The organism is Symbiobacterium sp. (assembly GCF_040797425.1).
In the GTDB taxonomy this organism is placed as follows: domain Bacteria; phylum Bacillota; class Sulfobacillia; order Symbiobacteriales; family Symbiobacteriaceae; genus Symbiobacterium.
Window position 1 is genome coordinate 1 of sequence record NZ_JBFNEH010000003.1, and the last position, 57,671, is coordinate 57,671.

Here is a 57,671-nt window from a genome sequence, read left to right on the forward strand (position 1 = left end):
TCATACAGAACACTTTTGGAAGTGCGACGTACCCACTTTCACTTGACAGACCCGAGGCGTTGGTGGCGGTTGACAATACTGCTGAACCCTTCTATAATCAGGCCAATACAAGAGGCGATGAGGGGAACCAGTAGGAGCACCCGCACCTGCAAAGAGAGCCGGGCCGTGCGGTGAAAGCCCGGTCAGGCCGCGGCCTCCGAACCCATCCCGGAGCCGGCGGCGACGAGTCGTCCCGGGCAGCCCGGCCCGTTATCCCCGGGGGCGCCTGGTTGGGCGCTGCAAATGAGTGGGCGTGCAGCGAGTCCTGCCGCTCAGGCTGGTGGTACCACGGGAACACCCCCGTCCGGCACGGACGGGGGGTTTTGTACTTTCATCGCGGTTTGCAAGGGAGGCAGTTCCTGTGCGGGAGCGACTGCGGCATTGCAAGCGGGTGATCATCAAGGTGGGCACATCAACCCTCACCCACCCCGGCGGCCACCTGCACCTGGGCCGGATGGAGGCGCTGGTGCGGCAGATCGCAGACTTACACTTTGAGGGGCGGCAGGTGGTCCTCGTCACCTCCGGAGCCGTGGGGGCGGGCCTGGGCCGGCTGGGCCTTGCCGAGCGGCCGCAGGAGGTGGCGGCCAAGCAGGCGCTGGCGGCGGTGGGGCAGGGGCTGCTGATGCAGCGGTACGAGGGGCTCTTCGGCGAGTACGGTCTCGTGGTGGGGCAGGTGCTGCTCACCCGGGAGGACCTGGAGGACGGGGCTCGGCGGACCTCGGCCGCTCAGGTGATGGAGCGCCTCCTGGCCTGGGGCGTGATTCCCATCGTGAACGAGAACGATACCGTGACCAGCGAGGAGATCCGGGTGGGCGACAATGACACGCTTTCGGCCCGGGTGGCGGCGCTGATCGGCGCGGACCTGCTCATCCTTCTCTCGGATGTGGACGGGCTCTACCCCGCCGACCCGCACCTGCACCCGGGGCTTGCGCCGCTGGCGGTCGTCTCGCCGGACGACGACCTCGACCGGATGGCCGGCGGGGCCGGGAGTGCCAACGGCACGGGAGGCATGGTGACGAAGGTGGCTGCGGCCCGCATCTGCGCCGCCCACGGCATCCCGATGGTGCTGGCCTGTGGCGAGCGGGCGGGCGTCCTGCGGTCCATTCTGGCCGGCGAAGAGGTCGGCACACTCTTTGTACGGGAGGGGTAAGGCAATGGCGGATCAGGTGAGGAACGAGCAGGAGCGTGCAGTGGAGCGGGCGCCCGACCCGCAGGCCGGGACCGGGCAGGCGGAAGGAGTGCCGGCTGTGAACCGGCACGAGGCGGTGGTGCGGGACATGGCCCGGCGCGCCCGGGAGGCGCAGCGGCGGCTGGAACTGACCACAACGGAGGAGCGCAATGCCGCCCTCGAGGCGATTGCGCGGGCTCTGGAGGATTCCACCGGTGCGATCTTGGCGGCGAACCGGGAAGACGTGGCGGCGGCAGAGGCCGCCGGCCTGCCGCGGCCGATGATCGCCCGCCTCCGGCTGGACGAGGGGAAGCTGGCCGGGGTGATCAAGGGCGTCCGGGCCGTGGCCGCGCTGCCGGATCCGCTTGCAACCGAACCTGAGGGCTGGGTCCGACCCAACGGCCTGCGCATCGAGCGGGTGCGGGTGCCGCTGGGTGTCATCGGCATCATCTACGAGTCCCGCCCCGGGGTGACGGTGGACGCTGCGGTGCTCTGCCTGAAGGCGGGCAACGCCGTGCTCCTGAAGGGCGGCAAGGAGGCGGCCCGGTCCAACGCGGCCCTGGGGGAGGCCATGTCGGCCGGGCTGAGCGCCGCTGGCCTTCCCCACGACCTGGTGGGGGTGCTGCCGCCCGACCGGGAGGCGGCGGTGGCCCTGATGAACGCCCGGGGGCTGGTGGACGTGCTCATCCCCCGGGGTGGCGCCGGCCTGATCCGGGCGACCGTGGAGCAGTCCAAGGTGCCGGTCATCGAGACGGGCACCGGGGTCTGCCACGTGTACGTCCACGAGGCGGCCGACCTGGCGATGGCCAGGGAGATCGTCCTCAACGCCAAGTGCTCCAACCCGGCGGTCTGCAACGCCGCCGAGACGCTGCTGGTGGACCGGTCGGTCGCCGCCCGCTTCCTGGCGGAGGTCGGTCCGGCCCTGGTGGAGGCGGGCGTGCGTCTCCGGGCCTGCCCCGAGGCGCTGGCACACCTGCAGGCCGCGGGGGTGGGGGCCCCGGCGGTCGAGCCGGCCACGGAGGCGGACTGGGAGGCCGAGTACCTGGATCTGCTCCTGGCCGTGAAGGTGGTGGGCGGGCTAGACGAGGCCCTGGCGCACATCGCTCGGTACGGCACCATGCACTCCGAGGCGATCGTCACGCAGGATGCCGCGGCGGCCGAGCGCTTCCTGCGGACGGTGGACGCCGCCGCCGTCTACCACAACGCCTCTACCCGCTTCACCGACGGCGGGGAGTTCGGCTTCGGCGCGGAGATCGGCATCTCGACGCAGAAGCTGCACGCCCGGGGGCCCATGGGCCTCGCCGAGCTTACCACGCACAAGTACGTGGTCCGCGGTACCGGGCAGGTGCGCTGATTGAGAGTGACTATCAATATGGCAACAGAATTCCATCATCTTGCGTGGAACGCTGTTCCCTCTGGCAGAACATCTGTGCTAAAATTGGATCGAGAGCGACTGCCGGCCGGCGGTGGACGGCGGGGAGGCTGGAGTTCCGCCCCCACCGGAAGTCGGCAGCGGGGCCAGGTGCGGTCGGGGTTGGGCTGACCCGCATCGCCACCCGGCCACTCCCGCCGTAAGGGAGGGAGCTGCCTGAGCGAAGGAGCACAAACGATTCGGTCCGTGGAGCGCGCCCTGGACGTCCTGCTCTGCTTCGCCGGCGAGCGGGGTGATCTGGGCGTGACGCAGATCGCTGCAAAGGTGGGGCTGTACAAGTCCACCGTGCACCGCATTCTGGCCGCCCTGGAGTCGCGCGGCTTTGTGCGCCAGGACGAGGCCACCGGCCGCTACCACCTGGGGCTGAAGGCCCTGGAACTGGCGCAGGCCTATCTGGCTTCCGGGGACCTGCCCACGGTCGCGCTGGGCGAGATGCTGCAGCTCAGGGACCTGGCCCAGGAGACCGTGAGCCTCTACGTGCGCGACGGGGCGGAGCGCGTGCGGGTGCAGCGTGCGGAGGGGCCGCTGACGGTGCGGCGCGTGGTCGGTTTGGGGGAGCGGTTGCCGCTCTACCTGGGGGCATCGGGCAAGATCCTGCTGGCCTGGTGCCCGCCGGAGGAGCGGGCGCGCCTCCTGGACGAAACGCTGCCGCCCGGCTTCGACCGTGCCGAGCTGGAGGCGCGGCTGGAGCAGGCCCGGCAGCAGGGCTGGGCGATGAGCCACGAGGAGCGGGAGGAGGGCGTCGCTTCTGTGGCGGCACCCGTCATCGACCGCGCTGGCCGCTGCGTGGCCGCCCTGGCCATCTCGGGCCCGGTGAGCCGCTTCACCGACGAACGGGTGGAGTTGTTCAGTCGCGCCGTGCAGGCGACGGCCAGAGCGATCGGGTTGAAGCTGTGATGGGGCGGCAGGCAGCGAGGGGCGAGCCGCAGGCCCTGGTCCGTGCGGTGGGGGCAACGGGCTCTGGGCGGTGAATGACGACCGAGGGTGCCACGCGGGTGTACCCGCTGATCGCACCGACATGCGGACGTAGTAGAATGCCTTGCCGGTCGCGCAGCGGCCGGCATCCCCAGCAAACACATCATTCGATAGTAGAAAGCCTCCACCACGACGACTTCGGGTGGAGGCTTGTGTTCATCCGGGGCCGTGTTCTCACCTGGCTACTGGTGCGTGCGGAGTCCAACCGGTGGGCCGTCTTCACACCACCTACCACCCACCACCCCTACTCACTACCCTAACCCGCTGCCCCCTGCCCACTACTCACTGCCCGCTACCCACCATCCACCATCCTCCATCCACCATCCTCCATCCTCCATCCACGACTCGCCGCCTGCCACTCACGGCCCACCGCCCAGACCCGACCGCTCACCGTCCCTTTGTCAATCGGTGTCGGTTGGTTTGCTAGAGTATGGGTATACCGAATCGTTGCGGGGCGCAAGGAGGAGGAAGCCGTGCGGGAACTCCACGTGGACCAGGTGGCGGACGCCGTCGCGCGCCTGGTGCAGGAGGCAAACTTCGATCTGTCGGATGACGTGAAGCGGGCCCTGGCGAACGCACAGTCGCTGGAGGAGGCCCCCGTCGGTCAGACGGTGCTGCTGCAGATCGTGGAGAACTACACCATCGCCGAGACCGAGCGGGTGCCGATGTGCCAGGACACGGGCGTGGCCCTCGTCTTCCTGGAGGTCGGCCAGGACCTGCACCTGGTGGGGGGCGACCTGAAGGAGGCCGTGAACCGCGGCGTCGCCAAGGGCTACAGCGAAGGTTTCCTGCGGATGTCCATGCTCAACGACCCGATCGAGCGCGTGAACACCCGCAACAACACCCCGGCGATGATCTACATCGACATCGTGCCAGGCGACCGGCTGAAGATTACCGTCGACGCCAAGGGCGGCGGCTCGGAGAACATGAGCCAACTCCGCATGCTTCCGCCGTCGGCCGGCTGGGAGGGGGCGAAGCAGTTCATCGTCGAGACGGTGGCGGCGGCCGGGCCCAACGCCTGCCCGCCCCTGATCGTCGGCGTCGGCATCGGCGGCAACTTCGACAAGTGCGCGCTCCTGGCCAAGAAGGCGCTGCTCCGGGAGGTCGGGGCGCCGAACCCCAACCCCGTCTGGGCCGCCCGGGAGCGGGAGCTGCTGGAGGAGATCAACAAGCTGGGCGTCGGCCCCATGGGGCTGGGCGGCACGGTCACCGCACTGGCGGTGCATGTCGAGGTGATGGGTTGCCACATCACCGCCCTGCCTGTGGCCGTGAACATCGAGTGCCACAGCCACCGGCACAAGGAGGTGATCCTCTGATGGCCCGCCTGCACGTCACCACGCCGATCACGGATGAGCAGGTCCGGCAGATCCGGGCCGGTGACGAGGTGCTCATCACGGGCTATATCTACACCGCCCGGGACGCGGCGCACAAGCGCATGCTGGAGGACCTGGCCGTGGGTCGGCCGCTGCCCTTTGATCCCCGTGGCGCCGTGATCTACTACGTGGGGCCCACCCCGCCCAAGCCGGGCCAGGTGATCGGCTCGGCCGGCCCCACCACCTCCTACCGGATGGACAAGTACACGCCCGACCTGCTCCAGCAGGGTGTGAAGCTGGTCATCGGCAAGGGCTACCGTAGCGATCCGGTGAAGAGGGCGCTGGTGGAGTACGGGGCGGCCTATCTGGTCTCCACCGGCGGCGCGGGCGCACTGCTGGCCCGCACCGTGGAGGAGTCGGAGGTCATCGCCTACGAGGACCTCGGGACCGAGGCCATCCGCCGTCTGAAGGTCAAGGACTTCCCCACCATCTGCATCAACGACGCCTTCGGCGGCGATCAGTACTTCGCCGGCCAGTCCCAGTGGGTGAAGCCCGACGCCATGGTGAAGCCCAAGCCGCCCATCGCCAGCGAGTGATCAGCTGCCGGTTCCGTGACCGCCCGGCGCCGCCGCGTAGGCGCCCCGGGCCGGCGCCTGGCCGCATCGGTGCCGCCGGGGGTGGTGTGGGCGCCCCGGGCTGGTGCCTGGCCAAACCCGTGCCACCGGGGGTGACCATTGCCCCCGCAGACGCCTGGAATGTGCTGCGAGGCAGCCGCCCCGCTGGGCCGCACAGGCCCCGGGGCGGCTTTGCGCGCATCCGGCTGCCCGTGCGGACATGCTACTGGTCAGATTGAAGAGGATAAGGGGGATTCACCCAAATGGACACAAGGGAATCCGCACGGACCGCCGCCCTGCGGCTGCACGAGGTGAACCAGGGGAAGCTGGCCGTGGCGGCGAAGGTGCCGCTGCGCACCCAGGAGGATCTCTCCCTCGCCTACTCGCCCGGTGTCGCCGAGCCATGCCGCGCCATCGCCGCCAACCCCGAGGAGGTCTACCGGTACACCGCCCGCGGCAATCTGGTGGCCGTGGTCTCGGACGGTAGCGCCGTGCTGGGCCTGGGCAACATCGGCCCGGAGGCCGCCCTGCCGGTGATGGAGGGCAAGGCGCTGCTCTTCAAGGCCTTCGCCGGGGTCGACGCCGTGCCGCTGGTGCTGGCCACGCAGGAAGTGGAGGAGATCGTCCGGGCCGTTCGCCTCGTGGCGCCGACTTTTGGCGGGATCAACCTGGAGGACATCGCCGCGCCCCGGTGCTTCGAGGTGGAGCGGCGTCTGCGGGAGCAGCTGGACGTCCCGGTCTTCCACGACGACCAGCACGGCACTGCCATCGTGGTTGCCGCCGGTCTGCGCAACGCACTGAAGCTGGTCGGGAAGCGCCTGGACGAGGTCCGCGTGGTCGTGGAGGGCGCCGGGGCCGGCGGGCTGGCCGTGGCGGGGCTGCTCCTGGACATGGGCGTGACGGACCTCACGCTGGTGGACTCCCGGGGCATCCTCTGGCCCGGGCGGCCGGAGGGGATGAACCGGTACAAGGAGGAACTGGCCAGGCGGACCAACCCCCGCAAGCTGCGGGGCGGGCTGGCGGAGGCCCTGGTGGGGGCGGACGTGGCCATCGGGCTGGCGCGAGGCGGCACCACCACCCCGGAGATGGTGCGGGCCATGAGGCGGGACCCCATTATCTTCGCCTGCTCGAACCCCGACCCGTCCATCTGGCCTGAGGAGGCCAGGGCAGCGGGTGCCGCCGTGGTGGGCACCGGCCGCTCCGACTACCCCAACCAGCTCAACAACGTGCTCGCCTTTCCCGGGCTCTTCCGGGGCGCGCTGGACGTGCGGGCCCGGGCCATCACCGAGGGCATGAAGCGGGCGGCCGTGGACGCCATCGCCGGCCTGGTCGCTCCGGAGGAGCTCACGCCGGACTATATCCTCCCGCGGCCGCTGGACCCCCGGGTTGCCCCGGCCGTAGCGGCGGCGGTGGCTGCGGCGGCGATGGCGGAAGGCGTCGCTCGGGTGCAGGTGGAACCTGCGGCGGTGGCGGCCCGCTGCCGGGAGCTGACAGCGGGCCGGGCGCGAGCCTGATGGCGTCCCGGACGGGAGTGGCTGCTGGCCTGCGGCGCAAGCGTCTGGCGCCCCGCGACCTCCTTGACCGCGAACGGGGACGGGGGGCAGCGGCACAGCCCACGGACTGCCAGAAAAATACAGGGAAAATAGGACCCGTATTTTGGGCGCGATAGGGGGAATTTCTTCCCCCTATCACCCCGTTACCCCCGTTTCCCCCCCTCCGAAGGCGGCTTCGGAGGGGTTCTGTCTGTCGATTGCCGTCGATCTGGGCGACAAACGCGTAGAAGCCTGTCGATTCAGGGCGGTGCCGAACGCTTCGGGAGACGGATATAGGGAACCTGGGCCCCCTACCCGCCGGAAAATAGGGGGAAATCCAGCCCCATATTTTCCCCGGGTGCCGCACGGGCCGCCGGGGCATTCCCACGGGCCTGCCAGACGTCCTCCTTCTGGGCGGGGGGCGCTGCACGAGCCCCACCCTGCGGGTCAGCCCGGCGCGACTGGCGCCCGGGCGGCCCGCCGACGTGCTCTTACCGGGCGGGGCGCGGTGGAAGGGCTCCGTCGCGGCGGCTGACCAGGCCCCGGGAGGGCGCACCGAGGGGGTCCCGGGCATCCTCGCGGCGGTGCCGGCGTCCGTCCGGCCCGACCGCTTCCCGAATGGCACCGGCCCGGTCGCCCTCAACGGGACCGGGACACCCATGCCAACGCCGGCCGGGGGCCACGGGCTGAGGGTACACGCCATTCCGGGCGACGGTCTCGGGCCGGTTACGCCCCTCTTGTTGACAGAACGATTCCCAAAAGCCTCGGTTCTGTGATAAAATTCTCAGGTGGCCAGTCATTTTGGGGACGTGACTGTCAGCATATGGGGGTGTGCGGATGAAGCTCTACGAGTACTTGGCCAAGCGGATGTTCGCCGAGCACGGGATTCCGACGGGCAACGGCATTCTCTGCACCACGCCTGAGGAAGTCGAAGAGGCCGCACGCAAGATCGGCCCGTGCGCGGTGAAGGCGCAGGTCTTGGTGGGGGGCAGAGGCAAGGCCGGCGGCATCAAACTGGCCAACACGCCTGAGGAGGCCCGGGCGCGGGCAGCCGAGATCCTGGGCATGAACCTCAAAGGGTACATCGTGGACAAGGTGCTGGTGGACCCGCAGATCAAGATCGAGAAAGAGTATTACGTCTCCATCTCCCTCGACGGCATGGCCCGGAAGCCGCTGATCATGGCCTCAGCCTACGGCGGTGTGGAGATCGAGTCCGTGCCGCACGACAAGATCGTCTTCTCCCATGTGGACATCCTGACCGGGCTCCTGCCGTTCCAGGCCCGGGAGATCGCCCGCAAGATCGGCCTCACCGGCGACCTCGCGCAGCAGTTCGCGCAGATCCTGCTGGGCCTCTACCAGGCGTTCCGCAAGTACGACGCGGAGCTGGTGGAGATCAATCCGCTCGCCCTCACTGACGGCGGCACGCGGCTCATCGCGGCTGACGGCCGGTTCAACGTGGAGGACGACGCACTCTTCCGTCATCCCGAGTTCCCCCGGGTCCAGGAGGGGACCGATCTGGAGCAGAAGGTGCGCGCCATCGGTCTCGCCTTCGTGCAGCTGGACGGGGACATCGCCGTCATGGCCAACGGCGCCGGGATGGCGATGGGCACCCTCGACACGCTGGCCTACTACGGCGGGCGCCCGGCCAACTTCCTGGACGCGGGCGGCGGTTCGGGCGTCGAGCCCACCGCCCAGGCGTTCGACGCCCTCCTGCGCACCCGGCCCAAGGCGATCTTCGTCAACATCTTCGGTGGCATCACCCGGTGCGACCTGGTGGCGGAGGCCATCGTGCAGGTGAAGAAGGCCAAGGGCATCGACGTGCCGCTGGTCGTGCGCATGGTGGGGACCAACGACGTGCGCGGCCGCGAGATCCTGGCGGAGAACGGCATCCAGGCGTACACCGACATGGGCGAGGCGGCCAGGGCGGCCGTTGCCGCAGCTTACGGCAAGGGGGCGTAGCAGGGTCATGGCCATCATCGTCAACGAGCAAACGCGTGTGATCGTCCAGGGAATCACCGGTTCCCAGGGACAGTTCCACACCGGGCAGATGCTGGCGTTCGGCACCCAGATCGTGGGCGGCGTCAACTTCAGCAAGGCCGGGCAGGAGGTCCACGGTGTTCCCGTCTTCGCCACCGTGCACGAGGCCGTGGAGAAGACCGGCGCCAACGCCTCGGTCATGTTCGTCCCCGCACCCGGCGTGAAGGACGCCGCGTTCGAGGCCATCCACGCGGGCATCAAGGTGCTGGTGCTCATCCCGGAGCACGTGCCCACCCAGGAGACCATGGAGATCATCGCTTACGCCCAGCAGAAGGGCGTGCGGGTGATCGGCCCCAACACCTTCGGCATCATCTCGCCGGGGACGAAGACCAAGCTGGGCATCATGCCCAACCACATCTACAAGCCGGGCCCGGTGGGCATCGTCGCCCGCTCGGGCACCCTCTCCTACGAGATCGCCTATAATCTGTCCAACGCCGGTCTGGGCCAGACCACGGTCATCGGCATGGGCGGCGACCGGGTGATCGGCACCAACTTCGTGGACGCCCTGGAGCTGTTCAACAGCGACCCCGAGACCGAGGCCATCGTCATGGTGGGCGAGATCGGCGGCATCCAGGAGGAGCTGGCCGCGGAGTACATCAAGGAGCACGTGCGGAAGCCGGTGGTGGCTTACCTCGCCGGCAAGTCCGCCCCGCCCGGCAAGCGCATGGGCCACGCCGGCGCCATCATCGAGGGCAACCGGGGGACCTACCAGTCGAAGGTAGAGGCCCTCACCTCCGCCGGGGTGAAGGTGGCGGAACTGCCCTGGCAGATCGTGGACCTCGTGCGGGAAGCGCTGCGGTAAGGACGACTCGGGGCGGTCCCGGAGGCGCTCCGGCAGCGACCGGGGTGTCCGGGGTGCACGGCGGCCTCCGGCAGTGGCGTCGGGGTGGGCGGGCGTGGACGATGCCCGTTCGGCGCGATCGTGAGCCCGGAACATGCGAGGAGATCGCACACCCACCTCGAATAATCAGGATGAAATCATGAGTGCGGCTTACTGCCGAGGAGGGACCCGCTCGTGGTGACCAAGCTGGATGTCGGCCGCAGCTACCGGCTGGTGCGAGACTACGAGATCCACGACGAGAAGACAGGCACGCTGAAGTACCTCATCCGGTCCGGCGAGGTGGTCAAGGTCCGGAAGATCGACGAGGAAAACGACCACGTCTACTTCGAAGGAGTGCCCGTGCCGGCATTCTACCAAGCCTTCCTGATGCACGTGACTCCGGTCGATGCATAGGGGTATCTTACAGGGGCAGACCGAGCGGATCGCCGGTCTGCCCCTTTGCTGCGCGCACCATGGCCAGGAAGGTCAGCAGGGCGCAGAGGACGGCGGTCCAGCGGTAGACTTCGGCCGCGAGATGCCAGACCTGGTTCACGAGGGGGACGCCCGTCCGGAACCAGGCGTCATAGCAGACGCGGGAGAACAGGGAGATGGCCGTGAGCAGAAGGTTCACCTGCAGCGCCCAGAGCAGGCCGGCCCGGCCGTGGTGGGCCAGGAAGGGCGAGCGCCCGCGGGCCCAGGCCCAGAGCCCCCCGGCGAGCAGCAACCCGCCGGGCACGGTGTAGAGCCAGTCCGGGACCGGCCACTGCGGCAGGAGCCAGGAGTCGAGCGGCAGCCGCAACGCACCCGTGTAGGCGAGCACCGCCAGGACGCGAGCAGAGACGGTACGCAGGGGCGGCGTGCGCAAAGTGACGGCACCCGCAGCCCGGAGGCGCCGGGCGAGGGATTGCACCGCCGGGGCGAGCCTGGCCAGCGAACGCCCACCCGTGGGGCGCACTGCGATTCGCGGCAAGAGCGAACACCTCCCGAGGAAGGATTTCCCCCCGGCGGGGCACGCTATGCACATGGACGTTTACCTCTTCGGCGCCGGCGCTTCTGCCGCCGAGGGCGCCCCTGCCACCCGGGATCTGTTTCCGATGGCCTACCGCGACTTGGGGCCGCCGTTCGACTCCGAGGTGCAGGCCGTCTGGGATTTCCTTTCGGCGGTCTTCCAGCGGCCGGTGGACGGGCCGGCGGCGTTTGCTCACCTGCCGCCCCTGGACGAGGTGATCAGCCTGGTCGACTGGTCGCTGCACGTCGACCAGGGGCTCGGGCCCGACTACGATCCGCCCCGGCTCTACCGGGTGCGGGAGGCCCTGGAGCATCTGGTCTGCAGCGTGCTGGAGGCGGCGCAGAACCGGCGCCGGCCGGGTGACGGCCCTCACGCGCGCTTTGCCCGGGCGCTTGCCGCCCGGCCGCCCGGCACGTATGCCCTGATCTCGCTCAACTACGACACGCTGCTGGACGACGCGCTGCTCAGTGCCGGGCTGCGGCCAGACTACGGCCTGAACCCGGGCGAGGGGGGCGCTCCCCTGCTGCTGAAGCTCCACGGCTCCCTCAACTGGGCCCACTGCCCGGCCTGCGACCACATCGCCGTGGTGCGGGAGCAGGTGGCGCACCTGCTGCCGCGCACCGCAGACCTCGCCTGCAGCCGCTGCGGCAGCCGCCGCCTGTCGGGCGTGGTCATCCCGCCCACCTGGCTGAAGCGCTACACCCCGCCGCGGCTCACCCGCGTCTTCGAACTGGCCCTCGAGGCCGTCCGGCGCGCCGACCGCATCGTGTTCGTGGGCTACTCGCTGCCGCCCGCAGACGTGGCGGTGCACCACCTCCTGCGGCGCGGCCTCCTCACCCGGGGCCGGCCGGAGCCCCCGGCCGTGAAGGTGATTACCCGGCAGCAGTCCTCCGCGACCGTGGAGCGCTTCCGCCGCCTCTTCGGGCCGGCGGTCGTTTTCGACTGCACCGGGTTCCGCGGCCAGTTGTGAGCGCACCGTTGGGTTTTCCCTCTTTCGTCTTTCAAGATGGGCGGCGTTGGTGTACTGTAAATTATCGACGGGAAGTCCAACTCCGACCCGGCTGATTCACCATGGAAGAGGACCGCGTAACCTTTTTGCACCGGCTCCGTTATTCTTACTGGAGCGAGTACCGGAGGTGCGGTGCCGACGGGAGGGACCGCCTACGCATCGCACAGAGTTGAGCCAAGAGTACATCGATGAGCAGCGCCTGGTGGAGCAGGCGAAGGGCGATCCCGAGGCCTTCGGCAAGCTGTACGACCTCCACTTTGAGCGAATCTACGCTTACATCCACCGGAAGACCGGGGACCGACAGACGGCAGAGGACCTGACGGCCGACACGTTCATGAAGGCGCTGGCCAACATCCAGGGCTACCGCTACACCGGACAGCCGTTTGCGGCGTGGCTCTACCGCATCGCCTCGAACGTCGTCATCGACTACTATCGTGTGCGCCGGCCGACGCTACCCCTGGAGGAAGGGCTGCCGCTGGTCGCGACACAGGTTGCCCCGGAGGAGGCCGCAATGACGCTGGACGACCAGCAGGCGGTCGCCCGGGCGGTACGGACCCTTTCCCCCGACCAGCAGGACGTGATCCTGATGCGCTTCGCCGGGGACATGAAGCTGAAAGACATCGCTGCAGCCTTGGGCAAGACGGAAGGAGCGGTAAAGGCACTGTTGTTCCGGGCGCTGGGGACCCTGCGCCACAAGCTGAGCGAAAGCGGGGTGCGCTGATGAGCCGTTACGCCGACGTGACCGAACTGATTGCCGAACGGGCAGCCGATCCCGCCGAGCGCATGGCGCTGGAGGCGACGGCCGCGCGGGTGGCGCGCGCCCTCGAGCGCCCCGTGCCCTATCGGCCCGAGTTCCGGGCCGAACTGCGAAGCGACCTCCTGCAAGCTGCGCGCCGTCTGCGCCGGCCCTGGTACCGCCGCATGACCGTCCTGGGACCGAGCGTGGCTGCGGCCGCGGCGGTGGCCGCCCTGGCGCTGGGGCTCCACCTCTGGCAGGCGCCCTCCGTGCCCGCCCCGGAGCAGATCGTCCAGCAGACACCCCGCCCGGAGGCCCCGGGGCTTGGCCTGGAGGCTCCCGAGACCGGGGATACGGCACCGCCCTCCCAGGAACCCTACCTGGTTGCGCTGCCCAGTGACCTGCCCACCGCCGACCTCGCCGACGAGCCGCAGTCCGCGCTCACACCGGCACTGATGGCTCCCGTGGCCGCGGCGCCGACGGAAGGCGTGCAGCTCAAGCGGCTGACGGCGCGGCCGAGCGAGGCCGACTTCCGGGCGATGGCCCGGCGGCTGGGTTTTCGCGGCCAGAGCCGCCGCACGGCCCAGGGTTGGGTGGTCGCGGAGGACGACCGGACCCTGAGCATGACCACCGACGGCACGGTCCGGTATGAGGACCTGAGCGAGTCGCCCGACGGCCCGCCGGTGAGCGAGCAGGCGGCCGGACAGGCGGCGCGGCGCTTCCTCGACCAGGCGCTTCTGCCGGTGCACAGCCAGCCCGACATCCGCACGGACGCGGACGGGTATACGGTGGTCTACACGGAGCACGTGGACGGCCGGCCCGTGGTCAACGCCCGCACGGAGATCGGCGTGGACCTGAGCGGCACCGTGGTGCGGGCGACGGCCTACGTGGCCTCAGGCGTGACCACCCACGCCACCTACACGGACTACGTCACCGAGCAGGAGGCGCTCTCCCTCGCGGAGGAACGCGGCGGCAGCTTCCAGCGGGGCGACCTGGTCTGGGTGCGCAGCGTGGCCGAGGAGACGGTCTACCTGCAGCCGGTCTGGCGGGTGCTGGGTACCGACGCGGAGGGAACGCCGGTCGCCCGATACGTGCCGGCCCTCAAGCCGTAACCCCGGGAGCAGACAGGCAGACAGAAAGGCAGGGCCAGTCCCTGCCTTTGTTTCATTATTCTTGACCATATCATGCGGGTTCCGTCACAATGATTGCCGGCACACGCCAAACGTTCCGCACTCCGATAGAGGGGGGATCGGGTACGGATTCCACGGCGATGTTCACCGTAGCCCTCGTGCTGGGCGTGGCCCTCGTGCTCGGCGTGGTGGCCTCCCAGCTGGCCGACCGGATCGGCGTTCCCGCCCTGGTCCTCTTCATCGGCGCGGGCATGCTCCTGGGGAGCGACGTCTCCGGCTGGATCTACTTCGACGACGCCAACGCGGCGCAGCTCATCGGCACGATTGCGCTGGTGGAGATCCTGTTCCAGGGCGGCCTGGAAACCGAGTGGAAGCAGATCAGGAAGGTGATTGTGCCGTCCGGGATCCTCGCGACCCTCGGCGTGGTCCTCACCAGCGGCCTGACGGCCCTCATCGCCTGGCGGGTGCTGGACATCCACTGGACCATGGCGCTCCTGATCGGCTCCATCGTGGGCTCCACCGACGCGGCCGCCACCTTTGCCGTGATCGGCAACTCCGACCTGCGGTCGCGCCTGAAGCACACGCTGGAGGCGGAGTCCGGCCTCAACGACCCGATGGCCATCTTTCTCACCACCGTGATGATCACGTGGATCACGGACGGGCCGCCCACCGCCCTGTCGGCCGTCGGCTTCCTGGTGTGGCAGATGGGCCTCGGCGTTGCGGGCGGTCTTGCCGCGGGGTGGATCATGAAGAAGCTGATGCCCCGCATCCGTTTCCAGGCGGCCGGCCTCTACCCCATCCTGCTCACCGGCGTGGCGTTCACCATCTTCGCCATCGTCTCGCTGCTCGGCGGCAGCGGGTATCTGGCAGTCTACATCCTGGGCATCTACCTGGCCACGCTGGAGATCCCCTACCGGCAATCGGTCTTCCGCTTCCACGACGGCATGGCCTGGCTCGCCCAGATCGTGATGTTCACGGTCCTGGGGCTGCTGGTCTTCCCGTCGCGGATGGGGCCGGTGGTGGTGCCGGGGCTGATCATCGCCCTGGGGCAGATCTTCCTCGCTCGCCCCCTGGCCGTCTGGCTCTGCACTCTCGGGCAGCGTTTCAACTGGCGGGAGTTCCTGGTGCTGGCCTGGTCGGGCCTGCGCGGGGCCGTGCCGGTCATCCTGGGCACCTATCCCCTGGTGGCCGGCGTGCCCAACAGCGACATGATCTTCCACGTGGTCTTCTTCGTGGTGCTGGTCTCCGCCACGCTGCAGGGCTCCACGATCTCCTGGGTGGCCGAGAAGCTGGGGCAACTGGTGGCCGGCGAGCCGCCCCGTCCGGTGCGGCTCGAGCTTCTGGCGATGGAGCGGCTGAACGCGGACATGCTGGAGGTGGAGCTGAACGAAGCCTCCCGGGCCACCGGCAAGCGGCTGGCCGAGCTCAATCTGCCCGAGCACTGCACGGTGAGTGCGATCTACCGGGAGGGGCGCGTGGTGGCCCCGCGCGGCCACACCAAACTGATGGCGGGCGACGTGCTCTTTGTGCTGGCGCCGAAGGACTCGAGCCACAAGGTGGAGGAGTTGTTGGTTGGGGAAACCTGAAGGCAGGAGAGTGCGGGCGGAGGGCGAAACTAAATAAAGTTTGGCCTGCCCATCTGTGAGGGATCTGCACGGCTGGCGCAGGAACTGTGCAGCGAAGGAGCAGCGTACACAGGAGGGAGACGTTCATCATGTCCGAAGCACGTACGGTGGTCATCAACGTCAGTGCTCGCCATGTGCACCTCAGCCCGGAGCATCTCGAGGCGCTGTTCGGGCCTGGGTACCAGCTCACGGTCAAGAAGCAGCTCGTCCAGCCCGGCCAGTTTGCGGCCGAGGAGACCGTGGCAGTGATCGGCCCGAAGGGCTCGTTCCCGCGGGTCCGGGTGCTGGGGCCGGTGCGCGGTAACACCCAGGTGGAGATTTCGGCCACCGACGCCCGCACCCTGGGGGTGCCGGCAGTGGTGCGCCTGAGCGGCAACATTGCGGGCACGCCCGGCATCATCCTGGAGGGGCCCAAGGGCCGCGTGGAGATCAAGGAGGGCGTGATCGTGGCCGCCCGCCACATCCACATGACCCCCGCCGACGCCGCACAGTACGGCGTGAAGGACAAGCAGGTGGTCCGGGTGAAGACCAACGGCACCCGCCCGCTCACCTTCGACGACGTGATCGTCCGGGTGCGCGACGACATGGCCCTCGAGATGCACATCGACACCGACGAGGCCAACGCCGCCGGGCTGAAGGACGGCGACATCGGCGAGATCCTGCTCTAGCCTTTGCGTCTGAGACTACCGCCCTGTGGCCATGCCACAGGGCGGTGTGTTCGCGTGCTCCGCCTCGGGGGCAGGGAGGGAGGTGGGGCGCAGTGCGCACGGTGGTGAGCTTCGTCACCGCGCGGGGGTAAGACTATCCGGTAACATGGTGTTCCCAACCGGGTACCATCACGGCAAGGAGGTTTGACGATGCGCATTGCCATTCCGCTGGCCGGCGACCAGGTGGCGCCGCACGTGGGCCACTGCCCGCGCTACCTCATCGCTGACGTGGAGGACGGGAAGGTGGCCCGAACCGAGGAGGTGACCAACCCCGGCCACGGTCCCGGTGGCCCGCCGCCGGTCTTCCTCGCCGACCAGGGCGTCGACCTGGTGCTCGCCTGGGGCATTCCCGAGCACGCCCGGGAGATGTTCCGGCGGCGGGGCGTCGAGTTCATCGTGGGCTGCAACGGAAGCGCCCGGCAGGTGCTGCAGGACTACCTGGCCGGAACCCTGAAGCTGACCGACGAGGGCCTGTTCGGTGACGGCAGCAAGTGCCACTCGTCACGAGGAGTGGCAGGAGAACCCAGCGCCCGTCGAGAAAGGGAGGGGTAGACCCCAGGCGGATCCGCGAGGAGGCCCTGTCGTGACGAAGGCTGAGATGTACCTGAACTTCTTGAAGGAAGAGGGCTACGTACCCCGCTACGACGAGGACGGCGACATCGTGTTCAAGGTGGAGGGGCTTTCCTACCTGCTCTTCGCATCGGAGGACGACGAGCCGTACTTCCGGCTGGCATTGCCGTTCTTCTGGAAGATCGAGAGCCCCGAGGAGCACCAGCGGGCGCTGGCGGCGGCGTGTCGCGTCAACGCGGAGATCAAGGTGGTGAAGGTCTATCCGGTGGAGGATAAGGTGTGGGCCTCCGTCGAGATGCTCTTCAGCCCACCGGATGGCTTCAGGCCCGTCTTCGGCCGGGCGCTCCAGCTTCTCCGCCACGGGGTGAACTACTTTAGGGAGCTCATGCGCACGCCCGTGCAGTGAGGCGTGCCGGCCCGCCCGGCCGGGGCGGCGCCGCTACGGGTCGGCGCAGACGGGGGCGGGCCCGCAACGGAAGCAAGCGACCAGAAGGTGCACTTTCCCGGGCGTCACGTGCGGTGAGGCTACTGCCGGGCTATGGCTCCCGGAAAAGCTACCTCACGGGGCGGAGTGGAAAGTGCGCTTTCGCGTGTGCGGCCCCCGCGGCCTACTGGTGTCCGGATTCGGACAGGGGATAGACCTTTCGTTGACACCTGTCGTAGTCCATTGCTACACTGGGTAAGGATTTCGGCTATATCCGTGTGAAGCACCGCACGCCAGGCGTGCGGTGCCACGAACCATGCGATTGGAGGACGAGCAGTTCATGAAGCAGAAGGTCTGGCGGGTTCTGGCGGCGCTGATGGTGGCCGGCCTCCTGGCCGGATGCGGCGGCGCCCGACCGCAGAACGCATACAGCAAGCAGGAGCCCGCTCCGTCGGCGCCCGAGACCGTGGGCAGCCTGAAGATCGGCCTGATTCCCACCGTCGACTGCCTGCCTTTCTGGGTGGCCGAGAGCAAGGACTACTACCGCCAGCAGGGCGTTGACGTCGAGCTGGTCCGGTTCGCTTCGGCCACCGAGCGTGAGGCGGCCCTGGCCAGCGGTCAGATCGACGGCTCCCTGACGGACATCATGAATGCCGTGACCCTGTACACCAGTGGCACGCCGGTGGCGATCACCTCCATCAACCTGGGGGCCACCATCGAGGAGGGGCCGTTCGCCATTGTCTCTGCCCCGGGTTCGGGCATCACCCAGCCTGAGCAGCTGAAGGGCGTGGAGATCGCCATCGCCACCAACACCATCATCGAGTACGTCACCGAGAAACTGCTGCTGGAGAACGGCTTTACGCCCGCGGAAATCAAGACCGTCTCCATCCCGCAGATTCCCGTGCGGTTCCAGAACCTGATCAGCGGCACGGTGAAGGCGGCCACGCTGCCCGAGCCGCTCCTCTCCCTGGCGGTGCACAAGGGCGGCACCGTGGTCCTCACCGACGCCGAGGCGAAGCGCAACTACTCCCAGTCGGTCATCGTGTTCAGTGAGAAGGCCGTGAAGGAGAAGGCCGAGGCGATCCGGCGGTTCTTCGTGGCCTACAACCTGGCGGTCTTCGACATCGACCAGGAGCCCGAGGCGTACAAGGAGCTCCTGGCCACCGAGGCGAACCTGCCGGCGGAGATCAAGGACTCCTGGCAGGTGATTACCTTCTCGCCGGCCCAGGCGCCGGGGAAGGCAGAGGTGGAAGAGGTGGTGGAATGGCTTCTGTCCAAAGGCTACATCAAGGAGCGGGTGGCCTACGAGGACATCGTGAACACCACGCTCTATCCGCAGGCGCAGTCGCAGTGACGGGACGCGGCGAGTCCCCTGCCGCAGCGCCCATGATGATCACGGCGCGCCACGTGAGCTATGCCTACAAGGAGACGGTCGCCCTGCGCGACGTCTCCTTTGACCTGCCCATGGGGGAGACGCTGGCGGTGGTAGGCCCGTCGGGGTGCGGCAAGACCACCCTGCTGAGCCTGCTCGCCGGCCTCCTGCCCGTGACCAGCGGCGCGATTGCGGTGGGCGGCGCGCCGGTGCAGCCCCGCCGGCCGGGCACCGCGCTCATCCTGCAGGACTACGGGCTGCTCCCCTGGAAGACGGTGCGGGAGAACGTGGCCCTGGGATTGCGCATCCGGGGGCTGAAGCCCGACGGAGCTGACCGCGCCTTGCGCGAGGTGGGGCTCGCCGATCTGGCGGGGCGCTGGCCGCATCAGCTCTCCGGCGGCCAGAAGCAGCGGGTGGCGATCGCCCGGTCGCTGGCCCTGGAGCCCGACCTGCTCCTGATGGACGAGCCCTTCTCGGCGCTGGACGCCCTCACGCGCGAGGAGATGCAGGAGCTGCTGCTCTCCATCTGGCGCAAGCGCAAGACCAGCCTGGTGCTGGTGACCCACTCGATCCCCGAGGCGGTCTACCTGGGCCAGCAGATCCTGGTGCTCACGGCCCGCCCGGGCCGGGTGGCCGGCCTCTTCCGCAACCCGGCGGTGGGCGACCGGCGGGCCGCGGCCTTCCACGAGATGGTCAACCGCGTCCGCGATGCCCTCGAGCGGGGGGTGAATGGCGGTGCGTAAGTATCGCTGGTACCACTACGCCATCGCCCTGGCCATCCTGGCGGCGGGGTGGGAGGTGCTGGCCCGCGCCCTGGACGTCGCTGCGTTCCCCCGGCTGGGCGCGGCGCTTTCCTCGTTCATCGAGGGCGTGCGGCCCGGTGGCGAGCTGGTGGAGCACTTCCTCGCCTCCACCTACCGGGTACTGGCCTCCACTGTGATCTCTTTGGCGCTGGGGGTGCCGCTGGGGCTCTACCTCGGCCGCTCGGGCGGCCCCATCGGGGCGGTGCTTGTTTACCTCACCTACCCGGTGCCCAAGGTGGTCTTCCTGCCCGTGATCATGGTGCTGCTGGGCATCGGCGACACCTCGAAGATCTTCCTCATCACCCTGATCATCTTCTTCCAGATCCTCGTCACGGTGAAGGACGCCGCGGCCAGCGTGCCCAGCGGGCTGATTCGCTCCGTGCAGTCGCTGGGCGGCGGGGAGTGGGCGATCTACCGTCACGTGATCCTGCCCGCCACGCTGCCGGCCATCTTCACGGCCCTCAGGCTCTCCACCGGCACCGCGATCGCCGTTCTCTTCTTCGCCGAGACCTACGCCACGCGCACGGGGCTGGGCTCCTTCGTGTGGGACGCCCTGTCGCGGCTCGCTTATGATACGATGTTTGCCGGCGTGATGGCGATGGCCCTGATGGGGTTCGGGTTCTACGTGCTGCTGGACGCGACGGAGCGGCTCCTCTGCCCCTGGGCGGAGGCGCAGCGCTAACTTGACGGAGGAGGCGGTCTCATGGCCCCTGGCTACCAGCCCCCGGCCCCGGAGGAGAAGGAGCAGTACGTCCGGGAACTCTTCAACCAGATCGCCGAGCGGTACGACGCGATGAACCAGGTGATGTCGGCCGGCCAGTGGGAGCGGTGGCACCGGGAGTTCGTGAATCACACCCGCTTTCGCCCGGGTGACCACATCCTCGACGTGGCCTGCGGCACCGGCGACCTCACCCTGCTGGACGCGGCGCAGGTGGCGCCCAGCGGGCGGGTGATCGGCGTCGACATCTCCGAAGGAATGCTGGAGGTGGGCCGGCGCCGGGTCGCAGCCTCGCCGTATCAGCACATCATCACCCTGCAGGTGGGCAACGCCATGGACCTGCCCTTCCCCGACAACACCTTCGACGGGGTGACCATGGGCTGGGCGATGCGCAACGTCGCCTCGATCCCCCGAACCCTTGCGGAGATCTACCGGGTGCTCAAGCCGGGCGGCCGCTTCATCTGCCTCGAGGCGTCGAAGCCTTACAGCCGGGTGCTCCGGTTCGGCTTTTTCCTGTACTGGAAGACCTTCCTGCCGCTCATCGACTGGTTCGTGGTGAAGGCGGGCGGCCAGGCGAAGATCCGCCCCTACACCTACCTCTCCCACTCGCTCGACAACTACCCGTTCCCGGACGGGCTGGAAGACCTGTTCCGCCAGGCCGGGTTCAAGCAGACCGACTACCAGCTCCTGATGCTGGGTACGGTGGCCATTCACGTGGGCACCAAGCCTGTACCCTGATGCAGTTCCGCCCGGGACGCACGCGCCCCGGGCGGCGCCGCGTCACCGCGGTGCGGGGCTTGTCGTCACAATAATGCGCTATAATTTGGATGGGTTCCGAGTAAGGGTATGGAAGGAGATGTTGCACGTGTACGATGTGGCAGTAGTCGGTGCGGGACCTGCAGGCGCCAGCGCCGCAACGTTCACGGCGCGGGCCGGCCTCAAGACCCTGCTGGTGGACGCGGACCAGTCGATGACCCGCCGCGCCTGGATTCCCAATCACCTGGGCTTCCCCGAGGGCGTCGCGGGTCCCGATCTGGTGGACCGGGGCAAGGAGCAGGCGCAGAAGGCCGGCGCCGAGCTGGTGACGGCCAAGATCACCGCGCTGAACCGCGCCGGCGACGGGTTCCAGCTGAAGGCCGAGGACGGGCGTGAGTTCACCGCCCGTCAGGTGATCCTCTGCACGGGCCCGCTGTGCGACCTGGCCCGGGCGGCCGGCGCCGAGGTGGTGGCGGCGAAGGAGCCGCGCATGAAGGAGGCCGTGGTGGTCGACGCCAACGGCCAGACCCGCGTGCCGGGCCTCTGGGCGGCGGGCACGTGTGCCGGCGTGAGCGTGCACACCATCATCACCGCGGGCGACGGGGCTCGTGTGGCGATCAACCTGGTGAGCGCCGTCAAGGGCGCCCGCCATGTGGATCACGAAGTGATGCCGGCTTCGAAGTAGTCCTTCGGCGGTGCAGCGGGGCGGCTCACTGGGGGGGGGGCCGGCGGCCAGGGTGAGCCGCTCCGGTGCTTCCTGAGCGGTTCGGTCCGACCGCCGAACGCGTTTGGAGCCATTCCAGAATAGTGCCTCGAACGGATTGGCACGAACCGTCTACATCCGGTAGGGTAAAAGTATGTTCGGGTAGTCCGGCTTGACCACATGCGGGTCTTGCCGGTACACTGTCGGGCTAAAGGCGGACGGGCCTCCCCGGAGGCCACCCCATCCCCGACAAGGCGGAGTGAGAGACCGTCGTGAAGATCGTCATGGTCGGCTTGAACCACAGGACGGCTCCGGTCGAGGTGCGGGAGGCGCTGGCCGTGTCCGGTGCGGACGCGCCGACTGCGCTCACCCGGCTGCGCGGGCTGCCCGTCAGCGAGGGCGTGTTGCTCTCCACCTGCAACCGCACGGAGGTCTACGCCGTGGGCCGGGACGTGGCCGAATGTGAACGCGCACTGGTCGACTACCTGACCGGCCTGGCGGCAGACCTGCACGGGCGTTCGCTCTCCCGCGACGCGCTGGAGCCCTTTCTGTACCGGCGGCAGGGGCTGGCCGCGGTGGAGCACCTGTTCCGGGTGGCCGCGGGCCTCGACTCCATGATCCTGGGCGAGACCCAGATCCTCGGCCAGGTGCGTACCGCGCACCGCCAGGCGGCGCAGGCACAGACGGTGGGGAAGGTGATGCACCAGCTCTTCCACCAGGCGATTGCAGTGGGCAAGCGGGCGCAGACGGAGACGCGGATCGGCCAGAGTGCGGTCAGCGTGTCGTACGCCGCGGTGGAACTGGCCCGCAAGGTCTTCCAGACCCTCGAGGGGCGGCGCTGTCTCGCCATCGGCGCCGGGGAGACCGCGAAGCTGACGGTGCGCCACCTGCAGGCTGCCGGCGTGCGCGACCTGGTGGTGGCCAACCGGACGCTGGACAGGGCCGAGCGGCTTGCCCGCGAGATCAACGGCCGGGCCATGACCTTGGACGAGGTGCCCCGGGTGCTGTCCGAGGTGGACGTGGTCATCTCCTCCACCGGCGCGCCGGGATACGTGGTCACCCGCCAGCAGGTGGAGCAGGCGGTGCGGGCCCGGAGGGGGCGGCCCATCTTCCTGTTCGACATCGCCGTGCCGCGTGACATTGAGCCGGGCGTCGCTCACGTGGAGGGCGCGTTTCTCTACGACATTGACGATCTGGAGGCGGTGGTCACGGCCAACCTGGCCGAGCGGCAGCAGGAGGCCCGCAAGGTCGAGCGCATCATCGCCGAGGAGGTGGAGCGCTTCCGGCAGTGGGCCGCCTCGCTGGCCGTGGTGCCCACCATCCGGATGCTGCGGGAGAAGGTCGACGCGATCCGGGAACAGGAGCTGGCCCGCGCCTTCAACCGCCTGCCCGACCTGACCGAGCGCCAGCGGGAGGTCATCGCCGCCATGACGGTTTCGCTGGTGAACAAGATCCTGAACGCTCCCACCCAGCAGTTGAAAGGAATGGCGGGCGAGGGTGCGGCGGACGAGGCGATTCAGACGGTGAGCCGCCTCTTCGACCTCGGGCGGCCTGCGGGCCAGCCTGCCGTGGAGGGGGGAGGCTCGGGATGACGGCTGCGCTGGTCCTCCCGATGACGGGAAGTGCGGCAGCCCTCTACACGCTGACCGCACTGGCACACGCCACCCTCATCTTCCGGCGGGGGTTCGAGCGCCTGGCCAGCTGGTCGACCCGGATGGCGTGGACCCTCCATACGGCGGGCCTGGCGCTCCTGGTCACCCACACCGGCCGGGCGCCGGTCTACAGCCTCTTCGAGGTCTCCATGTTCCTGGCGTGGCTCCTGTTCACCCCTTACGTCTATCTCGAGTACGTGCACCGCAACCAGTCGGTGGGGGCCGTGCTCGCCCCCGTGGCGGCGGCGGTGCTGGTGACGGCGCTGGCGGCGCCCCGCCCGGCGGCGGATCCCTTCCCGGGCGTGCCGCCCCAGCAGCTCCTGGTCTGGCACGTCGGCATGACGCTGCTGGGCTATCTCTTTTTCCTGGCGGCCTTCGTGGCCGGGGCGCTCTACCTGGTGCAGGACCGCAACCTGCGCCGCAAGGCCTTCGGCCCCATCTACCACATGCTGCCCTCGCTGGAGTGGCTCGACCGGTCGGCCGGCCGCCTGGTGACGGTGGGGTTCGCCCTGCTGACGCTGGGCGTCGCGGCGGGAATCTCCTTTGCGCGGGTCACCTGGGGCACCTTCTGGCACGCCGATCCGAAGGTGCTGTTCACCCTGCTGCTGTGGCTGGTCTACGGCGGCTACCTTGCCCTGCGGCAGGTCCGCTGCTGGGGCGGCCGGCGGGCGGCCTGGTGGAGCGTGGCCGCCGGCGCGGCCGTGCTCTTTAACTACGTCTTCATCAACATGGCATCGAGTTCCCACCGCTTCTAATCTGCAGGGGGAGGCGGATCCGCCCGTGAGTCTGATACGGGTTGCCACCCGGGGTTCGCTGCTGGCGCTTACCCAGACCGGCTGGGTGATCGACCGGCTGAAGGAGGCCAATCCGGGCCTGGAGTTCGAGACGCAGGTCTTCAAGACCGTGGGCGACCGGGTGCTGGACCGGGCCCTGTCGCAGATCGGCGACAAGGGGCTCTTTACGAAGGAACTGGAGGAGGCCTTGCTGGATGGCCGGGCGGACTTGGCGGTGCACAGCCTGAAGGACCTGCCCTCCGATCTGCCGCCCGGGCTGGTGCTGGGCGCCGTGCCCGAGCGGGAGGACCCGCGCGACGTGGTGATCACCCGCGACGGCACCACCTTCGCTGACCTGCCGCCGGGTTCCCGGGTGGGCACCTCGAGCCTGCGCCGGGTGGCGCAGCTGAAGGCGCGGCGGCCGGACCTCACCTTCGTGCCCATCCGCGGGAACGTGGACACCCGCCTGAGGAAGCTGGGCGAAGGGCAGGTGGACGCCCTGGTAATGGCCGCCGCCGGGCTCCACCGGGCGGGCTTCGCCGACCGGATCACCGAGTACCTCGACCCGGAGGACTGCCTGCCGGCGCCGGGGCAGGGAGCCCTGGGCATCGAGATCCGGGCCGACGACGCCCGGATCGGGCAGGTGGTGGGCCGCATCCATCACCCCGAGACCGCCCTGGCGGTGATGGCTGAGCGGGCGGTGCTGGCGCGGCTGGAAGGGGGCTGCCAGGTGCCCATTGCCGCGCACGCCGTGGTGGAGGACGGCTGGCTGCAGGTGGAGGGGCTGATCGCCGCCCCTGACGGCTCCAGGGTGATCCGCCACGCCGCCGAGGGTGACGCCGGGCGCGCCCGGTCGCTGGGCACACAGGTGGCCGACTGGCTGCTGGATCACGGCGGCCGGGAGATCCTGAACGCGGCGCTGGGGCGGTAGTTCCGCCGGGCGCCGGGCAGCGCCCTGTGGCGGATGCCCGCTTCAACCGTGCGAGGACCTTGCTTGAGTGGGGGGTGGCACCGTGGTGGATCGCACCGCCGTACCCCTGCGGGGCCGGCGGATCCTCGTGCTGCGCGCCGGCGAGCAGGCGGGGCGGTTCGTCCGGTCCATCGAGGAACTGGGCGGCGAGGCCGTCGTCTACCCCGTCATCCAGATCGTGGACCCGCTGGACTGGGGGCCCCTGGACGAGGCCATCGCCCACCTGGAGCGTTACCGCTGGCTGGTGATCACCAGTGCCAACGGCGCGGTGCGCTTTGCCGCCCGCCTCGCCCGGGCGGGAAGGCGGGTGCCCGAGACGACCCGTGTGGTGGCCGTGGGCGCCGCGACGGCCGCGGCGCTGGAGGCGGCGTCCATCCGGGTGGACCGGATGCCGCAGCGCTTCGTCGGCCGGGCGATCCCGGAGGCCCTGGCCGGCGACCTGGGGCCCGGCGACCGGGTGCTGCTGGCGCGGGGCGACCTGGCCAACCCGGCTCTGGCCGCCGAGCTGGCGGCCATGGGTGCCGTGGTCGACGATCTGGTGGCCTACCGGAACGTTCCCGCCGGAGGAGACGCGGCGGGGCTCAGGGCCCGTCTGCAGGCGGGCGAGATCGATTACGTCGCCTTCACCTCCGGCTCCACGGTCCACAACCTGATGGACCAGCTGGGCGGGCCGGCAGCTTTGGGCCGGGCCCGCGTGGCCTGCATCGGGCCCGAGACGGCGGCCGTGGCCCGGTCCCGTGGCCTGCCCGTCCACTGCGAGGCCGAGCCCCACACGCTGGAGGGGCTGCTCCGGGCGATCGTTCATGATGCGGAAAAGGAGGCCGGTGCGCGATGAGCCACCCGAATGGGTACCCCACCGTGCGCCTGCGCCGGCTGCGCCTCAGCGAGACGGCGCGGCGGCTGGTGCGGGAGAACCGCGTGTGCTGTGACGACCTGATTTACCCGCTCTTCGTGGTCGCGGGCAGGGGGGTGCGGCGCGAGATCCCGTCGCTGCCCGGAAACTACCACTGGTCGGCCGACACCATCCTCTACGAGGTCGAGGAGATGCTGAAGCTCGGCATCCGGGCGGCGCTGCTCTTCGGGCTCCCCGAGTCGAAGGACGAGCTGGGCTCAGGGGCCTACGACCCGCACGGCGTGGTGCAGGAGGCCATCCGGTCCATCAAGGCCCGCTTCCCCGAGGCCTACCTCATCACCGACGTCTGCCTCTGCGAGTACACCTCCCACGGCCACTGCGGGATCGTGCGGGGCGACACGGTGGACAACGACCCGACCCTCGCGCTGCTGGCCCGGACGGCGCTCTCCCATGTGGAGGCGGGGGCCGACATGGTGGCCCCGTCCGACATGATGGACGGCCGGGTGGGCGCCATCCGCTCGGCCCTGGACGAGCGTGGCTTCCAGCACGTGCCCATCATGGCCTACTCCGCCAAGTACGCCTCGGCCTACTACGGGCCGTTCCGGGCGGCGGCCGACTCGGCGCCGGCATTCGGCGACCGGCGAGCATACCAGATGGACCCGCCCAACGCCCGGGAGGCCCTGCGCGAGGTGGAGCTGGACATCCTGGAGGGCGCGGACATCGTGATGGTGAAGCCCGCCCTCGCCTACATGGACGTCATCTACCGGGTGCGGCAGGCCTTCGACCTGCCCGTGGCCTGCTACAACGTCTCGGGCGAGTTCGCCATGGTGAAGGCGGCGGCCGCCCAGGGGCTCATCGACGAGCGGCGCATCGTGATGGAGACGATGGCCGGCTTCAAGCGGGCCGGTGCGGACATCATCATCACCTACCACGCCAAGGACGTGGCCCGCTGGCTGAAGGAAGAGGAATAGCGGCGAAGGCGGAAGCAGAAGGCCCGCCCCCACGACGGGGACGGGCCTTTTTCTGTGTCGGTGGCGGAGACCGGCGTCTACTCCCCGGGCTCCGAGGGCAGCCCGGGCGGGGAGTTGCCCTCCGGCCTGGCGAACGCGTGCTGCACGTAGTTGTTCTTGCTGAAGTTGGTGCTCCTGGCAATCACGTTGCCGTACAGAACCGAGTTGTTCATGCCCCGGAACTCGGCGCCGGTGTGGATGAAGGCATGCACCTCCGTGTTCTGGGCGAACTCCACGTTCCCGCTGGCGACGAGGCCGACGGGGCAGTAGGTGCCGGCGCCGCAGCCCAGCCTGGCGTTGTTGGCGACCGTGATCCCGCCGGTGGCGACGAACGTGACCGGCCCGTGGATGTCGAGGCGGGTGTTGTTCTTCACGAGCAGGTTCCCGTCCACATAGATAACCGTGGGCTCCATGTAGCGGATGGTTCCGCTGAGTTCCACCGTGGCAGACGAGAGTTCCCTGCACAACACCCCGTCGGGCGCCCGGGTGCACTCCGATGTCTGCTCCGCGCCGCCCTTCTGCACCCACCACTCGGACGCCCGGGCCTTCAGGCCCTCCAGGCTGACCGCCGGCGGCCTGACCTGCGCGTCGGTGGGACCGGATCCGCAGGGGCCCGGGTGCCCCGGTGCGCAGTACCCGCCCTGGACGATCGCGTTGTCGCGGATGTCGACGCCGGTGGACGAAGCGACCACGCCGCTGCCCGACACGGTCTTGCACGGCGATCGCTTGTTCCCGCTCCGGGTCTGGCCCCAGATGGTGGCGTTGTTCTTGATGGTCACCTGGCCGGTGGTGACGATGTCGCCGCAGATGGCGGCGTTGTTCCTGATGTCCACCGGGCCGTCGGCCCAGATGGCATACTTGAACGTCAACGGCCAGTCGCCACCGGGCTCGGTTCCGCCCGGACCCTCGCCGCCGGGATCGACCCCGCCGGGGTGGCCACCCCCGGAGTCCCCGCCGCCGGGCCCTCCGGGTTCCTCCCCGCCCGGATCGCCCCCGCCGGGATCCTGGGGGTCCGGCAGCGGCCAGTAGAGCGTCTCCCCCAGCGTGCGCCGCTCCTGGCTCCGCCCGCGGGCCGCCGTGCCCGTGGACCGGACCAGCAGGAAATCGCCTTCCCGGTCCACCCGCACCGTGTAGGAGGCGGTGGTGAGTTCGGGGTCGAGATGGGCCGCATGGATGTAGGTGCGGCCTCCGTCCTCCAAGTCGGGCGGGTTGGCGGCCACCCGCTCCACACCGGCCCTGGCCAGGTAGAGCGCCTGCTCGGAACGGATGGCCGTGTCGGCGGTGCGCACGGCGCTGTTGGCCTGGGCCGCGGTGGCCGCGCCCAGAATCGCCATCACCGCCAGCGCGATCAGGGCGGTAACCAGCACGTAACCGCTCTCCGCGGAGTGTAGACGCCTGAACATCCTGATCCTCCTGTCCGTGTCCCTTTGCCGTGTCTAGCGCCAGACCCATGTGATGATGATGGAGAGCAGGATGATCAGGAAAAACAGCCCGGCCACACGCACCATGGACATGCAGCCGGCCTGGAGGGCGGCGTCCTGCTCGGGGGTGCCGCGGTCGGCGTCATCGCCCATCTCGGCGAGTTCCCTGAGCTCCCGCTCCTCCCGGGTTTCGATGCGGCCCGGTTTGCCCCGCAGCTTCACCCGCCGGGTCACCCGGAACCGCCGCGGCTTCTCCGTCGGGGCGTTGCCCCCATTGCGCTGATCCTCCATCTGAACCTCGCTCACCCCGTGTGCACACTTGCCCTAATGGTTCGGTGTTTCGCCGTTCATTTCCTCCAAATGTCGAGTCTTGGCGATGGAGGAATGCGTCTACCGTATGAAGCACTCATACATTCATTAACTAGTTAGAACGAGGCTTTTCCAGGAAGTGAACTGGTTGACCAGAGCACGCGGCAGTATGCGTTTGGGCGACATTCTGGTGAGCACCGGGCGGATCACCCATGACCAGCTCCAAGGGGCGCTGCAGGAGCAGAAGGCGAGCGGTGAGCGGCTCGGATCCGTGCTCATCCGGCTCGGTTACGTGACGGAGTTCGACATGGCGAGCGTCCTGGCCGAGCAGCTGGGCTATCCCTTCATCCCCAACCCTGCCGCGGAGATCGACCCGGACGTGGTCCCTCTGGTCAGCGAGGAGACGGCCAAGCAGTACCAGGCGGTGCCGGTCCGCATGGAGGGGAGCGGCCTGGTGGTGGCCATGGCTGACCCGCTGAACTTCCTGGCGATCGACGACATCAGCCTGGCCTGCGGCCGGCGCGTGAAGCCGGCCGTGTCACCCGGGAAGGCCATCCAGCGGGCGCTGATTCGCGCCTACACGGGCAGGGGCCCAGCCGAAGAGGTCCCGGAGACGGCTGGGCCGGCGGAGCCGACCATCCAGACCTACGACCTGGAGGAGGCCGAAGACTCCGCCGTCGTGCGCCAGGTGAACGGCCTGCTGGCCCAGGCGCTGAGTCTGCGGGCCACCGACATCCACATCGAGCCTTCGGAGCAGCAGGTGCGGGTGCGCTTCCGGGTGGACGGGCAACTTCAGCCCGGCCCCACCTTTGTCCGCCAGGCCTATCCCGCCATCCTTTCGCGTCTCAAGGTCATGGCGGGCATGGACATCGCCGAGCGCCGCCTGCCCCAGGACGGCCGCATTGAGGTGGAGATCCAGGGGCGCCGCCTGGACCTGCGCGTGGGCACGGTACCCACGGTCTACGGAGAGAAGGTCGCAATCCGCATCCTCGACCAGTCCACGGCCCTGCTGGGGTTGGGCGAGCTGGGCATCAGCCCCGACATCCTCCCCGAGGTCCGGCGGCTTCTGGCCAAGCCTTACGGCCTGTTCCTGGTGACGGGCCCCACCGGCAGCGGCAAGTCCACCACCCTGCTGGGCGCACTGACGGAGCTGAACGATTCGTCCCGGCAGATCCTCACCATCGAGGATCCGGTCGAGTACCACATCGAGGGCATTAACCAGGTGCAGGTGAACCCCAAGGCGGGGCTCACGTTCGCTGCCGGCATGCGGGCCTTCCTGCGGCAGGACCCGGACGTGATGATGGTCGGCGAGATCCGCGACAAGGATACCGTGGACGTGGCCATCCGGGCGGCGCTGACCGGCCACCTCGTCCTCTCCACCCTGCACACCAACTCCGCCGCCGCCGCGCCCAGCCGCCTGATCGACATGGGAGCGGAGCCGTTCCTGCTGGCCTCGGCGCTCTCGGGCGTGTTGGCGCAGCGGCTGGTGCGGAAGCTCTGCCAGCGGTGTAAGCAGCCGTACACCCCGGAGTACGAAGACCCGGACTACTTGGTCCTGGAGGCCGAAGGGCTGGCCGGCGCGACGCTGTACCGGCCGGGCGGCTGCAGCTACTGTGACAACACCGGCTACGTCGGGCGCACGGCCGTCGCCGAGCTGATGGTCATCCGCGGCGACCTGCGCCGGCTGATCGCCCGGCGGGCGACCAGCGCCGAGATCGAGGCGGCCGCGCGCGGAGCGGGCATGCGCTCCCTCTGGCGGGACGGCCTGGAGAAGGCCCTGAGGGGGATCACGACGCTGGAGCAGGTCAGGCGCGTGGCGCTGGCGGAGGAGTGACGAGGAGATGGAGTTCGCCTACCGTGCGCGCGACCGGTCCGGCCACCTGCGTGAGGGCACCCTGAGCGCCGCCGACCGGGCGGCCGCCCTGGACCGCCTCCGGCGGATGGACCTGTTCGTGGTGGCGCTGGATGATCGAAAGACGGGGCGCTTCAGCCTCGAGGCCGAGTTGAGCCTGGGCGGGCCCCGGAAGGTGCCCGTCCGGGATCTGGCCAACTTCTGCGGCCAGCTCTCGGGCCTGCTGAAGGCCGGCGTCCCGGTGCTCCAGGCGCTGGACGTGCTGGCGGGCCAGTTCGAGCGCCAGCCGCTGGGGAAGGTTCTGCGGTCGGTCATCGCGTCGGTCGAGGGCGGCAACAGCCTGAGCCAGGCGATGCGGGAGCAGGAGCATTACCTGCCGTCGTCGCTGATCTTCATCACGGCGGTGGCGGAGACCTCTGGCAGCCTCGACTCCAGCTATGCGCTCCTTGCCCAGCACTACGAACAGGAGGATAATTTCGCGGCCAGGATCAGGTCGGCGCTCACCTATCCGGCCGTGGTGCTGACGGTAGCCCTGTGCGTGATCCTCTTCATGGTGACCGTGGTGCTCCCCGCCTACGGCAGCCTCTTCGCCCAGATGGGGGCGGAGTTTCCCACCTCCACCCGGATCCTGATGCGGTTCGGCGAGGCCGTGCGGCAGTTCTGGTACCTGGCGCCGCTGGTGGTGCTGCTGCCGGTGTGGCTCATCCGGCTCCTCTTCCGCCAGCGGGCCGTGGAGGCCGCCTGGCAGCGGCTCCTGCTCCGGCTGCCCTTCGTGGGCCCCATCGTCTACAAGCGGGAGATGAGCAGCCTCTGCCGCACGCTGGGCACGATGTCCCGCGCCGGCGTGCCCCTGCTGTCGGCGCTGGTCACGCTTCGTGAATCGACTCACAGTGCGCCCCTGAAGGAGGCCCTGACGGCGGTGCAGGAAGAGGTGAGGCGCGGTTACAGCTTCGGCCAGGCCCTGAAGCGGCAGCCCGTGTTCGACCGTTCCAGCGTGGAGATCATCAGCCTGGGCGAGGCGGCGGGCAAGCTGGACACGATGCTGTTTCGGGTGGCGGAGCTGACGGAGAAGGACGTAAACCGGCTCCTGGATCAGTTCACCAAGATCCTGGAGCCCATGCTCACGGTGGTGCTGGGCGGAATCGTGGTGTCCATCATCGTGCCGATGATCCTGCCCATGTTCGACCTCATTGGCAGAGTTAACTAATTACTTTTTTATAAAGATAAATTATTAACACGTGTAGAACATAGGCATACAATAAGTGTGTCTGCCGAAGCTATGGGAAAGGGTGGCGGAGGATGTTCAGTCGTCTCAGGCCAGGGGCGCGGAAGCAGGAAGGATTCACGCTGATTGAGCTCATCGTCGTGGTTGCGATTCTGGGGATTCTGGCGGCCGTGGTCACACCGCGGGTACTCAGCGCGCTGGAGAATGCCAAGAACACCACCTGGCCCTCTCGCTTGCAACGTACCTGCGCAGCTTCCTGGCCAACCGGCTCCCCGGTGACTTCACCGTGGAGCCGCTGAAGGATCCCGAGGGTCGCGTTCCGCTTTCGCACATGATCGCACTGGGCTTATCACTTCCGCCGGGGTTGTTCGCATGATCGACATCAACCTTCTCATCAAGCCTCCGCCCGGGGTGCGCTGGTGGCTCGTGGCACGCACTGTGGCCATCGTGGCCGCAGTGATGACGTCTGGCTTCGTGACCCTGCTCGGCCTGCTCCAGGTGCGGGATCTGAACGCCCAGATTGCCGAGCAGCAGGCGCTGGCCGAGTCCTATGAGGCGTTGGCCCACCGCCTTTCCCACGTGGAGGCCCGCCTCCAGGCCGTGCAGGCCGCCGGGGCCGAACTGGCGCACATCTCCCGCAACCAGCGGTCCAGCCAGGCTGCGATCCTGGCGCTGGTCCGCCCGCAGGCGGGGGAGGTGTGGCTCACCGACGTCCTGTTTGAGGCCGGCGAGAGCCGCACAGTGACGCTCGTCGGGCGGTCCCGCACCTTCGCCGCCGCCATGGGCTACCTGACCTCCCTGCGCGGTGAGCCGCAGTTCCGCACCGTCGCGGAGGTCGAACTGACCACCGACTCCACCGGGGACACGTTCTTCACGTACCTGGTGCGTCTCCGGGAGGAGGATGGGCCGTGAGGACGAAGCGGGAACGGGAACTGGTCTGGCTGTTGCTGGTCGTGCTGCTGGTGACCGTGCCGTACTATGTGTTTGACCAGCTCGCCCGGCCGAGGGCCCTCGCACTGCAGGCGGTGACGGAGCGCGTCGCCGCCGCACGCAGGCAGGTCCGGGCCGTGCGCAGGGCGCAGGAAGGACTCCGGGAGGCCGAGGCAGCCGCCACCGTGCCGCCGGCCCGCCTTCTGGGAGACCTCCCCTTCGCCGACGTGGAGCGGGAGCTCGGGCTTGTGGCGTCGGCCAGCGGCGCCGCCATTGAGCGTCTCAGCCTGTACGCGGGTGAGCCGCTCGAGCACGTGCCCTGGCTCCAGCCGTACCGGGCGGACGTGGTGGTGGGGGGCTCCTATGCCCAGTTCGTCGCCTTCCTGCGTTCCCTGGAGGAGCACGCCCTGCTGGTGGAGGTCCCGGACCTCATCCTCCAGCTCCCCTCCGACGGCAAGGACGAGCTGACCACCTCTCTCGAGCTGCACTTCTACCGCCAGGTTCAGGCCCAGCCGGCCGACACCGCGGCAGGGGCAGACGAGGGTAAGGCGGGATCAGCCGGAAGTGCGGCCGGGCCGTCCGAGGGTGAGGCGTCGCTTCCGGAGAATGAGGCCGAACCCGATGCCGAGTAACGCAACATCCGCGCCCCTTCGGGCGCGGATCAGGTTGATGACAAATCCCATCAGCGATGATTAGTGATGCATACCCATTCATCGCTATCTCTTGCGTCACCGCATCAACGGGCGGGATTCTGCGGCGACCGTCCGTTGTTTGGACTCGAATTATGTCGCGGCCGGGTGAAAGATGGTGCATGATTGGCCGGCATTCGGTCCATACCGTTCACTGAAACCGGCGGATGGCAGCGGGCGTCATATGGGTAAACAGCTGTTAGTTTGACCAGAAGCGGTTCTCACCGACGTGAGGGGGGGGAGTGACTTGTTGCGCTGGAGAATCCTCCCGGCTGTATTGGCCTTGATTGTCCTCAGTGGGTGCATGAGTAAATCTCATGACACCTTGGTTGCACCTGCCCCGGTAGAAAAGCCGTATGCGGCTTCACAACCCTCCGTTCCGTCCGAGCCTTCTCCCACAGCCGCAGCCAGGATCGTATCGACGTTCAGCCTAAACCCGTTGACGGGCTGGGCTGTGATACAGGGAGGTGCGACGTCCACGATTTTATTCACGGAAACGGGGGGGACCACATGGACTGCGTTATCTGCACCAGCCTTTAGTGTGGACCGGGTTGCCTTTGCCACCCCCGCCCATGGAGTCGCATCTGGCCGTTCCTGGGACTGCATCAATAGGGGGAGCCAGCGACCATGTGCCTTCTCTCTAGCTACCACTTGGGATGGTGGGGCTACGTGGGAGACCACCTGGACTCAGGAGATTACAGCAGATGTTCCCTCACCCACTGTCTTCACCGTAAACCTGCTCGATGACCAGAACGGATACGCTTGGCGGCAATCGCAAGCACCAGGCGATGGCTCGCTAATGCTGACCCATGATGGCGGGCGGAGTTGGAAGACACTACCGGAGCCTTCCCCTGATGTCGTCATCGACGGCGCCGTGTTCGTTGACAAGCGTCAAGGTTGGGTGGTGGGCCGCCGCTGTGACGGTAGCGCCTGCTCATATACGGTGTACCACACGGTGGACGGTGGTAGTACTTGGCGTCAACAGTTGACGGTAGAGTCTCTGATGAGACGCAACAGCAGTGTCCTCAGGTTTGTTGACGAAGACCACGGCTGGCTTCTGCTGGGGCCAGAAGGCGCCCGTTGCGGAATGCATGGATGTGCAGGTGCACTCTATCGCACCGTTGACGGAGGCAAGACGTGGGTGCTTGAAGACTGGATCATGGATGACCACCGACCCGAGGGAGAACGGCATGGTATTCCTATCGATATCCAGTTCAGCAGCCGGTTGGATGGATGGCTGACTATCGAAGGCACTGCCGCCAGTAAGGGTGGCATAGGCGTCACCCGCGACGGGGGAAAACACTGGGACATCCACTTGCCGGACTCGATGCCAACTATCGTCTCAGTTACAGCGCTAGACGCAGAGCATGCCTGGATCGTTGGCGTAGACAAAGTCGGTCAGAGTGTCCTCATTCAAACTGACGATTCCGCCACTACCTGGAGGGCAGTGGACGTTGGTGCATCTCAGACCGGCAGTAGTGCCAACTAGACCCAATGATTACATAATCGGGAGTTCGGCCCCAAGGCCCTTGCACACTCGGGCCGTTGATAGCACGAACACCAGAGCGGATAAACGCCCTGGCACTGCATATTCACTCGGCCGTATTCATTTCGGAGGGCTATGTCATCAGCCTGATCCGCACCCCTTCGGGCGCGGATGTACTTATGCGGGGGCTGTCCCCGACTCACGGGGTCACCGTCTGCGGCCGGTAGAGGTCCGTGGGGTCGAAGCGGAGCACGGGGACGTAGGGGTTTCCCGGGATGGGACGGGTCGCCGGGCTTGACCCGGGCAGGCTCGCCACCACCACGGTGGGGCCGGTGAAGTCCGTGACGGTCGCCAGCGGGCGCGTCACCAGGTACCCCTCCCCGCGCGGCATCGGGGTCACCTCGTCCTCCATGAAGCCGTAGGGCTCACCCGGGACCACCTCGAAGAGCGCCCAGCTCAGGACAAAGCCCTCGCTCTCCGCCGCAGAGCGCACGCGCCGGGCGGCCGCCAGCAGCCAGCGGTTGAGCTCGCTCGCGTAGTCGCGCACGGCTTGGATCCAGTTGTCGTATTCCGCCAGCGGGACGATGCCCACCAGCAAGGTATTGTAATTGACGTCGCGGGCCAGCTGATAGTCCACGTGAAACAGTTCCTTGCCGCCGGCGCTGAACGTGGCGAACTCGGCGGCCAGCACCGTGCGGGCATCCATGACGGAGCGGACTTCCGCAAGGGACAGCGCACCGGACGCGGGCTTGGTCGCAGTGGAGTGCGACGTGTCGTCCGGCGGAGGCGGCAACAGCGTTACGGCCTCGGCCACCGGTGCGGCAGGCTGGTTCGCAGTCCCGGGTCGAGGCTCGTCGCTCTCAGACGGTTGGGTCGGGCCGACGGAATCTCCATTCTGTCCAGGCTCCTGCGGCTCTGGCTCCTGCTGCTCTACCTGGAACTGCCCGGGGACGGGCTCGGGAGCCGGGCCATAGGCGGAGGCGGCCACGCCGACGATCAGCCCCAGTGCGAGGGCCGCGGGGCTGGTGGCCAGCAGCACCCAGCGGGGCACCCTCCGGCGCGCGGGCGGGTCGGAATAGGTCATGCGCTGGTACAGGGCGCTCCCTCCGTTTCATACAAGGCGCAGGCAGTCGTACCGCCTGCGGCGAAATCCAATAAACATGATCAAGCGAGACGTGCTCGGGTTCACGGTTCTGATCGGCCTGGCGCTGGGCGCCTTCTGGGACGGTCTCTACGCGCCGGGCCAGCAGATGGTGGGCGTGTTGCTGGCCGCCGCCCTGGCGCTCAGGGCGCCCTCCGTGCGGCTTCACGGCAGCGAGTGGCTGGCCCTGCTGCTCCTGGCCGCGGGGGCAGCGGGGGGACTGGCCGCGCCAGCCGCCGCCGGTGCGGCGGCGCACGGTCCGGTGCTGGTCGCCGGCTGGGCCCTGGCCCTCATCGCGGGCCGGTCGTTCCGGCCCGGCGAGGCCGAGCCGGCCCTTGCGCGCTTCTGGGCGGCCACAGGTGCCCTCCTCGCTTTCGCCGGCATGCTCCTCATCTCCTTCACCGCGCCGCACCATTCGGGGAGGCTGGCCTCCTTCGTCGGCTACCCCATCGCCGTGGGCATGGCCGGTCTGCTCGGCCTGGCTGGTGCACTGCCGGACCTGGCGGCAGGGCGGCGCTGGGCGCCCGTCCTTGCCCTGGGCTGTGCCCTGGGGCTGCTGCTCTCCGGCTCCCGGGGCGTGTGGGCCGCCTTCGCGCTCGCGGTGGCGTACTTCTCGTGGGCCGCGTCGGACGTGCTCCGGGGCGCCCTGTCCCGCGCCTGGCCGGCCCTGCTCGCGGCCTTTGCCACCGCGCTCTGGGCCGCCCCGGCAGTACAGGGGCGGGACGCGCCGCGGCTCTGGCTGGTCCTGTTGCTCGCCCTATTGACGGTTGCAGTGGCGGAACGGTTTCACCACCTGCGGCCCGTGCGGCTGGCCGTGCTGACGGCGGCCCTGGCGGCGCTTGCCCTCGCCCCGGGCTGGGGCTGGCTCTGGGGCCGTGCGGCCATGCTTCCGCTCACCGATACCTCCTCGGCGGAGCGGCTGATTTTCCTGCGGGACGGCCTTGCCCTGGCCGCCGACCTGCCCCGGGGGGCGGGCTACCGCGCCTGGTCGGCGCTGCATCTGCAGGCGGCCAGTTACCCCTACTACTCCGCCGAGGTCCACTCGTCGCTGCTGGACGCCGCCCTCTCCTTCGGCTGGGCCGGCGCCGCGGCGTTTCTGCTGCTTTACGCCCGCCTTCTCCTCGGGCTGCGGCGCGGCCGCGCCTGGCCCCCGGCCCGGGTGGCCGTTCTGGGCGGGCTGGGCGCCCTGGTCCTCCATGCGCTGGTCGACTGGGAGCTGAGCTACGGCTTCTTCATGTTCCCCCTGTGGTTCGGCTTCGGGTTGCTGGGGGACGGGCCGGTTCTGGCTGCGCCGGCAGCCGTGGGCGGTCGGGGCTGGGTCTGGCCCCGGTGGCTCACGGCGGCTCTGGCCGGCCTGGCCCTGGCGGGCGCGCTGCTGCTTGGGGCCGCCGACGCGGCGGTCGACCTGGCCGCCGGGAGCCTGAGCTCCGGCTCGCCGGCAGCTTCCCTGCGCCACGCAGGCGCAGCGGTGGCGCTCGCCCCCTGGAACGACCTCGCCCACGGCTACCGGGGGGCCGCGCTGGCCCAGTTCGGGCGGGGGGAGGAGGCGCTTGCGGCTCTCGCCCGCGCCCGGGAACTCGGCCCGCGGGAGCCCTGGTACGCGCGCCTGCAGGCGGAGGAACTGGGCCGGCAGCGGCGCTGGGACGAGGCGGCCGCGGCCTGGCGGGAGTACGTGCGGCTCTGGCCCTGGGAGACCGAGGCGTACGCGGCGGCGGTCTCCGCCCATCTGGACTACCTGGAGCGCGCCCAGGCGGCCGGCGACACCGCAGCCGCCGCCCGCCTCGCGAAGAGCGGGCTGGCGGTCCTGGACAGACTGGAGGGGCAGAAGGCGCTGGAGCCGGGCGACGCCCCCCGGAAGGGGCTGGAGGTGGATCGGCCCCTCTTCCGCGAGGCGAGGCAGGTGTTGGAGCGGTGGGTTGCGAGCGGTGAGTCGTGAGTGGGGCGTGGGCTGTGCCGGCCGCCCGGACGCCGGGGTGGCAGGCGGCTCCGGCCGTTTGGGGACCGACCGCCGGGCCGGTCCGACGCGTGGCGGGAAGCGAAGTCGGGCAACCTCACTATGGTCCCGGCCACCGGCCCGGGGGGCTGGCGGAGTCCTGCCGCTTTCTGGCTGAGGCCTTGTGGTATACTGAAGTTGCGACCTCTGGATGAAACCTCTGTGAAAGGTGTGGTGTGCTATGGAGTACCGTCGACTGGGACGGAGCGGCCTGAAGATCAGCGAGATCTCTCTGGGAAGCTGGCTCACCTACGGCACGCGGGTCGAGGCGGAGGCCGCCAAGGCCTGCATTCGCAAGGCTTACGAACTCGGCGTCAACCACTTCGACTGCGCCGTGGTCTACGGCTCCCGGCCGCACGAGGCGGAAGAGGTGGTGGGCGAGGCCCTGCGCGAGTTCCCCCGCCACACCTATACCGTGACATCCAAGGTGTTCTGGAAGGTGGGTCCATCCACCTATGACCAGGGGCTGTCGCGGAAGCACATCATCGAGCGGGTCGAGATGAGCCTGAAGGCGATGAAGCTCGACTATATCGACATCTACTACGCCCACCGTTACGACCCGCAGACCGACCTGGAGGAGACCCTGCGGGCCTTCGACGACCTGGTCGCCCAGGGCAAGATCCTCTACTACGGCTTCTCCCAGTGGACCCCGGCCCAGGTGGAGAACATGATGGCCATCGTGGACAAGCGGAACCTCCGCCGCCCGGTGGCGAGCCAGCCGGTCTACAACATGCTGGACCGGTACATCGAGAACGAGATCATGCCCATCTGCCAGCGTGAAGGCATCGGGCAGATTGTCTTCTCGCCGCTGGCGCAGGGCGTCCTCACCGGCAAGTACTTGCCGGGCATGACGCTGCGGGAGGGCTGCCGGGGTGCCGTCCCAAAGGTGGGGCAGTTCGTGAAGCGCTACCTGAGCGACGAGGAGATGCTGGAGCGCATCCAGAAGCTGCGCCCCATCGCCGAGCGGAACGGCCTCACCATGGCCCAGCTCGCCCTGGCCTGGGTGCTCAGGCGGCCCGAGGTGACCTCCGCCCTCATCGGCGCCTCCCGGCCCGAGCAGGTGGAGGAGAACGTCAAGGCTTCCGGCGTGAAGCTTTCCGAAGAGGACCTGAAGGAGATCGACGAGGTGCTGGGCCAGGCGCAGTAGCCTGGCCCCTCTCGTGACTTCGCTGTGAAGGAGGCCCCTGATGGAAGAGATCGACCGCGAGCGGCTGAGGGAAGTCCTGGAGTTCATCCGCAGCCACGTGCCGCAGATGGTGCTGAAGCACCTGGAGCCGGAGCTGGCCGCGATCGAGGGCTACATCGTGAACGCCCGGCCGCCCCGCATTGCGCTGGTGGGGCGGCGAGGGTCGGGCAAGTCGAGCCTGGTCAACGCCATCTTCGGCGAGCCCCGGGCCGAGACAGGCGCCGTGCTGGCCACCACGCCCGCGGGCACCTGGTACCAGTACGAGGGACCTGCAGGGGCGCTGGAGGTGCTGGACACCCGTGGCCTGGGCGAGGGCGAACGCCCGGCGGGGGCATCGGAGGACGATGCCGTCGCCGCCAGTCTGAAGGCGGTGCGCGACCGTTGCCCCGACGCGATCCTCTTCGTCATCAAGGCCTCCGACGTGGACGTTTGGATCCAGGAGGACCTGGCCCAGGTCAAGGCCCTGCGCGACGCCATCGCCCGCCGGCACGGAATTGTGCCGCCGGTGATCGGCGTCCTCACGCAAGTGGACCTCCTCAGCCCGGCCGACGTGTCCGAGCCGCCCTACGATGACCCGGAAAAGCAGGCCAACATCGCCCTGGCCCGGGAGAAGCTGTCCGAGCGGATGGCCCGGGTGCTGGACGAGCCGGTGCGGGTCTTCGCCACCTCCGCCTATATGCGCTACCGCGACGGCGTGCTGGTGGTGGACCGCCGTTGGCAGATCGACGAGTTGGTGGACTACCTGGTGGAGCAGCTGCCCGACGAGGCGCAGCTCACCATGGGCCGGGTGGCGGGAATCCGGTCGGCGCAGGCCAAGATCGCCGGTGCGCTGATCCAGTCCACCGCCTCGGCCGCCTCCGCCGTCGCCGCCACGCCGCTTCCCCTGGCGGACATGCCGATCCTTACGGCCATGCAGGTGCTGATGGTGACCGGCATCGCCTACCTGGCGGGGCGGCGGCTCTCCCGGGAGGCGGCCCTGGAGTTCATGGCTGCTCTGGGCCTGAACGTCGGCGCGGGCTTCGCCCTGCGGGAGGTTGCCCGGGGCCTCTCCAAGTGGCTGCTGCCCGGCGGTGGGTCACTCATCTCCGCCGGCGTGGCCTACTGGGGCACCTACGCTCTGGGGCAGGCGGCGGTGGCCTACTACATCGAGAACCAGCCCATCGAGGCTGCCCGGAAGCTGCTGGAGCAGGGCCGGGAGAAGGCGAGAACCTTAAGAAAGCCGTAAGATTTGGCCAGAGACGGCCGAAAGAAACACACGGTAATGTGGAGAGCGAGCCCGGGGAAGCGGAACCGGACGGGCGGCGGACCCGGCCCGCTGGTGCCCGCGACCCAGGGCACCCCAGGACGGCAGAGGCAGAAAGGGCCGGTGGCCCTGGCGGCCGGAGGGAGCGAGGATGGCGGAACCGCTGATTCTGGTGGTGGACGATGAGCAGGCGATCACGGACCTGATCGAGATTCACCTGCTGAGTGAGGGCTATAGGGTGCGCAAGGCCGCAAGTGGGGCCGAAGCCCTGCGGATCGTGCGGGAGGAGCACCCCGACCTGGTGATCCTGGACATCATGATGCCGGGCATGGATGGCCTCGAGGTCTGCCGGGAGATCCGGCGGGAGCGCAACGTGCCGATTCTGATGCTCAGCGCCAAGTCGGAGGACGTGGACAAAATCCTGGGCCTGAAGATCGGCGCTGACGACTACCTCACCAAGCCCTTCAACCCGTTGGAGCTGATGGCCCGGGTGAAGGCGCAGCTGCGCCGCTACCTCACGCTGAATCCCGCTTCGGCCCGTCAGCCGGACGTGATCACGGTGGGCGGCGTGGAGATCGACCGGGCGGGTCGCTCCGTGACGAAGGACGGGCGGGAGGTGGACCTCACGCCCACCGAGTTCGAGATCCTCCTGCTGCTGGCATCGCACCCCGGACGGGTCTTCAGTTCGGAGGAGATCTTCGAACGGGTCTGGAAGGAACGGTACTTCCAGTCCAACAACACGGTGATGGTCCACATCCGCCGGCTGAGGGAGAAGGTGGAGGACGACCCCAGTCACCCCACGCTGATCAAGACCGTCTGGGGGGTCGGTTACAAAATTGAGAACTAAGGCTGCGCTGAGCCTGCGCTGGCAGCTCATCCTTACGTTCGCTGCCAGCGGCCTGCTGGCCGCCGCCTCCACTCTCGCGCTGCTGGCCATCGCGGTGGCGGTGGGCAACACGTTCCGACCGGTCGAGGCCCTGCTGACCTTCCTGGCCAGAACGGTCGGGACCTGGCCCGTGATGCTGGCCACCGGTGTCGTACTGCTCTTCATCTGGTACGTCGTGCTCAGCCAGCCGCTGGTCCGCTATATCGAGGCCATGAGCCGGGCGATGCAGGAAGTGGCGCACGGCAACTACGACGTCGCGCTCCCTTACCGGCAGCCCGACGAACTGGGCGTCCTGGGGCAGAACCTGACGGCCATGGCGCGGCAGGTGAAATCGGCGATCGAAGGGGAGCGGCGGGCGAATCAGGCCCGCTACGAGCTGATCACCGCCGTCTCGCACGACCTGAGGACCCCTCTGACGTCGGTGCTCGGATACCTGCAGCTCATCGACGAGGACCGGTATCGGGACGAGGTGGAGCTGCGCTACTACGTCGACATGGCCTATGAAAAAGCGAAGCAGCTGAAGCGGCTGATCGACCAGCTCTTCGAGTTCACCCGCACCAGCCACGGGGGCATCGTGCTGCGGCCGGTGGCCATCAACCCGGCGGAACTCCTGGAGCAGGTGGCGGAGGAGTTCGTCCCCGCCCTGCGCGCCGCGGGGATGGAGTACCGCCTGAAGCTACCCCCCGACCGGGTGACCATCACCGCAGACCCCGACCTGCTGGTGCGGGCGCTGGAGAACCTCATCTCCAACGCCATCCGCTACGGAAAGGAGGGCAAGGTGGTCGAGCTCGAGCTGGAGGTGCGGGAGGCTGAGCGGGCGGTGCTCATGCGGGTTGCGAACCGCGGCAACCCGATCCCGGTGCACCTGCTCGACCGCATCTTCGACAGTTTCTACCGGGGCGAGACCTCCCGGTCCCGCCAGACCGGCGGCGCCGGCCTTGGACTGGCCATCGTGAAGAACATCGTCACGCTCCACGGCGGCAGCGTGCGGGCGATCAACGAGACCGAGCGCACCGTGTTCGAGATCCGGCTGCCCATGGGCGCCCACGCGGGATACCAGGCGCTCCCCGGATCGGCGGGGTGATCGACGAACGTCTCTGGCCCGGGCGAGGCCGCACGCTGCAACGCTCGCAGCGTCCCCGGTCTGGGGCGTCGGAATGTGACACGTCCCCCGGTCGGGTGCGCCAGAGCGCGGAGGACAGCGCCCAGGCCAGGAGAGATGGGACGGCGTGGGCGGATGCCCCCGAGTGCGATGCGATATGGCAACCCACATCGAGACGAGGTCGTTGCGGCCGGGTTTCTGTGGCGGCGTCCACGGAAGCCCGGCTGCCGTGTCGGGGCTCCGTTCCGCCGTGGCCGAGGCGTCGTGCGCCCCGACGCCCATTCTGCGCGCCGGCAGTGAGACGCCTTCCCTCCGAGTTGGGTTCGGAGGGGGGGTAGGAAGGCGTCTTCGGAGATAGAGGGAAAAAAGGACCGGTATTTTCCCCGAGATCGGGGGAATTTCTGCCCCCTATTTGCCCCGGAGTAGGGGTTTTTGCTGTCCCGAGGGGTGAACACGTCTCCCGCAAGAGCCCGTCGAGGGGTGTTGACGGGCCGGATCTACTCCCGGGGGGTATGGATGCGCCGCGATAGGGGGCAAGAATTCCCCCTAATTGGGCAAAAATAGGGGGCTGATTTTCCCCCTATTTCTGAATGCCCGGCTGGCCGGCCCGGTCCCCGGCACCGTCCGGGCGTGCGCCAGGGAGACGTTGCGCAGGGGCCGGATGCGCTGCGGGATCAGACCTCCGAGCGGCGCAGCGGGTCGCGGACCCCGTCGTGAGACGCCTTAAGAAACCCGTAAGCCGCAGGTGAAGCGGCGGTAAGGTCGGTGCGCTATGGTAGGCATGTAGCAACGCGAAGGGAGATGCCTGCCTTGCACATCCGCAAACGCTTACGCACGGCGCTCCTCCTTGGGGCCGTCGCACTGGCCGTCTGGGGCGCCCGGCCCGCCGCAGCCGTGGACCCGGGCCGGGAGGTGCAGGAAATCGGCCGCTGGATCCGGGAGCGCCAGGAAGAACTCGCCCCGACTCCGCAAGGCGACCCGGTCTGGCCGGTCCCGGGGTACACCGAGGTCACGTCTGGGTATGGCCTTCGCCTGCACCCCGTGCTGAGGCGGCTTCGGCTGCATGCGGGGGTTGACATCGGGGCGCCGGAAGGGGCCCCTGCGGTCGCCTGCCTGGACGGCGTGGTGCTCGTCGTCGCCTCCCTTCCCGCGTATGGGCAGATCGTCGTGATCGACCACGGGGGGCGGCTGGCCAGCGTGTACGCTCACCTCTCCGGGGTGGCGGTGCGGGAGGGGGAGCGGGTGACCCGCGGGGCGCGCGTCGGCAGCGTGGGCGCCACCGGCCAGGTGACGGGTCCGCACCTGCATTTCGAGCTCCGGCACGACGGCGAGCCGCTGGACCCCGCCGGACTCCTCGACGGACTCCTGTGAGTGGTCTTGCCCCACCGCTCAGGGATTGTTATACTGGGCTCTAACAAATCCATACCCTGCTCGATTCATCGAGAGTGGCGGAGGGACTGGCCCTGTGATGCCACGGCAACCGGCTCCGGGCGGAGAACGGTGCCAATTCCAGCGGACGGCGGGTCCGAGAGATGAAGCGGGCGCAGCGAACTGTCTGCGAACCCTTCGTTCTCGAAGGGTTCTTTGTGTATGGGGGCCCGGGCGGCACATCCGGGCTGGGGAGGCGAGACATGTGGCACGGCTCTTGAACAGGCTGCAGCAGGGTGCCTTCTGCGTGACGGTGGAGATCGACCCGCCCCGGGGGGCGAGCGTGACAAAGACCCTGGAGCGGGTGCGCCGCTTCGCCGACAGGGTCGACGCGGTGAACGTGGCCGACTGCCCGATGGCCAACGTCAGGATGAGCCCCATCACCCTGGCGCACCTGCTGCAGCGGGACGGTCAGGTGGAGGCGATCTTCCACCTGACCACCCGCGACCGCAACGTGATCGGTCTGCAGGCGGAACTGCTGGGGGCGGCGGGGCTGGGGGTCCGCAACATCCTGGCCCTGCGGGGCGACAACCCCGAGCAGGGCGACCACCCCGGGGCCCGCGGCGTCTTCGAGGTGGATACGATCGGGCTGATCCGCCTGGCGGCCACCCTCAACCGCGGGCAGACGCTCTCCGGGGGTGCGCTGGATCACCCCACCGACTTCGCCATCGGCTGCGCCTGCAACCCCGCCGCGGCGGACCTGGAGGCCGAGGTTTCACGGCTGGAGCAGAAGGTCGAGGCGGGGGCACACTTTGCGCAGACCCAGCCCATCTTCGACCCGCGGCAGTTGGAGCGCTTCCAGGCGAAGCTGGCGGGGCGGGTGCGGATCCCCATCCTGTACGGCATCCTGCCCCTGAAGAGCTACGACTTCGCCCTGCGCATGAACCGGGACGTGCCCGGCATCGTGGTCCCCGACCCCATCCTCGACCGGATGCGCGACCGGGGCGAGGAGGAGGGCCTGCGGCTCGTGGCTGAACTCCTGCGGGAGATCGGCCCGCACGTCCACGGCGTGCACATCTTCCCGATGAACAGTGCGCGCCTGGCCGTGGCGGTGCTGGACATCATCGACGAACTGGGGCTGCGCCGGTCCCGGCGCCAGGGAGAGTAGTGCCGGGCGAGGCGGATCATGGGGCCTGCGGCGCTCGGTGACTGCGGCGCCGGTGAGTGGCCCGGGGCCGCGGCAGCGCCCGGGGGCCGCACCCCAGGCCCGCCGTCTCGCCGAGAGGGGTGAAGCCATGCTGGCGCATACGATCCTGCGGCCCCCCGCCGCCCAGCTGTCCCTTCCGCCCCAGGACGTGCTGCGCCTCCTGGGCTACCGGGAGGGGCGCACCCGCCTCACCCGGCGGGACGAGGAACTGGTGGAGAGGGGCATGCGGCTTGCCCGCGACGCGGCGGCACCAGCCGCGAGCGTGGCCTGCTGCGCCGCCCGCGTGGACGGCGAGTGGGTGCGCACCGGCGCCCCGGAAGTCGCCTGGCGCTCCCGCACCCTGGCCAGGCTGCTGGCGGGTACGGAAGGCGTCACCCTGGTCGCGGCGACTCTGGGGCCCGACGTGGACAGGCTGATCGAAGAACTGTTCCAGCGGGAGGAGTACGCCCTGGCCACCGTCGTGGACGCGGCCGGCTCCGCCCTGGTCCACGGGCTGGCGAAGTGGGTGCGGGAGACGCTGACCGGGGGCGGGCTCACCCCCCTGTACGCACCCGGGTACGGCGACTGGCCGGTGGAGGAGCAGATCCGCCTGGTGGAACTGGCCGGCGGGCCGGCGATCGGCGTGACGTGCACGCCGACGTGCTACCTGCAGCCCCGGAAGTCGCTGGTCGGGCTGTTCGGCTGGCAGCCTGCCGGGGCTCCGGAGCGGCCGGCCCTCGGCTGCAGCCGTTGCGCGAAGGTGGATTGCCCGTACAGGGTCCGCAGGGCGCCGGTCACCGGGGCGGCGCCCCGACGGGGATAGGTGGGCGGGGCAAGCGGAAGAGGCCCGGGCCGTCCGGCCGGGGTGCGCCCCGGGAAAGCGGACGGCGGTGCGGTGAGCGGTGCAGGCCCGGGAGCCCCGTGGGACTTGACGCCACTGCACGGATTCGAAGGAGGGGATGATGCGATGGGGCTGCTTGACCTCCTGGGCCGGGAGGTCCTGGTCTGCGACGGAGCGATGGGCACGATGCTGCAGGCGCACGGACTGCCCGCCGGAGCGTGCCCGGACCTGTGGAACCTGGAGCGGCCGGACGCGGTGATGGCCGTCCATCGGGCCTACGTGGAGGCCGGGGCGCAGATTATCGAGACCAACACCTTCGGCTCCACGCCGATCCGGCTCTCCCACTACGGCCTCGCGGATCGGTGCCACGACATCACCGTCGCCGGGGTGCGCTGCGCCCGGGAGGCCGCGGCGGGTCGGGCCCTGGTCGCGGGGTCGATGGGGCCTCTGGGTGCGCTGGTGGAGCCGCTGGGCGACCTCACCTTCGCTGCAGCCTACGCCCAGTTCGCCGCCCAGGCGCGGGCCTTTGCCGAGGCGCGGCCCGACTTCATCATCATCGAGACCATCGCCGACCTGAACGAACTCCGGGCAGCGGTGCTGGCCTGCAGGGATCATGCTCCTTCCCTCAAGCTGATCGCCCAGATCACCATCGACCCCAGCGGCCGCGCCTTCACCGGCACCGATCCCGAGACGGCCGCCCTGGTGCTGCAGTCGCTGGGCGTGGACGTGATCGGCCTCAACTGCTCGGTCGGCCCGGACCTGATGGTGGAAGCCGTGGCCCGCATGGCCCGGGTGGCCCGGGTGCCCATCTCGGCCCAGCCCAACGCCGGGCTGCCGCTGCTCCAGCCCGATGGCACCACCCGGTTTCCCATGGGGCCCGCAGACTTCGCCGCCTACGGCCCGAAGCTGGTCGCCGCCGGGGCGTCCGTGGTGGGCGGTTGCTGCGGCACCACGCCGGAGCACATCCGCCGGCTCCGGGCGGCGGTGGAGGGTCTCCGGCCGGCGGGCCGCCCCGGTCCCCTCGCCCATACCCTGGGCCTCGCGTCCCGCACCCGCTCGCTCTTCTTCGTGGAGCAGAACCTTCCGGTGGTGATCGGCGAACGCATCAACCCGACGGGCCGGAAGCTGCTGACGAAGGACATCCGGGAAGGCACTTTCGCCCGGGTGCGGGCGGAGGCGAGGCGGCAGGTCGAGGCCGGGGCCGCGGTGCTGGACGTGAACGTGGGCGTGCCGCTCATCGATGAGCCGGCGGCGATGGCCCGGGCCGTGCGGGTGATCCAGGAGGCGGTGGACGTCCCGCTCTGCCTCGACTCGCCCAACGCCGCCGCCCTGGAGGCGGGCCTCAAGGCCTGCGTCGGCAAGCCGCTCATCAACTCGTTCAGCCTGGAGGAGGGGCGCGCCGAGGCGGTGCTGCCCCTGGCGAAGCGCTACGGCGCCGCCGTGCTGGGTCTCACCATCGACGAGAAGGGCATCCCGTCCTCCGCCGAGCAGCGGGTGGCGATCGCCCGCCGGCTCGTGGAGGCGGCGGAGGCGTACGGCATCTCCCGGCACGACGTGGTCATCGACCCGCTGGCGCTCACCGCAGGGGCCCAGCAGGCCCAGGCCCGGGAGACGCTCAAGGCCGTGCAGCGGATCACGGAGGAGCTGGGGGTGCTCACCTCACTGGGGGTCTCCAACGTCTCCTTCGGCCTGCCCAACCGGCCGTTCCTGAACAGCGTCTACCTCACCATGGCCGTGACCATGGGGCTCTCCATGGCCATCCTGAACCCGCTGGACGAACGGATGATGGACACCATCCGGGCCCTGCGGCTCCTGCTCAACCGGGACCGCAATGCCCGCACCTACATGGAGGTGGTGGGCCCCAAGCGGCTGGTGCACACGGCGGAGGAGGCGCTGCAGGGGCAGAGTGCCCCCGCTGGTCCGGGCCCGGGTGCGACGGGTGCGCGTCCTTCTGCGCGCACCGCTGCTCAGCCGGGCGGGGCGGGAGCCGGCGGGCCCGTCCCTGACGCGGCGGGGGCGCCGGCAGGCGGCCCGCCCGCCGGCCCCGCTCCCGAGGGCCCAGCCGCACCCTCCGTTGCGGAGGGGTTCCCCGCACCGCCGGCTCCCCGGGACGAACTGGGGGCCAAGCTGTACCGGGCGGTGCTCGAGGGCGACCCGGAGGGCATCCTGCCGCTGGTGGAGCAGGGCCTGGCCGAGGGGCGGGACCCCATGGGCCTGCTCAACCAGTACCTGATCCCGGCCATCGAGGAGGTGGGCCGGCTCTTCGGCGAGGGCATCTACTTCCTGCCCCAGCTGATGCTCTCCGCCCAGGCGATGAAGAAGGCCTTTGCCCGCCTGAAGCCCGAGATCCAGAAGGCGAAGCGGGGCCAGACCGAGGTCGGCACCGTGGTGCTGGCCACGGTGGAGGGGGACATCCACGACATCGGCAAGAACATCGTGGCGGTGCTGCTGGAAAACTACGGCTTCCGGGTGATCGACCTGGGCCGCGACGTGAAGGCCGAGGTGGTGCTGGACGAGGCCCGTAGGGCGGGGGCGGACATCGTCGGCCTCTCGGCCCTGATGACCACCACCATGCCGCAGATGAAGCGGGTGATCGACCTCTTCGCCCGGGAGGGCTTCGACTGCCCGGTGATCATCGGCGGTGCGGCCACCACCCGGGCCTTTGCCGAGAGGATCGGCGCCCGGGGTCACGGCCGCGACGCCCAGGAGGCCGTGGCGCTGGCGCTGGAGATCATGAAGGAACGGGGCGCCCGGCGCAAGGAGTAGTCCGAGACGCGGTGCCGCTGTGAACGTGCCGGAGCCGGCGGGGCGGTGAAGCCCGTCGGGCGGCCGGGAAGGAACCGAAGGGAGGGATGGGCGTGGGCTGTCGCGTGAGGGCTGCGGGCCGTGAGTTCACGGTGCCCGAGGGGACCCTGCTGTCGGCGGCGCTGAACCGCGCAGGCGTGTTGATCGAGACCCCCTGCGGCGGGCGGGGGCAGTGCCGCAAGTGCCTGGTGCGGGTGACCCGCGGGGCGCCCGCACCCAGCCCGGCGGATCGGGAGCAGCTTTCCCCGGCCGAACTGGGCCAGGGTTTCCGCCTGGCCTGCCAGCTGCGGGTGGAGGGCGACCTGGAAGTGGCCGTGTTCCCCGCCGCGGCGGCCGACGCCCGCAAGGCCGGGCTGGGCGGGCTGAGCGGGCCGGTGGAGGTCGATCCCTGGGCGCCGCTCCGCCCGGCCGGCCCTTCGCTCGGTCTCGCCCTGGACGTGGGCACCACCACCCTGGCCGCCGCCCTGCTGGACCTCCGCACCGGGGAGGAGCTGGCCGTGCAGGCCGCGCCCAACCCCCAGGCTGCCTACGGGGCGGACCTGATGAGCCGCCTCTCCCATGCCATCCAGGGCGAGGCGGAGGCGCAGGAGCTCACCCGGCTGGTGCGGGAGGCCGCACTGCACCTGCTGGACGGGCTGCTCAGCAAGGCAGGGGCCCGGCGGGAGGACGTGGTGACCGGCACGCTCGTGGGGAACACGGTGATGCACCACCTCTTCCTGGGGCTTCCCGTCGCCGGCCTGGCGGCGGCGCCGTACACCCCGGCGCTGCTGGAGGGGCGGACGTTCGCCATCCCGGGTTTCCCACCTCTCTACGCCCTGCCGGGCATCGCCGGCTTTGTGGGCTCCGACGCGGTGGCCGCCGCCCTGGCTGCGGGCCTGGACGAGGGCGAGGGCACCATCCTGCTGGTGGACGTGGGCACCAACGGCGAGATCCTGCTGCGCCACGGCGGCCGGCTCTACGCCTGCTCCGCCCCGGCCGGCCCGGCGTTCGAGGGGGGCGAGATCAGCCAGGGAATGCGGGCCGGCCCCGGGGCTATTGAGGCGGTGCGCTTCGACGGGACCGACCTGGTGGTCGAGGTCATCCCCGGCCCCCGGGGACGCGCCGCATCCCCCAGTGCCGGATCGGCGGAGACAGGCAGAAGTGTTCGGGGCGGCCAGGGGCAGGGCAGCCTGTCCCAGGGCACCCCGGCCCGGGGGATCTGCGGCTCGGGGCTGCTGGACGCCGCTGCGGCGCTCCTGGACGCCTCGCTCCTGGACTGGACCGGCCGGCTCACCCGGACGGGCCCTGCCGCCCGGCGCATCGCCGCGGACGGCCTTTCGGTGGAACTGGCTCCGGGCGTCGGGCTCACCCAGCGGGACATCCGGGCACTCCAGCTGGCCAAGGGGGCCATCCGGGCGGGCATCGACCTGGTGCTGCAGGTGGCCGGCACCGGTCCCGAGGCGCTGGACGAGTTGCTGCTGGCCGGCGCCTTCGGCACGTACCTGCACCGGGAGAGCGCCCTGGCCGTCGGCCTGTTGCCCTCCATCCCACCCGATCGCATCCGGCCGGTCGGCAACGCCGCAGCCGCCGGCGCCAAGCTGGCGCTGCTCTCTGCCGGGGCGCGGGAGCGGGCGGAGAGGCTGGCCGCCAGTGCGCACTTCGTGGAACTGGCGACACACCCCGACTTCGAGGAGATCTTCATGGCGGCGCTTAACTTCCCAAGACGGTAAGCAGCGCTGGGCCCGCACGCCGGTGCGGGCCTGCCGCTTGTATCGGTGATCGCGGGCGGGGGGAGGCTACCGCCCGAACAGACTCAACCGGATGAGAGAGGAGTGTTCCATGGTCATAGCGCGCACCGCTGCCCTGCAGCGCATCCTGGCCGCCGCCCTGTCTGCGCTGGTCGCAGTCTCCACGCCGGTCGGCTGCGGCCGGGGTGGTGCGCCGTCGCCCGGCGCGCCGCCGCAGGGCGGAGCCCCGCCCGCGGAGGAACCCGGGGGAAGCCGGGGGGAGGAGCCTGCGCCTGTCTCGGCGGTGCCCGACTGGCTGGACTACCTCACCCTCGAGGAGAAGCTCGGCCAGCTTTTCTGGGTGGGCCTCCCGGGTGCGGAGCTCACCCCCGAAACGGAGGAGTTGCTGGCGGAGGGGAAGGTGGGCGGCTACATCCTGTTCGGCCGGCAGGGCAGCGACCCGGAGCGGCTGCGCCGCCTCACCGCCTCCCTGCAGGCCGCGGCGGCCGCCCGGGAGCGGGCCACGCCCGGCCTCGTCATCGCGGTGGACCACGAGGGCGGGCTGGTGCAGCGCTTCGGCCCGCCGTTTACCCAGTGGCCGGGCAACATGGCCCTGGGGGCCACCGGCTCGGAGGAGTACGCCGAGCAGGTCGGGCGGGCGATGGCCCGGGAACTGCTCGCGGTGGGCGTGAACATGAACCTGGCGCCCGTCGCCGACGTGAACAACAACCCCGCCAACCCGGTGATCGGCACGCGCTCCTTCGGCGAGGACCCGGCGCTGGTGGCCCGGCTGGCGGCGGCCCTGGCGAGAGGCCTCCAGGCGGAGGGGGTCAGCGCCGTGGCCAAGCACTTCCCCGGCCACGGCGACACCGACGTCGACAGCCACCTCGACCTGCCGGTGGTGGGCCACGACCGGGAGCGGCTGGACCAGGTGGAACTGCGGCCCTTCCGGGCGGCCATCGCCGGGGGAGTCGACGCGGTCATGGCGGCCCACGTCGTGTTCCCGGCCGTGGCGCAGGACGGCCGCCCCGCCACGCTCTCGCCCTCCGTGCTCAACGGCCTGCTGAAGGAGGAACTGGGCTTCCCGGGCGTGGTCATCACCGACTCCATGGACGGCATGGCGGCGATCACGGACCACTACGGCGTGGCGGAGGGGCTGGTGCTCGCCGTGCAGGCCGGCGCGGACGTGGTGCTGGTCACCGAGTCCTTCGGCGTGCAGCGTTCGCTTTACGACAAGCTGCTGCAGGCGGTGCGGGAGGGGCGGATTCCCGAGAGCCGGATCGACGACGCCGCCGGCCGGGTGCTGGCCCTGAAGGAGCGGCAGGGGCTCCTGCCGCCGCTTCCGGGGAAGGCGACCGCCGGCGAGGCGGGAGGCGCCGGCGGGGAGGTCTCAGGTGGGGCCCCGCGCGAGCCGGCCCGACTGACGGGGGAGCAGCCGCTGGCTGAGCCGATTGGACCGGCGGCCCACCAGGCCCTGGCGGAGCAGATCGGCGCCGATGCCCTGACCCTGGTGCGCAACGCGCACCTGCCGCTTCAGCCCAGCGCCGGCGACCGGATCGTCGTCATCGGCCCCGCCTACGCGCGCCCCGTGACCGGCGTTGACGGCGTGGCCACCGCCCTCGGGGCGTCGATCAGGGCGTTGCATGAGAACACCATCGAGATCACGCTGGACTACCGGCCCGATGAGGACGCCCTCGCGGCCGCCCGGGAGATCGCAGAGGAGGCCGACGTGGTGATCTACGCCGTGAGCGAGGGCCACGACGTTCCCGGGCATCGGGATCTGATCGCCGACCTGGTGGCCGGCGGCAGGCCGGTGGTGGTGGTCGGACTGGGCATGCCTTACGAGCTCACCGCCATTCCCGAGATCGGCACCTACATCGCCGCCTACGGGTACCAGGATGTGAACCTGAAAGGCATCGGACCGTTGCTCTTTGGCCGGGCCCCGGCGAAGGGGCGGCTGCCGGTGTCGGTTCCCGGTCTCTACCCGGCGGGGCACGGCCTTGACATGATGCTGGGGTAAGGCAGGGAGGCGTCCAGAACGGGCAGAACGGCTCCTCCCGAGACGAACTCCCCGGCCCGGGCGGGTGCCGACAGGTTCCCGGGGCCGTGAGACGGGCAGCCCGGGGAAGGGGCGCAGAAATCGAAACCGTGGTCCGGCGAGGAGACTCACCGGTCCACGGTTTCGCGTTCTACACCGACTTCGGGGTTCGAGCACCGATCTGGTGGTTCGGGCGCAACGGGCCCGGGGCGTTCCACCGTCGTAAGGGCAGAAAGGGGGGGTTGCCGTGCGGCCCGAGTCAGAGGCCGAGCGTGCTGAGCGCCATGCGAGGACCGTCGCCGCGTTCCGGGCGCAGTTCGATCCCGACAACCCGCCGTGGGAGCCCTACACGCTGGAACAGCACTTCAGCGCCGGTGACGAGGGCGACTTCGACGGCCTCTCGGCTGCCCTGCAGGAGCGCGGGTTTCAGGTGGAGAGTCTCACCTACGATCCCGCGGACCGGGAGCGCACGTGGCGGCTCGTGGTGGTGCGGCTGGAGCTGGTCGACGAGCAGCGCCTGCTGCGGCTCTCCGACGAGATGGATGGCCTCGCCCGCCAGTTTGAAGCGAGGTACGAGGGGTGGGCCACCCGTGTCGACGAAGGGTGAGCCCCCGGGCAGCCCTTCTCACCGCCTCGCCGCCGGGTCGCTGAAGCGGCCCCCCATCACCGTCTTCACGAGTTCCATCACGGCGGTGACGCCCAGGGAGAACAGGGCGATCCACAGCCAGTCCTGGGTGTGTACTTCGTGCAGCTGGAAGACCCGCTCGAGGACGGGCACGGTCATGACGACCACCAGCAGCAGCACGCCCATGATGGTGGCCAGCCAGGCGAACCGGTTCTTGAAGAGGCCGATGGTCCACACCGGCTTGGTGGTGTTCCGGCAGGAGTGTGCCCAGACCAGCTCGGCCAGGGTGATGGTGGCGAAGGCGTAGGTGGAGCCCATCTCCGCGGCGTTGGCCGGGTCCTTCGCCATGCCCAGCGAGTGCGCCCAGAGCACGGCGACGGTCATCAGCACGGCCTGGATGAACATCTGGATCAGCATGGGCCGGGTGATCACGTTCTCCCTGGGGTCCCGCGGGCGGCGCTCCATGACGCCGGGCTCACTGGGCTCCATGCCCAGGGCGATGGCCGGCAGCGAGTCGGTGATCAGGTTGATCCAGAGCAGGTGGATCGGCTGGAGCGGCAGGGGCCGGCCCGTGAGCATGGCGGCGGTGATGATGAACAGCTCCGCCAGGTTGGCCGAGAGCAGGAAGAACGTGAACTTCTGAATGTTGCTGTAGATGGTCCGCCCCTCTTCGATCGCACTGACGATCGTGGCATAGTTGTCGTCCATCAGCACCATGTCGGAGGCGCCCTTGGCGACGCCCGTGCCGGAGAGGCCCATGGCCACGCCGATGTCGGCCCGCTTGAGGGCCGGGGCGTCGTTCACGCCGTCGCCCGTCATCGCCACGATCTCGCCGCGCCGGCGCAGCGCGTCCACGATGCGCAGCTTGTGCTCCGGCGATACCCGGGCGAACACGTTGGCCTTCTGCACGGCCTCCTCCAGCGCCGCGTCGTCCATCTGGTCCAGCTGGACGCCGCTGTAGCTGGCCGACCGCTCCGCCTCGACGATGCCTACCTCCCGGCCGATCGCCACGGCGGTGTCCACGTGGTCGCCGGTGATCATGATGGTGCGGATGCCGGCCTTCCGAGCCTCAGCGACGGCGGGGGCCGTCTCCGGCCTGGGCGGGTCGGTCATGCCGATGAGGCCGACAAAGATCAGGTCTTGCTCCAGCCGCTCCAGGTCGCCCTCGAGCCGGGCCTGCGGGTCGGTGAGGGCGACGGCCAGAACCCGGACGCCCTGGCCCGCCATCTCGTGGTTGGCGGCCTCGATCGCAGCCCGGTCCGCATCTGAGAGCGGCAGCGTCTCACCGCCCTTGCGGATGCGGTTGGTCAGGCGCAGCACCACGTCCGGCGCGCCCTTGACGACGCCGGTGATGCCCTCGGCGGTCAGGTGGTGGAAGGTGGTCATCCGCTTCCGCTCCGACGAGAACGGCACCTCGCCCAGCCGCGGGTACTGTTTCTCCAGTTGCCGCTTGTCCAGGCCGGCCTGCGCGGCGGCGACTACCAGGGCGGTCTCGGTGGGATCGCCCACGGACTTGTAGTCCCCTGCCTCTCCCGACAGGCTGGCGTCGCTGCACAGGGCGGCGGCGGCGAGCAGGAGGCCGTGCGGCTCGTCGACAGTGGCCTTGCGGTTCGGGTCGACCCATCCCTCGGGGAGCCAGAGGCGGGTGACGGTCATCTGGTTCCTGGTGAGCGTGCCCGTCTTGTCGCTGCAGATGACGGTGGCGGAGCCCAGCGTCTCCACCGCCGAGAGGCGGCGGATCACGGCGTTGCGGTCCGCCATGCGCTTGGTGCCGATGGCCAGCACGATGGTCACCACGGCCGGCAGGCCCTCGGGGATCGTCGCCACGGCCAGCGAGACGGCGACCATGACGACCTCGAGCCAGCCCATGCCGCGGAAGAGCCCCAGCGCACCCACCACGGCGCAGACGATGAGCATCGCCACGCCCAGCTGCTTCCCGAACTTGGACAGGCGCTGCTGGAGGGGCGTCGCTTCCTCTTCCTCCTCCTGCAGCTTGCCGGCGATGCGGCCGACCTCCGTCTGCATGCCTGTGGCGATAACGACGCCCTGGCCGCGGCCGAAGGTGACGTACGTGGACATGTAGGCCATGTTCACCCGGTCGGCCATGGCGGTCTCGGCCTTGAGGAGACGGCCGGCGTCCTTCTCGACGGGGACGGACTCACCGGTGAGCAGCGACTCGTCGATGCGCAGCATCACCGACTGGGTGAGGCGCAGGTCGGCCGGGACCGGGTCGCCGGCCTCCAGCAGGACCACGTCGCCCGGCACCAGGTCCCGGCTGTCGATGCTCACCACCTCGCCCTCCCGCAGGACCCGGCACGTGGGGGCGGTCAGCTGCTTCAGGGCGGACAGCGCCTGGTCGGCCTTGAACTCCTGCACGATGCCAAGCGCCGCGTTCAGGATCACGATCGCCATGATCGCACCGGCGTCGAGCATCTCGCCCAGCAGGAACGAGAGCGCTGCCGCCACCAGCAGGATGATGACCAGGAAGTCGCTGAACTGCTCCGCGACCATGGCCCAGATGCTCTTCTTCTTCTCCTCGACCAGCTTATTGGGCCCGTACCGGGTGAGCCGGTCGGCCGCCTCCTGGCGGGAAAGACCTGTGGAAAGGGTCGTTTCCAGTTCCGATGCCACATCCGCGACGGGTCGAGAGTGCCAGTGGTGTGTCGACAACGCTATCCCCCCGTTTTTTTCACGTATGTTAACTTTAATATACCGCTACCGCGGCCACCGGGAGCATAGGCTATTGGGACCATCGGGGCGATGGCGCGTTGGGACAGAGGGCTACGCCGCTCTGCCCACGGGGGTTCCGCCCCGACGCCATTCGGACGGGGCCTGCCCGGTGCGCAGGCAACGATAGCCGGTCCCGTTGAGATGTGGTACACTGGTGACGCTTCGGCGGGGCACCGGACGCGGGCCACGTGGCTGCCCGAGCCGCCGACCGTCAACACGTGAGGAGGATCGGTGTGACCGTTTTACAGGCGATTGTTCTTGGCATCGTGCAGGGGCTCGCCGAGTTCCTGCCCATCTCCAGTTCCGCGCACCTGATCCTGGTGCCCTGGGTGCTGGGCTGGCCGGGCTCGGGCCTGGCCTTCGACCTGGCCCTGCACGTGGGTACCCTGATTGCGGTCACCATCTACTTCTGGCGCGACCTGCTGAACCTGGCGGTGGAAGGGCTCACCCGGGGCACCCGGACGCCCGCGGGCCGCCTGGCCTGGGGCATCGTGCTGGGCACGGTACCGGGGGCAATCTTCGGCGTGCTGATGGAGGACATGGTCGAAGCGGTCTTCCGCCAGTCGATCCTGTCCATCGCCATCCTGCTGGCCGTGGTGGGCCTGATCCTCTACCTGGCGGACCGATTGGGCGCCAAGCGGCGCTCGCTGGAGGAGATCCGGGTGTCCGACGTAATCTGGATCGGCCTCGCACAGGCGCTGGCCGTGATCCCCGGCGTGTCCCGGTCGGGTGCGACCATCACCGCCGGCCTGGGCCTGGGGCTGAACCGGGAGACGGCGGCCAGGGTCTCGTTCCTGCTGGGCTGGCCCATCATCCTGGGCGGCGCCATCCTGGTCATCCCCGACGCGGACCCGTCCATGTTCACCCCGGCCTTCTTCGCCGGGGTCGCCGCCGCGGCCGTGAGCGGCTACGCCGTGATCGCCGTGCTGCTGCAGTACCTGCAGAAAGGATCGTACCTGGTGTTCGCGTGGTACCGGGCGATCGTGGCGGCGCTGGCCGTTCTCCTGCTCCTGGTGCGGGGCGCGTGAGCGACGGGCGGTGGGCTGTGAGCCCCGCCCCTCGGCTCGTCGGCAGTGGGCATATGGAGAGCGGCACCGCCCTGGACGGCGATGCCGCTTTTCGCGGGCGCCCGTGCACTCCTGGTGGTGCCCGCCGGACGCCCGCCGCCGTCATGTCGGCGGCGGGGGAACCCGTGCCCCGGCGTTGGGCCGTTGGTGTCCGCGCCAGCAGCTCACAGGCGGGCATGGGAGGTGATCGGCCCGTGGTCCCCCAGCAGGCCCCGCTTTAGGCCCGGGCTCCTCCTTCTCAGATGAGGTCCCAGGCTGCATCTGAGAAGGAAAGGAAGGAAGAGCATGTGGCCGAAGGCGGTTGACTGGCAAGCGCTCCGGTTCGGGGTGGAGATCGAGTTCGTGGGCGGAGACCCGGGGGGCGTGGTGCTCTTGCCCGGGTGGAAGATGCTCCTCGACGAGCAGCAGATAGATGACACGGGCGAGGCGTCGGGTGCCGAACTCATCTCTCCGCCGCTGTTGTGGCGGGACCGGGGCGAGATCCGGGAGATGCTGGCCCGGCTCGCGGCCGCGGGTGCCCGGGCGAACTGGAGCTGCGGACTGCATGTGCACGTGGGGCTGGAGCCGTGGGGGCAGGATGTCGTGCTGCCCCTGGTTGACGCCGCCCTGGCGCACCAGGAGGCGCTGCAGACGCTGCTCAGCACGGCCGAGCACCGGCTGATCTACTGCCCTCCGGTGGTACCGGCGATGCGCGAGCGGTACCTGATGCGGCCCGAGCGGCAGGCGCTGGTGCACCGCGGGCGGCCGCAGTCGCACCGGTGCGGTGTGAACGCGGCGGCCTGGTTCGATTACGGGTCCGTAGAGATTCGCTACGCCAACGGTTCGCTCGAGTACGATGCGGTCGTGAACACGGTGGAACTCTGCCTGCGCTTCGTCGGCGCGGTGGGGGAGGGGCGCCTCGGCACCGCACCCGAAGGGGAGCGGGCTCCGGAGGCGACTGGCACGGAGGCGGCGGCTGCGCTGGCCGAGGCCCTGGGTGCGCCCGTTGCGGGCTACCCGCCGCCTCAGGCCGCGCCGCTCTGGTACCGGGAGCGCATGTGGATGGAGGATGTGCTGCTGCCCGTGCTGGAGCCCCTGGTGCGGGCCCGGTTG

The 57,671-nt window shown here is 69.5% G+C and carries 50 protein-coding genes and 1 riboswitch (1 of these 51 running past the window's edge); of the genes, 45 read left to right on the forward strand and 5 right to left on the reverse strand.

Translation table 11 applies throughout. The annotated features are described in order from the left end of the window. Positions 1–400 precede the first annotated feature (400 nt). The 9 genes from proB (at position 401) to AB2385_RS01370 (ending at position 10,344) form a co-directional block, all read left to right on the forward strand. Positions 401–1,189 (forward strand): glutamate 5-kinase, encoded by a 789-nt coding sequence (gene proB, locus AB2385_RS01330; RefSeq protein WP_367653110.1) that lies wholly within the window; start codon positions 401–403, stop codon positions 1,187–1,189. Positions 1,190–1,193: 4 nt separating this feature from the next. Then, positions 1,194–2,561 carry a glutamate-5-semialdehyde dehydrogenase gene (locus tag AB2385_RS01335; RefSeq protein WP_367653111.1) on the forward strand — a complete coding sequence of 456 codons (1,368 nt, stop codon included), beginning with the start codon at positions 1,194–1,196 and terminating at the stop codon, positions 2,559–2,561. A 264-nt stretch (positions 2,562–2,825) separates the two neighbouring features. Next, positions 2,826–3,536, forward strand: a complete 711-nt coding sequence (locus AB2385_RS01340; protein ID WP_367653112.1) for an IclR family transcriptional regulator — start codon at positions 2,826–2,828, stop codon at positions 3,534–3,536. 551 nt (positions 3,537–4,087) lie between these two features. Beyond that, on the forward strand, positions 4,088–4,930 hold the full coding sequence (locus AB2385_RS01345; RefSeq protein ID WP_367653113.1) for a fumarate hydratase: 843 nt from the start codon (positions 4,088–4,090) through the stop codon (positions 4,928–4,930). Continuing rightward, positions 4,930–5,523 (forward strand): Fe-S-containing hydro-lyase, encoded by a 594-nt coding sequence (locus AB2385_RS01350; RefSeq protein ID WP_367653114.1) that lies wholly within the window; start codon positions 4,930–4,932, stop codon positions 5,521–5,523. The genes AB2385_RS01345 and AB2385_RS01350 overlap by 1 nt, the downstream gene beginning before the upstream one ends. A gap of 281 nt (positions 5,524–5,804) precedes the next feature. Continuing rightward, the gene (locus AB2385_RS01355; RefSeq protein WP_367653115.1) at positions 5,805–7,055 is read left to right on the forward strand and encodes an NADP-dependent malic enzyme; all 1,251 of its coding nucleotides are present in this window, start codon (positions 5,805–5,807) and stop codon (positions 7,053–7,055) included. Positions 7,056–7,910: 855 nt separating this feature from the next. Beyond that, the gene (gene sucC / locus AB2385_RS01360; RefSeq protein WP_367653116.1) at positions 7,911–9,032 is read left to right on the forward strand and encodes an ADP-forming succinate--CoA ligase subunit beta; all 1,122 of its coding nucleotides are present in this window, start codon (positions 7,911–7,913) and stop codon (positions 9,030–9,032) included. 7 nt (positions 9,033–9,039) lie between these two features. After that, positions 9,040–9,912: a succinate--CoA ligase subunit alpha gene (gene sucD, locus AB2385_RS01365; RefSeq protein WP_367653117.1), complete on the forward strand. Its 873-nt coding sequence runs from the start codon at positions 9,040–9,042 to the stop codon at positions 9,910–9,912. Positions 9,913–10,128: 216 nt separating this feature from the next. Beyond that, positions 10,129–10,344 carry a hypothetical protein gene (locus tag AB2385_RS01370; RefSeq protein ID WP_367653118.1) on the forward strand — a complete coding sequence of 72 codons (216 nt, stop codon included), beginning with the start codon at positions 10,129–10,131 and terminating at the stop codon, positions 10,342–10,344. Between the two features lie 7 nt (positions 10,345–10,351). Here AB2385_RS01370 and AB2385_RS01375 read toward each other — a convergent pair whose 3' ends face one another. Continuing rightward, positions 10,352–10,900, reverse strand: coding sequence for a hypothetical protein (locus tag AB2385_RS01375; RefSeq protein WP_367653119.1), 549 nt, complete (start codon positions 10,898–10,900; stop codon positions 10,352–10,354). A 46-nt stretch (positions 10,901–10,946) separates the two neighbouring features. Here AB2385_RS01375 and AB2385_RS01380 point away from each other — a divergent pair, with 46 nt between their 5' ends. The 17 genes from AB2385_RS01380 to hemB all read left to right on the forward strand — a co-directional run bounded on the left by AB2385_RS01380 (position 10,947) and on the right by hemB (position 26,711). Beyond that, complete coding sequence (locus AB2385_RS01380; RefSeq protein WP_367653120.1) at positions 10,947–11,909, forward strand: SIR2 family protein; 963 nt, start codon at positions 10,947–10,949, stop codon at positions 11,907–11,909. Positions 11,910–12,117: 208 nt separating this feature from the next. After that, complete coding sequence (locus AB2385_RS01385; protein ID WP_367653121.1) at positions 12,118–12,669, forward strand: sigma-70 family RNA polymerase sigma factor; 552 nt, start codon at positions 12,118–12,120, stop codon at positions 12,667–12,669. After that, entirely contained in the window at positions 12,669–13,796 is a 1,128-nt protein-coding gene (locus AB2385_RS01390) for a hypothetical protein (protein ID WP_367653122.1), read from the forward strand. Before AB2385_RS01385 ends, AB2385_RS01390 begins: the two co-directional genes overlap by 1 nt. Positions 13,797–13,954: 158 nt before the next feature. Beyond that, the gene (locus tag AB2385_RS01395; protein ID WP_367653123.1) at positions 13,955–15,400 is read left to right on the forward strand and encodes a potassium/proton antiporter; all 1,446 of its coding nucleotides are present in this window, start codon (positions 13,955–13,957) and stop codon (positions 15,398–15,400) included. A 128-nt stretch (positions 15,401–15,528) separates the two neighbouring features. Beyond that, positions 15,529–16,107 (forward strand): phosphate propanoyltransferase, encoded by a 579-nt coding sequence (pduL, locus tag AB2385_RS01400; RefSeq protein ID WP_367653124.1) that lies wholly within the window; start codon positions 15,529–15,531, stop codon positions 16,105–16,107. Positions 16,108–16,296: 189 nt separating this feature from the next. Beyond that, on the forward strand, positions 16,297–16,698 hold the full coding sequence (locus AB2385_RS01405; RefSeq protein WP_367653125.1) for a NifB/NifX family molybdenum-iron cluster-binding protein: 402 nt from the start codon (positions 16,297–16,299) through the stop codon (positions 16,696–16,698). A gap of 31 nt (positions 16,699–16,729) precedes the next feature. Then, on the forward strand, positions 16,730–17,122 hold the full coding sequence (locus AB2385_RS01410) for a hypothetical protein (protein WP_367653126.1): 393 nt from the start codon (positions 16,730–16,732) through the stop codon (positions 17,120–17,122). Positions 17,123–17,480: 358 nt separating this feature from the next. Beyond that, positions 17,481–18,494, forward strand: coding sequence for a MetQ/NlpA family ABC transporter substrate-binding protein (locus tag AB2385_RS01415; RefSeq protein WP_367653127.1), 1,014 nt, complete (start codon positions 17,481–17,483; stop codon positions 18,492–18,494). Continuing rightward, positions 18,491–19,255, forward strand: a complete 765-nt coding sequence (locus AB2385_RS01420) for an ABC transporter ATP-binding protein (protein ID WP_367653128.1) — start codon at positions 18,491–18,493, stop codon at positions 19,253–19,255. The genes AB2385_RS01415 and AB2385_RS01420 overlap by 4 nt, the downstream gene beginning before the upstream one ends. Next, on the forward strand, positions 19,242–19,997 hold the full coding sequence (locus tag AB2385_RS01425) for an ABC transporter permease (protein WP_367653129.1): 756 nt from the start codon (positions 19,242–19,244) through the stop codon (positions 19,995–19,997). The genes AB2385_RS01420 and AB2385_RS01425 overlap by 14 nt, the downstream gene beginning before the upstream one ends. 21 nt (positions 19,998–20,018) lie before the next feature. After that, positions 20,019–20,771, forward strand: a complete 753-nt coding sequence (gene ubiE / locus AB2385_RS01430; RefSeq protein WP_367653130.1) for a bifunctional demethylmenaquinone methyltransferase/2-methoxy-6-polyprenyl-1,4-benzoquinol methylase UbiE — start codon at positions 20,019–20,021, stop codon at positions 20,769–20,771. 118 nt (positions 20,772–20,889) lie between these two features. Then, positions 20,890–21,474 carry an FAD-dependent oxidoreductase gene (locus tag AB2385_RS01435; protein WP_367653131.1) on the forward strand — a complete coding sequence of 195 codons (585 nt, stop codon included), beginning with the start codon at positions 20,890–20,892 and terminating at the stop codon, positions 21,472–21,474. A gap of 290 nt (positions 21,475–21,764) precedes the next feature. Beyond that, positions 21,765–23,084: a glutamyl-tRNA reductase gene (hemA, locus tag AB2385_RS01440; protein WP_367653132.1), complete on the forward strand. Its 1,320-nt coding sequence runs from the start codon at positions 21,765–21,767 to the stop codon at positions 23,082–23,084. Then, positions 23,081–23,899: an inner membrane protein YpjD gene (locus tag AB2385_RS01445; protein ID WP_367653133.1), complete on the forward strand. Its 819-nt coding sequence runs from the start codon at positions 23,081–23,083 to the stop codon at positions 23,897–23,899. The genes hemA and AB2385_RS01445 overlap by 4 nt, the downstream gene beginning before the upstream one ends. Positions 23,900–23,924: 25 nt before the next feature. After that, positions 23,925–24,848 carry a hydroxymethylbilane synthase gene (gene hemC, locus AB2385_RS01450; RefSeq protein ID WP_367653134.1) on the forward strand — a complete coding sequence of 308 codons (924 nt, stop codon included), beginning with the start codon at positions 23,925–23,927 and terminating at the stop codon, positions 24,846–24,848. A gap of 82 nt (positions 24,849–24,930) precedes the next feature. Then, the gene (locus AB2385_RS01455) at positions 24,931–25,722 is read left to right on the forward strand and encodes a uroporphyrinogen-III synthase (RefSeq protein WP_367653135.1); all 792 of its coding nucleotides are present in this window, start codon (positions 24,931–24,933) and stop codon (positions 25,720–25,722) included. Continuing rightward, complete coding sequence (gene hemB, locus AB2385_RS01460; protein ID WP_367653136.1) at positions 25,719–26,711, forward strand: porphobilinogen synthase; 993 nt, start codon at positions 25,719–25,721, stop codon at positions 26,709–26,711. Before AB2385_RS01455 ends, hemB begins: the two co-directional genes overlap by 4 nt. A gap of 77 nt (positions 26,712–26,788) precedes the next feature. Here hemB and AB2385_RS01465 read toward each other — a convergent pair whose 3' ends face one another. Further along, the gene (locus tag AB2385_RS01465; RefSeq protein ID WP_367653137.1) at positions 26,789–28,153 is read right to left on the reverse strand and encodes a hypothetical protein; all 1,365 of its coding nucleotides are present in this window, start codon (positions 28,151–28,153) and stop codon (positions 26,789–26,791) included. Positions 28,154–28,186: 33 nt separating this feature from the next. Next, entirely contained in the window at positions 28,187–28,477 is a 291-nt protein-coding gene (locus tag AB2385_RS01470) for a hypothetical protein (RefSeq protein WP_367653138.1), read from the reverse strand. 151 nt (positions 28,478–28,628) lie between these two features. On the opposite strand from AB2385_RS01470, the gene AB2385_RS01475 reads away from it, so the two are divergent. From AB2385_RS01475 to AB2385_RS01495, 5 genes are all read left to right on the forward strand, one after another. Continuing rightward, entirely contained in the window at positions 28,629–30,314 is a 1,686-nt protein-coding gene (locus AB2385_RS01475) for a GspE/PulE family protein (RefSeq protein ID WP_367653139.1), read from the forward strand. A 7-nt stretch (positions 30,315–30,321) separates the two neighbouring features. After that, positions 30,322–31,539 (forward strand): type II secretion system F family protein, encoded by a 1,218-nt coding sequence (locus AB2385_RS01480; protein WP_367653140.1) that lies wholly within the window; start codon positions 30,322–30,324, stop codon positions 31,537–31,539. 92 nt (positions 31,540–31,631) lie between these two features. Beyond that, the gene (locus AB2385_RS01485; protein WP_367653141.1) at positions 31,632–31,856 is read left to right on the forward strand and encodes a type II secretion system protein; all 225 of its coding nucleotides are present in this window, start codon (positions 31,632–31,634) and stop codon (positions 31,854–31,856) included. 73 nt (positions 31,857–31,929) lie between these two features. Continuing rightward, a complete protein-coding gene (locus AB2385_RS01490) occupies positions 31,930–32,469 on the forward strand; it encodes a PilN domain-containing protein (RefSeq protein ID WP_367653142.1) in 540 nt (179 codons plus the stop codon). Continuing rightward, entirely contained in the window at positions 32,466–33,119 is a 654-nt protein-coding gene (locus tag AB2385_RS01495) for a hypothetical protein (protein ID WP_367653143.1), read from the forward strand. Before AB2385_RS01490 ends, AB2385_RS01495 begins: the two co-directional genes overlap by 4 nt. Before the next feature lie 1,742 nt (positions 33,120–34,861). Here the strand turns inward: AB2385_RS01495 and AB2385_RS01500 are convergent. Further along, on the reverse strand, positions 34,862–35,713 hold the full coding sequence (locus AB2385_RS01500) for a hypothetical protein (protein ID WP_367653144.1): 852 nt from the start codon (positions 35,711–35,713) through the stop codon (positions 34,862–34,864). A gap of 109 nt (positions 35,714–35,822) precedes the next feature. Between AB2385_RS01500 and AB2385_RS01505 the strand changes: the two genes are divergently transcribed. The 12 genes from AB2385_RS01505 (at position 35,823) to AB2385_RS01560 (ending at position 52,764) form a co-directional block, all read left to right on the forward strand. Next, the gene (locus tag AB2385_RS01505; RefSeq protein ID WP_367653145.1) at positions 35,823–37,739 is read left to right on the forward strand and encodes a hypothetical protein; all 1,917 of its coding nucleotides are present in this window, start codon (positions 35,823–35,825) and stop codon (positions 37,737–37,739) included. A 238-nt stretch (positions 37,740–37,977) separates the two neighbouring features. Continuing rightward, positions 37,978–38,943: an aldo/keto reductase family protein gene (locus AB2385_RS01510; protein ID WP_367653146.1), complete on the forward strand. Its 966-nt coding sequence runs from the start codon at positions 37,978–37,980 to the stop codon at positions 38,941–38,943. Between the two features lie 40 nt (positions 38,944–38,983). Then, complete coding sequence (locus AB2385_RS01515; protein WP_367653147.1) at positions 38,984–40,207, forward strand: GTPase family protein; 1,224 nt, start codon at positions 38,984–38,986, stop codon at positions 40,205–40,207. Positions 40,208–40,376: 169 nt separating this feature from the next. Next, positions 40,377–41,072 carry a response regulator gene (locus tag AB2385_RS01520; RefSeq protein ID WP_367653148.1) on the forward strand — a complete coding sequence of 232 codons (696 nt, stop codon included), beginning with the start codon at positions 40,377–40,379 and terminating at the stop codon, positions 41,070–41,072. After that, positions 41,062–42,195, forward strand: a complete 1,134-nt coding sequence (locus tag AB2385_RS01525; protein ID WP_367653149.1) for a sensor histidine kinase — start codon at positions 41,062–41,064, stop codon at positions 42,193–42,195. The genes AB2385_RS01520 and AB2385_RS01525 overlap by 11 nt, the downstream gene beginning before the upstream one ends. An 828-nt stretch (positions 42,196–43,023) precedes the next feature. Then, positions 43,024–43,584, forward strand: coding sequence for a M23 family metallopeptidase (locus tag AB2385_RS01530; RefSeq protein ID WP_367653150.1), 561 nt, complete (start codon positions 43,024–43,026; stop codon positions 43,582–43,584). A 62-nt stretch (positions 43,585–43,646) separates the two neighbouring features. Further along, positions 43,647–43,752, forward strand: a riboswitch (SAM riboswitch). A 94-nt stretch (positions 43,753–43,846) separates the two neighbouring features. After that, a complete protein-coding gene (locus tag AB2385_RS01535; RefSeq protein ID WP_367653151.1) occupies positions 43,847–44,749 on the forward strand; it encodes a methylenetetrahydrofolate reductase in 903 nt (300 codons plus the stop codon). Positions 44,750–44,876: 127 nt separating this feature from the next. Then, entirely contained in the window at positions 44,877–45,590 is a 714-nt protein-coding gene (locus AB2385_RS01540; RefSeq protein ID WP_367653152.1) for a hypothetical protein, read from the forward strand. A gap of 144 nt (positions 45,591–45,734) precedes the next feature. Beyond that, positions 45,735–48,374, forward strand: coding sequence for a homocysteine S-methyltransferase family protein (locus AB2385_RS01545; protein WP_367653153.1), 2,640 nt, complete (start codon positions 45,735–45,737; stop codon positions 48,372–48,374). Between the two features lie 92 nt (positions 48,375–48,466). Beyond that, complete coding sequence (locus AB2385_RS01550) at positions 48,467–50,122, forward strand: ASKHA domain-containing protein (RefSeq protein WP_367653154.1); 1,656 nt, start codon at positions 48,467–48,469, stop codon at positions 50,120–50,122. Between the two features lie 109 nt (positions 50,123–50,231). Continuing rightward, positions 50,232–52,139, forward strand: coding sequence for a beta-N-acetylhexosaminidase (nagZ, locus tag AB2385_RS01555; RefSeq protein ID WP_367653155.1), 1,908 nt, complete (start codon positions 50,232–50,234; stop codon positions 52,137–52,139). A 265-nt stretch (positions 52,140–52,404) separates the two neighbouring features. After that, positions 52,405–52,764: a ribonuclease E inhibitor RraB gene (locus tag AB2385_RS01560; RefSeq protein ID WP_367653156.1), complete on the forward strand. Its 360-nt coding sequence runs from the start codon at positions 52,405–52,407 to the stop codon at positions 52,762–52,764. 18 nt (positions 52,765–52,782) lie between these two features. Here AB2385_RS01560 and AB2385_RS01565 read toward each other — a convergent pair whose 3' ends face one another. Next, positions 52,783–55,452, reverse strand: coding sequence for a calcium-translocating P-type ATPase, PMCA-type (locus tag AB2385_RS01565; protein ID WP_367653157.1), 2,670 nt, complete (start codon positions 55,450–55,452; stop codon positions 52,783–52,785). 293 nt (positions 55,453–55,745) lie between these two features. Between AB2385_RS01565 and uppP the strand changes: the two genes are divergently transcribed. Next, complete coding sequence (gene uppP, locus AB2385_RS01570; protein ID WP_367653158.1) at positions 55,746–56,540, forward strand: undecaprenyl-diphosphatase UppP; 795 nt, start codon at positions 55,746–55,748, stop codon at positions 56,538–56,540. A 324-nt stretch (positions 56,541–56,864) separates the two neighbouring features. Further along, positions 56,865–57,671, forward strand: partial view of an amidoligase family protein gene (locus AB2385_RS01575; protein ID WP_367653159.1) — the 5' portion only. 132 nt of this gene lie beyond the right edge of the window; 807 of the gene's 939 nt are visible here — the first part of the coding sequence; it begins with the start codon at positions 56,865–56,867; its stop codon lies beyond the right edge, outside the window.

Bases quoted from the DNA above. Each gene is read 5' to 3' on its own strand.
- AB2385_RS01515 (WP_367653147.1), top strand. From the start codon at position 38,984: ATGGAAGAGATCGACCGCGAGCGGCTGAGGGAAGTCCTGGAGTTCATC.
- AB2385_RS01505 (WP_367653145.1), top strand. From the start codon at position 35,823: ATGATCAAGCGAGACGTGCTCGGGTTCACGGTTCTGATCGGCCTGGCG.
- AB2385_RS01335 (WP_367653111.1), top strand. From the start codon at position 1,194: ATGGCGGATCAGGTGAGGAACGAGCAGGAGCGTGCAGTGGAGCGGGCG.
- AB2385_RS01540 (WP_367653152.1), top strand. From the start codon at position 44,877: ATGCTGGCGCATACGATCCTGCGGCCCCCCGCCGCCCAGCTGTCCCTT.
- sucD (WP_367653117.1), top strand. From the start codon at position 9,040: ATGGCCATCATCGTCAACGAGCAAACGCGTGTGATCGTCCAGGGAATC.
- AB2385_RS01520 (WP_367653148.1), top strand. From the start codon at position 40,377: ATGGCGGAACCGCTGATTCTGGTGGTGGACGATGAGCAGGCGATCACG.
- ubiE (WP_367653130.1), top strand. From the start codon at position 20,019: ATGGCCCCTGGCTACCAGCCCCCGGCCCCGGAGGAGAAGGAGCAGTAC.
- AB2385_RS01350 (WP_367653114.1), top strand. From the start codon at position 4,930: ATGGCCCGCCTGCACGTCACCACGCCGATCACGGATGAGCAGGTCCGG.
- AB2385_RS01355 (WP_367653115.1), top strand. From the start codon at position 5,805: ATGGACACAAGGGAATCCGCACGGACCGCCGCCCTGCGGCTGCACGAG.
- AB2385_RS01425 (WP_367653129.1), top strand. From the start codon at position 19,242: ATGGCGGTGCGTAAGTATCGCTGGTACCACTACGCCATCGCCCTGGCC.
- pduL (WP_367653124.1), top strand. From the start codon at position 15,529: ATGTCCGAAGCACGTACGGTGGTCATCAACGTCAGTGCTCGCCATGTG.
- AB2385_RS01435 (WP_367653131.1), top strand. From the start codon at position 20,890: ATGTTGCACGTGTACGATGTGGCAGTAGTCGGTGCGGGACCTGCAGGC.
- hemB (WP_367653136.1), top strand. From the start codon at position 25,719: ATGAGCCACCCGAATGGGTACCCCACCGTGCGCCTGCGCCGGCTGCGC.
- AB2385_RS01415 (WP_367653127.1), top strand. From the start codon at position 17,481: ATGAAGCAGAAGGTCTGGCGGGTTCTGGCGGCGCTGATGGTGGCCGGC.
- AB2385_RS01465 (WP_367653137.1), bottom strand. From the start codon at position 28,153: ATGTTCAGGCGTCTACACTCCGCGGAGAGCGGTTACGTGCTGGTTACC.
- AB2385_RS01380 (WP_367653120.1), top strand. From the start codon at position 10,947: ATGCACATGGACGTTTACCTCTTCGGCGCCGGCGCTTCTGCCGCCGAG.
- AB2385_RS01545 (WP_367653153.1), top strand. From the start codon at position 45,735: ATGGGGCTGCTTGACCTCCTGGGCCGGGAGGTCCTGGTCTGCGACGGA.
- AB2385_RS01490 (WP_367653142.1), top strand. From the start codon at position 31,930: ATGATCGACATCAACCTTCTCATCAAGCCTCCGCCCGGGGTGCGCTGG.
- sucC (WP_367653116.1), top strand. From the start codon at position 7,911: ATGAAGCTCTACGAGTACTTGGCCAAGCGGATGTTCGCCGAGCACGGG.
- AB2385_RS01445 (WP_367653133.1), top strand. From the start codon at position 23,081: ATGACGGCTGCGCTGGTCCTCCCGATGACGGGAAGTGCGGCAGCCCTC.
- AB2385_RS01390 (WP_367653122.1), top strand. From the start codon at position 12,669: ATGAGCCGTTACGCCGACGTGACCGAACTGATTGCCGAACGGGCAGCC.
- AB2385_RS01480 (WP_367653140.1), top strand. From the start codon at position 30,322: ATGGAGTTCGCCTACCGTGCGCGCGACCGGTCCGGCCACCTGCGTGAG.
- AB2385_RS01510 (WP_367653146.1), top strand. From the start codon at position 37,978: ATGGAGTACCGTCGACTGGGACGGAGCGGCCTGAAGATCAGCGAGATC.
- nagZ (WP_367653155.1), top strand. From the start codon at position 50,232: ATGGTCATAGCGCGCACCGCTGCCCTGCAGCGCATCCTGGCCGCCGCC.
- AB2385_RS01405 (WP_367653125.1), top strand. From the start codon at position 16,297: ATGCGCATTGCCATTCCGCTGGCCGGCGACCAGGTGGCGCCGCACGTG.
- AB2385_RS01485 (WP_367653141.1), top strand. From the start codon at position 31,632: ATGTTCAGTCGTCTCAGGCCAGGGGCGCGGAAGCAGGAAGGATTCACG.
- AB2385_RS01395 (WP_367653123.1), top strand. From the start codon at position 13,955: ATGTTCACCGTAGCCCTCGTGCTGGGCGTGGCCCTCGTGCTCGGCGTG.